Annotated in this window: 51 protein-coding genes (2 of these 51 cut by a window edge); 15 read left to right on the plus strand and 36 right to left on the minus strand. The window is 57.3% G+C overall.

All coding sequences use genetic code 11. The features are described 5' to 3' along the window. Nucleotides 1–84, minus strand: the 5' portion of a protein-coding gene (locus tag IFT84_RS05740; RefSeq protein WP_192117719.1) for an NAD(P)/FAD-dependent oxidoreductase. It extends 1248 nt beyond the left edge of the window; only the first 84 of its 1332 coding nucleotides appear in the window; the start codon lies at nt 82–84; its stop codon lies beyond the left edge, outside the window. 187 nt (nt 85–271) lie between these two features. Here IFT84_RS05740 and IFT84_RS05745 point away from each other — a divergent pair, with 187 nt between their 5' ends. The 4 genes from IFT84_RS05745 (at nt 272) to IFT84_RS05760 (ending at nt 4908) form a co-directional block, all read left to right on the plus strand. Continuing rightward, the gene (locus IFT84_RS05745; RefSeq protein WP_192118288.1) at nt 272–1012 is read left to right on the plus strand and encodes an ATP-binding cassette domain-containing protein; all 741 of its coding nucleotides are present in this window, start codon (nt 272–274) and stop codon (nt 1010–1012) included. Continuing rightward, nucleotides 1002–1907 carry an iron-siderophore ABC transporter substrate-binding protein gene (locus tag IFT84_RS05750; RefSeq protein WP_244651110.1) on the plus strand — a complete coding sequence of 302 codons (906 nt, stop codon included), beginning with the start codon at nt 1002–1004 and terminating at the stop codon, nt 1905–1907. Before IFT84_RS05745 ends, IFT84_RS05750 begins: the two co-directional genes overlap by 11 nt. Next, nucleotides 1904–3892, plus strand: a complete 1989-nt coding sequence (gene fhuB / locus IFT84_RS05755; protein ID WP_192117721.1) for a Fe(3+)-hydroxamate ABC transporter permease FhuB — start codon at nt 1904–1906, stop codon at nt 3890–3892. Before IFT84_RS05750 ends, fhuB begins: the two co-directional genes overlap by 4 nt. 68 nt (nt 3893–3960) lie before the next feature. Continuing rightward, nucleotides 3961–4908: an MYG1 family protein gene (locus tag IFT84_RS05760; RefSeq protein ID WP_192117722.1), complete on the plus strand. Its 948-nt coding sequence runs from the start codon at nt 3961–3963 to the stop codon at nt 4906–4908. 199 nt (nt 4909–5107) lie between these two features. On the opposite strand, the gene IFT84_RS05765 is transcribed toward IFT84_RS05760, so the two are convergent. The 7 genes from IFT84_RS05765 to IFT84_RS05795 are packed head-to-tail and all read right to left on the minus strand — an operon-like array spanning nt 5108 to nt 11141. Continuing rightward, a complete protein-coding gene (locus IFT84_RS05765; protein WP_192117723.1) occupies nt 5108–5890 on the minus strand; it encodes an SDR family NAD(P)-dependent oxidoreductase in 783 nt (260 codons plus the stop codon). After that, nucleotides 5890–6741: a fumarylacetoacetate hydrolase family protein gene (locus tag IFT84_RS05770; RefSeq protein WP_192117724.1), complete on the minus strand. Its 852-nt coding sequence runs from the start codon at nt 6739–6741 to the stop codon at nt 5890–5892. The genes IFT84_RS05765 and IFT84_RS05770 overlap by 1 nt, the downstream gene beginning before the upstream one ends. After that, nucleotides 6738–7166 carry a cupin domain-containing protein gene (locus IFT84_RS05775; RefSeq protein WP_192117725.1) on the minus strand — a complete coding sequence of 143 codons (429 nt, stop codon included), beginning with the start codon at nt 7164–7166 and terminating at the stop codon, nt 6738–6740. Before IFT84_RS05775 ends, IFT84_RS05770 begins: the two co-directional genes overlap by 4 nt. Nucleotides 7167–7203: 37 nt before the next feature. After that, the gene (locus tag IFT84_RS05780; protein WP_192118290.1) at nt 7204–7599 is read right to left on the minus strand and encodes a RidA family protein; all 396 of its coding nucleotides are present in this window, start codon (nt 7597–7599) and stop codon (nt 7204–7206) included. Next, nucleotides 7592–8011, minus strand: a complete 420-nt coding sequence (locus IFT84_RS05785) for an acyl-CoA thioesterase (RefSeq protein ID WP_192117726.1) — start codon at nt 8009–8011, stop codon at nt 7592–7594. The genes IFT84_RS05780 and IFT84_RS05785 overlap by 8 nt, the downstream gene beginning before the upstream one ends. A gap of 21 nt (nt 8012–8032) precedes the next feature. Next, on the minus strand, nt 8033–8821 hold the full coding sequence (locus IFT84_RS05790; protein ID WP_192117727.1) for an SDR family NAD(P)-dependent oxidoreductase: 789 nt from the start codon (nt 8819–8821) through the stop codon (nt 8033–8035). A 7-nt stretch (nt 8822–8828) separates the two neighbouring features. Then, entirely contained in the window at nt 8829–11141 is a 2313-nt protein-coding gene (locus IFT84_RS05795) for a bifunctional salicylyl-CoA 5-hydroxylase/oxidoreductase (RefSeq protein ID WP_192117728.1), read from the minus strand. A gap of 152 nt (nt 11142–11293) precedes the next feature. Between IFT84_RS05795 and IFT84_RS05800 the strand changes: the two genes are divergently transcribed. After that, nucleotides 11294–11800 (plus strand): MarR family winged helix-turn-helix transcriptional regulator, encoded by a 507-nt coding sequence (locus tag IFT84_RS05800; protein ID WP_192117729.1) that lies wholly within the window; start codon nt 11294–11296, stop codon nt 11798–11800. 2 nt (nt 11801–11802) lie between these two features. Here the strand turns inward: IFT84_RS05800 and IFT84_RS05805 are convergent, their stop codons facing one another. Next, the gene (locus tag IFT84_RS05805) at nt 11803–12627 is read right to left on the minus strand and encodes an alpha/beta hydrolase (RefSeq protein WP_192117730.1); all 825 of its coding nucleotides are present in this window, start codon (nt 12625–12627) and stop codon (nt 11803–11805) included. Nucleotides 12628–12815: 188 nt separating this feature from the next. Here IFT84_RS05805 and IFT84_RS05810 point away from each other — a divergent pair, with 188 nt between their 5' ends. Further along, nucleotides 12816–14441 carry an AMP-binding protein gene (locus IFT84_RS05810; protein ID WP_192117731.1) on the plus strand — a complete coding sequence of 542 codons (1626 nt, stop codon included), beginning with the start codon at nt 12816–12818 and terminating at the stop codon, nt 14439–14441. A 70-nt stretch (nt 14442–14511) separates the two neighbouring features. On the opposite strand, the gene IFT84_RS05815 is transcribed toward IFT84_RS05810, so the two are convergent. The 6 genes from IFT84_RS05815 to IFT84_RS05840 form a co-directional block, all read right to left on the minus strand. Then, complete coding sequence (locus IFT84_RS05815) at nt 14512–15921, minus strand: amino acid permease (protein WP_192117732.1); 1410 nt, start codon at nt 15919–15921, stop codon at nt 14512–14514. A gap of 96 nt (nt 15922–16017) precedes the next feature. Continuing rightward, a complete protein-coding gene (kynU, locus tag IFT84_RS05820; protein ID WP_192117733.1) occupies nt 16018–17268 on the minus strand; it encodes a kynureninase in 1251 nt (416 codons plus the stop codon). A 58-nt stretch (nt 17269–17326) separates the two neighbouring features. Then, on the minus strand, nt 17327–18163 hold the full coding sequence (gene kynA, locus IFT84_RS05825; RefSeq protein WP_244651111.1) for a tryptophan 2,3-dioxygenase: 837 nt from the start codon (nt 18161–18163) through the stop codon (nt 17327–17329). Between the two features lie 388 nt (nt 18164–18551). Continuing rightward, nucleotides 18552–19133, minus strand: a complete 582-nt coding sequence (locus tag IFT84_RS05830) for a phosphate/phosphite/phosphonate ABC transporter substrate-binding protein (protein ID WP_342212838.1) — start codon at nt 19131–19133, stop codon at nt 18552–18554. 23 nt (nt 19134–19156) lie between these two features. Next, the gene (locus IFT84_RS05835; protein WP_192117734.1) at nt 19157–20143 is read right to left on the minus strand and encodes a fatty acid desaturase; all 987 of its coding nucleotides are present in this window, start codon (nt 20141–20143) and stop codon (nt 19157–19159) included. A gap of 162 nt (nt 20144–20305) precedes the next feature. Further along, nucleotides 20306–20764 carry a hypothetical protein gene (locus tag IFT84_RS05840; protein ID WP_192117735.1) on the minus strand — a complete coding sequence of 153 codons (459 nt, stop codon included), beginning with the start codon at nt 20762–20764 and terminating at the stop codon, nt 20306–20308. Between the two features lie 249 nt (nt 20765–21013). On the opposite strand from IFT84_RS05840, the gene IFT84_RS05845 reads away from it, so the two are divergent. The 4 genes from IFT84_RS05845 to IFT84_RS05860 all read left to right on the plus strand — a co-directional run bounded on the left by IFT84_RS05845 (nt 21014) and on the right by IFT84_RS05860 (nt 25296). Then, on the plus strand, nt 21014–22405 hold the full coding sequence (locus IFT84_RS05845) for an MmgE/PrpD family protein (RefSeq protein WP_192117736.1): 1392 nt from the start codon (nt 21014–21016) through the stop codon (nt 22403–22405). Nucleotides 22406–22429: 24 nt separating this feature from the next. After that, nucleotides 22430–23290, plus strand: a complete 861-nt coding sequence (locus IFT84_RS05850; RefSeq protein WP_192117737.1) for a phosphosulfolactate synthase — start codon at nt 22430–22432, stop codon at nt 23288–23290. Between the two features lie 79 nt (nt 23291–23369). After that, entirely contained in the window at nt 23370–24215 is an 846-nt protein-coding gene (locus tag IFT84_RS05855; protein WP_192117738.1) for a MetQ/NlpA family ABC transporter substrate-binding protein, read from the plus strand. Nucleotides 24216–24246: 31 nt separating this feature from the next. Further along, entirely contained in the window at nt 24247–25296 is a 1050-nt protein-coding gene (locus IFT84_RS05860; protein ID WP_192117739.1) for a lipoate--protein ligase family protein, read from the plus strand. Between the two features lie 12 nt (nt 25297–25308). Here IFT84_RS05860 and IFT84_RS05865 read toward each other — a convergent pair whose 3' ends face one another. Both IFT84_RS05865 and IFT84_RS05870 read right to left on the minus strand, forming a co-directional pair. Further along, entirely contained in the window at nt 25309–26085 is a 777-nt protein-coding gene (locus tag IFT84_RS05865) for an L-threonylcarbamoyladenylate synthase (protein ID WP_192117740.1), read from the minus strand. Nucleotides 26086–26231: 146 nt separating this feature from the next. Further along, a complete protein-coding gene (locus tag IFT84_RS05870; protein ID WP_192117741.1) occupies nt 26232–27134 on the minus strand; it encodes a LysR substrate-binding domain-containing protein in 903 nt (300 codons plus the stop codon). Between the two features lie 116 nt (nt 27135–27250). Here IFT84_RS05870 and IFT84_RS05875 point away from each other — a divergent pair, with 116 nt between their 5' ends. Together IFT84_RS05875 and IFT84_RS05880 are read left to right on the plus strand one after the other, a co-directional pair. Continuing rightward, the gene (locus IFT84_RS05875) at nt 27251–28159 is read left to right on the plus strand and encodes a manganese catalase family protein (protein ID WP_192117742.1); all 909 of its coding nucleotides are present in this window, start codon (nt 27251–27253) and stop codon (nt 28157–28159) included. Between the two features lie 144 nt (nt 28160–28303). Then, entirely contained in the window at nt 28304–30043 is a 1740-nt protein-coding gene (locus IFT84_RS05880) for an L-aspartate oxidase (protein ID WP_192117743.1), read from the plus strand. 51 nt (nt 30044–30094) lie between these two features. Here the strand turns inward: IFT84_RS05880 and IFT84_RS05885 are convergent, their stop codons facing one another. The 4 genes from IFT84_RS05885 to IFT84_RS05900 all read right to left on the minus strand — a co-directional run bounded on the left by IFT84_RS05885 (nt 30095) and on the right by IFT84_RS05900 (nt 34818). Next, nucleotides 30095–31228 carry an NAD(P)/FAD-dependent oxidoreductase gene (locus IFT84_RS05885; protein WP_192117744.1) on the minus strand — a complete coding sequence of 378 codons (1134 nt, stop codon included), beginning with the start codon at nt 31226–31228 and terminating at the stop codon, nt 30095–30097. A gap of 10 nt (nt 31229–31238) precedes the next feature. After that, a complete protein-coding gene (locus IFT84_RS05890) occupies nt 31239–32273 on the minus strand; it encodes a Gfo/Idh/MocA family oxidoreductase (RefSeq protein WP_192117745.1) in 1035 nt (344 codons plus the stop codon). 17 nt (nt 32274–32290) lie between these two features. Further along, nucleotides 32291–33817 carry an amino acid ABC transporter permease/ATP-binding protein gene (locus IFT84_RS05895; RefSeq protein WP_192117746.1) on the minus strand — a complete coding sequence of 509 codons (1527 nt, stop codon included), beginning with the start codon at nt 33815–33817 and terminating at the stop codon, nt 32291–32293. Nucleotides 33818–33999: 182 nt separating this feature from the next. Continuing rightward, entirely contained in the window at nt 34000–34818 is an 819-nt protein-coding gene (locus tag IFT84_RS05900) for an ABC transporter substrate-binding protein (RefSeq protein WP_244651112.1), read from the minus strand. 223 nt (nt 34819–35041) lie between these two features. On the opposite strand from IFT84_RS05900, the gene IFT84_RS05905 reads away from it, so the two are divergent. Together IFT84_RS05905 and IFT84_RS05910 are read left to right on the plus strand one after the other, a co-directional pair. Further along, complete coding sequence (locus IFT84_RS05905; RefSeq protein ID WP_192117748.1) at nt 35042–36118, plus strand: LacI family DNA-binding transcriptional regulator; 1077 nt, start codon at nt 35042–35044, stop codon at nt 36116–36118. Nucleotides 36119–36262: 144 nt separating this feature from the next. After that, complete coding sequence (locus IFT84_RS05910) at nt 36263–37294, plus strand: NADP-dependent oxidoreductase (protein ID WP_192117749.1); 1032 nt, start codon at nt 36263–36265, stop codon at nt 37292–37294. Between the two features lie 10 nt (nt 37295–37304). On the opposite strand, the gene IFT84_RS05915 is transcribed toward IFT84_RS05910, so the two are convergent. The 11 genes from IFT84_RS05915 to IFT84_RS05965 all read right to left on the minus strand — a co-directional run bounded on the left by IFT84_RS05915 (nt 37305) and on the right by IFT84_RS05965 (nt 52535). Next, entirely contained in the window at nt 37305–38927 is a 1623-nt protein-coding gene (locus tag IFT84_RS05915) for an ABC-F family ATP-binding cassette domain-containing protein (protein WP_192117750.1), read from the minus strand. A gap of 219 nt (nt 38928–39146) precedes the next feature. Beyond that, a complete protein-coding gene (locus IFT84_RS05920; protein WP_192117751.1) occupies nt 39147–40214 on the minus strand; it encodes a lipocalin-like domain-containing protein in 1068 nt (355 codons plus the stop codon). Further along, on the minus strand, nt 40204–42612 hold the full coding sequence (locus IFT84_RS05925) for an FtsX-like permease family protein (protein ID WP_192118294.1): 2409 nt from the start codon (nt 42610–42612) through the stop codon (nt 40204–40206). The genes IFT84_RS05920 and IFT84_RS05925 overlap by 11 nt, the downstream gene beginning before the upstream one ends. Then, the gene (locus IFT84_RS05930) at nt 42612–43268 is read right to left on the minus strand and encodes an ABC transporter ATP-binding protein (RefSeq protein ID WP_192117752.1); all 657 of its coding nucleotides are present in this window, start codon (nt 43266–43268) and stop codon (nt 42612–42614) included. Before IFT84_RS05930 ends, IFT84_RS05925 begins: the two co-directional genes overlap by 1 nt. A gap of 71 nt (nt 43269–43339) precedes the next feature. Beyond that, nucleotides 43340–45337: a putative bifunctional diguanylate cyclase/phosphodiesterase gene (locus tag IFT84_RS05935; protein WP_192117753.1), complete on the minus strand. Its 1998-nt coding sequence runs from the start codon at nt 45335–45337 to the stop codon at nt 43340–43342. A gap of 137 nt (nt 45338–45474) precedes the next feature. Continuing rightward, the gene (locus IFT84_RS05940) at nt 45475–46698 is read right to left on the minus strand and encodes a polysaccharide biosynthesis/export family protein (RefSeq protein WP_244651113.1); all 1224 of its coding nucleotides are present in this window, start codon (nt 46696–46698) and stop codon (nt 45475–45477) included. Beyond that, on the minus strand, nt 46695–48818 hold the full coding sequence (locus IFT84_RS05945; RefSeq protein ID WP_192117754.1) for a GumC family protein: 2124 nt from the start codon (nt 48816–48818) through the stop codon (nt 46695–46697). Before IFT84_RS05945 ends, IFT84_RS05940 begins: the two co-directional genes overlap by 4 nt. Before the next feature lie 66 nt (nt 48819–48884). Then, the gene (locus tag IFT84_RS05950) at nt 48885–49658 is read right to left on the minus strand and encodes a response regulator transcription factor (protein ID WP_244651114.1); all 774 of its coding nucleotides are present in this window, start codon (nt 49656–49658) and stop codon (nt 48885–48887) included. 113 nt (nt 49659–49771) lie between these two features. Next, the gene (locus tag IFT84_RS05955) at nt 49772–50428 is read right to left on the minus strand and encodes a PIG-L deacetylase family protein (RefSeq protein WP_192117755.1); all 657 of its coding nucleotides are present in this window, start codon (nt 50426–50428) and stop codon (nt 49772–49774) included. Then, nucleotides 50425–51237 (minus strand): sugar phosphate nucleotidyltransferase, encoded by an 813-nt coding sequence (locus IFT84_RS05960; protein ID WP_192117756.1) that lies wholly within the window; start codon nt 51235–51237, stop codon nt 50425–50427. Before IFT84_RS05960 ends, IFT84_RS05955 begins: the two co-directional genes overlap by 4 nt. Continuing rightward, a complete protein-coding gene (locus IFT84_RS05965) occupies nt 51234–52535 on the minus strand; it encodes a class I SAM-dependent methyltransferase (RefSeq protein ID WP_192117757.1) in 1302 nt (433 codons plus the stop codon). The genes IFT84_RS05960 and IFT84_RS05965 overlap by 4 nt, the downstream gene beginning before the upstream one ends. 261 nt (nt 52536–52796) lie before the next feature. Here IFT84_RS05965 and rfbC point away from each other — a divergent pair, with 261 nt between their 5' ends. Continuing rightward, nucleotides 52797–53348 (plus strand): dTDP-4-dehydrorhamnose 3,5-epimerase, encoded by a 552-nt coding sequence (rfbC, locus tag IFT84_RS05970; RefSeq protein WP_192117758.1) that lies wholly within the window; start codon nt 52797–52799, stop codon nt 53346–53348. Here rfbC and IFT84_RS05975 read toward each other — a convergent pair. From IFT84_RS05975 to IFT84_RS05990, 4 genes are all read right to left on the minus strand, one after another. Next, the gene (locus IFT84_RS05975) at nt 53340–54629 is read right to left on the minus strand and encodes a DUF4910 domain-containing protein (RefSeq protein ID WP_192118299.1); all 1290 of its coding nucleotides are present in this window, start codon (nt 54627–54629) and stop codon (nt 53340–53342) included. The genes rfbC and IFT84_RS05975 overlap by 9 nt on opposite strands. A gap of 5 nt (nt 54630–54634) precedes the next feature. After that, complete coding sequence (locus IFT84_RS05980) at nt 54635–55693, minus strand: NAD-dependent epimerase/dehydratase family protein (RefSeq protein WP_192117759.1); 1059 nt, start codon at nt 55691–55693, stop codon at nt 54635–54637. A gap of 102 nt (nt 55694–55795) precedes the next feature. After that, entirely contained in the window at nt 55796–57046 is a 1251-nt protein-coding gene (locus tag IFT84_RS05985) for an apiosidase-like domain-containing protein (protein ID WP_192117760.1), read from the minus strand. A 22-nt stretch (nt 57047–57068) separates the two neighbouring features. Further along, nucleotides 57069–57671: the end of a glutamate-1-semialdehyde 2,1-aminomutase gene (locus tag IFT84_RS05990; RefSeq protein ID WP_192117761.1), read on the minus strand. 771 nt of this gene lie beyond the right edge of the window; 603 of the gene's 1374 nt are visible here — the last part of the coding sequence; its start codon lies beyond the right edge, outside the window; the stop codon is at nt 57069–57071.

Below are 57671 nucleotides of genomic sequence, written 5' to 3' on the forward strand. Positions count from 1 at the left end.
AATCCCGCCGCCAATGACGACCACATCCACCTCTTTCGGTAGTTCGGGGTCTCCGTGGACAGGAACGACGTAAGGTCCGGGCATGATCAAGCTCCTTTACGAATACGCTCAGCAACAATATACTTGATGTTACCGCTCCGCTTTAGTAGGCACACGGTTGTAGTCTGGGGACAGTGATGTGGGATTGAACGTGAGCGCAGCACAAAAAGCAAGCCGTTTGGACAGCACTGCTGAAAACGCGCAAGCGTTTCAGGTCGATAATATCGGCTTGATGGTGGATCAGACAACCATTCTGAAGGATGTGACGCTTTCGTTTCCAAAGGGGGAACTTGTGGCGCTGGTTGGCCACAACGGCTCGGGCAAGTCCAGCCTATTGAAGATTCTGGCGCGTCAGCAACCGGCAACGTCTGGCATTGCGCGCTACGCCGGTCAGGAGCTTTCCACATTCGAAGACCGCGCCTTTGCCCGCTCCGTGGCCTATCTGGCGCAGGACATTGGCACCGGTGCGGACATGACCGTGCGCGAACTCGTATCCTGTGGGCGCTACCCATGGCACGGCGCGCTGGGTCGCTTTACTGACCTTGACCGAGCAAAGGTGGATGAAGCCCTGGCACTGACGCATATCGAGGCTTTTTCCAACCGCATGGTGGGTACGCTTTCGGGCGGGGAGCGGCAGCGCGCCTGGATCGCCTTGCTGGTGGCGCAGGATAGCCAATGCCTGCTGCTGGACGAACCGACGGCGGCGCTTGATATCGCCCACCAGATGGAGGTGCTGTCACTGGTGCGCAAACTCTCCCATGAAAAAGGGCTGAGCGTGATCATCGTCCTGCATGATATCAATATGGCGGCGCGTTTTTGTGATCGTATTCACGCCTTGAAGGGCGGGCAGGTCGTGGCGAGTGGCAGCCCGCACCAACTGGTGCAGCGCGATACGCTGCGACAAATCTACGGTATCGATATGGATATCGTGCCACATCCGGGCTTGAGCGTGCCGCTCGCCTATGTATGCTGATTCCATGGTAGGCTTCCCGCTTTCACGACGCGCTCTGCTCGGCTCACTGGCTGCAACAGCAGCATTCCCGCTCTCCCGGTCCTTCGCATCAACGCCGCAGCGCATCGCCAGCCTTGACTATGGGCTTGCATCCACGCTGTTATCGCTGGATGTGGTGCCGATTGCTGTGGGTGATCTGGCGGACTGGGGCAAATGGGTGGTTGAACCCGCCATGCCGTCGAGTGTGATCAATCTCGGCAGTTCTTATGAGCCGAATTTCGAGCTGTTGCTCACCATGAAACCGGATCTGGTGCTGACCACGCCTTACCTCGATCATGCCTTGCCGCAGTTGCAATCCCTGTTCAACGTGCTGCGGCTGGAAGTCTACAAGCCAGATGGTGGACCTATTTTGCCTGCGGCCATGGCTGCGACGCGCAATCTGGGCGACGCCATCGGGCGAAGCCGCGAGGCCCAAGCCTTTTTAAACGAGACTGACCGCTTCTTTGAGGATTGCCGGAAAAGACTGGCGACAAAGCAAACAGCGCCGGTAGCGCTGGTCAACTTCATGGATGAGCGCCATGTGCGAATCTACTCCAGCCCCGGCCTTTACGATAATGTGCTGACACGCATCGGCGTGCGCAACGCCTGGACGGAACCCTCTAACTTCTGGGGGTATGAGACGCTGGCAATAGAGGATTTGTCCAGAATTTCCGATCCCGACGCGCTGCTGATCGCATTCGATCCGCTACCCGGCGATGCCTTGCCCAAGCTGGCCGAAAGTCCGCTGTGGCAAGCTCTGCCCTTTTCAAAGCCGGACCATTTTACCGTGCTGCCACCCGCATTGATGTTCGGCATGGTCAATGAGGCAAGACGGTTCGCTACCCTGCTGACACAATATCTCGAGAGCCGCGCATGACGTCGGTTGCTTCAACACGGAACGGTCTTTCAAATCTCGGACCCATGCTCGTCTTCGTCGGGCTGCTTGGTCTGGCTGCCTTGCTCGCATGGTGGCTGATTGCGCCCGTGCTTGGCGCTCCGGGCAGTGCCAGTTACGACGTGCCTCGTATGGTGCTGACCTACTCGACACTGCCACGTCTGGCGACCGCATTGCTGGCTGGCGCTGCCCTGTCACTGTCTGGTGCCATGTTCCAGCAGGTGCTGAGAAATCCCATTGCCGACCCGACGACGCTCGGTATTTCGGCGGGGGCCAATCTGGCGCTGGTGGTTGCCGCGCTATTTGCGCCAGCCCTTCTTGGGCTTGGAAGGGATCTAGTCGCGCTGGCCGGTAGTGGTATCGTGGCCTTGATCGTCGTCAGCCTTGGTGCGCGGCGAGGTTTTTCGCCATTCTCGCTGGTCCTGTCCGGACTGGTTGTGAGCCTTTGGTGCGGTGCATTGGCTGCAATCCTCACACTGCTGAATGACCGCTATCTGATCAGCCTGTTTATTTGGGGCGCTGGTTCCCTTGCACAGCAAAGCTGGGCAATACCCATCGCCCTGTCTTGGAAAATCGGCGTATTGGCCGTGATCGGCGCACTGGTTCTGCGTCCGCTGGCGCTGTTAGAACTGGGTGAAACGACTGCATCTGCACTGGGCGTGCGCCTTTCGCGCTTGCGGTTCATTGCAATTTGTGTGGCTGTGGCTTTGGCGGCATTTGTAACCAGTGCGGTGGGCGTTATCGGTTTCATTGGCTTGGTCGCGCCAACCATCGCACGCCTTTCCGGCGCTCGCCGCCCGGTGGAAACGTTGATATGGTCGACCTTCATCGGCGCTGCGCTGCTCCTGCTTGCGGATGTGACGGTTCAACTGCTGGCTGGTCAAATGGCGGAGTTTCTGCCCACCGGGGCGGTAACTGCCATTTTCGGCTCCCCTTTGCTTCTTCTCCTGCTCCCGCTGTTGAAAACGCGCCATCGGGTTTTGCAAAACACCGTCCGTATCCGACCACGAGCGCTGTCGGGGCGTGGTGCCTGGGCCATGATTGTGGCGGGTGCCCTTGCGGCTGTCCTGATCAGCCTGTTTGTCGGCCGCACCGGCAGCGGAGAGTGGAACTGGTTGCATGGGGAGTGGCTCGATCAAATTTTCGCGCTCCGCGCGCCCCGCGTTTTTGCCGCCCTTGCCTCGGGTGCCATGCTTGCCGTTGCCGGTGTTATTCTGCAACGGTTGACGGGCAACGAAATGGCCAGCCCCGAAGTGCTGGGCGTCAGTGCTGGCGCGACCTTTGGTGTTACACTCGCGATTTTCGCCGTCGCTGCCCCGGGGCTCGCCAGCCAATTGGGTTTTGCCACCTTCGGCGCCCTGGTAGTACTGGTGGTTATCTTCCTGTTTGCAATACGATCCGGCCTCGCGCCCGAACGCATTCTCCTCGCCGGCATCGCGCTCAGCGCGATGGTGGATGCGGTGGTGGGAGTGTTGATGGCCACGGGTGATCCGCGTGCGGTGCTGTTGTTGCGCTGGATGAGCGGCTCGACCTATTCAGTTGATAAAACCTCGGCCATTGTCGTGTCTATTGCCGCTATCGTGCTGATCACCGGCGCATTTTCCGCTCGGCGGTGGCTGAATATTCTCCCGCTTGGTCCGGCGGCGGCGTCAAGCCTCGGCATCGCGTTAACCCGCACCAGACTGGCACTTTTTGGGCTCGCTGGCCTACTCAGCGCCGCAGCCACGTTGAGTGTCGGACCTCTAAGCTTTGTCGGTTTGATGGGTCCGCATCTGGCACGGGAGGCCGGCTTCGTCCGGGCATTGCCACAAATGGCAGCGGCTGCCGTCATGGGAGGAAGCCTGATGATGCTGGCCGATTTCGTCGGGCGCGTGGTTGTATTTCCGTACCATCTGCCTGCCGGTCTGGTATCGGCGCTCGTCGGCGCACCATTTTTGATGCTGATGCTACGCAAAAAGGCGGGTTGAGAAGTTCAGTCGCAAAGGTTATCAGGTGCTAATCCAAGAAGATGACGCACCTATAAGGCTCCGACGGAATGACCCCAGACTTTCTCGTAACACATTCCGGCGGCTTTCATGCCGACGAACTTCTATCGAGTGTTGTGCTGACACGCCTGTTTCTGAAGGCGCGCATTGTACGCAGCAGAGCGCCGGAATGGATCACACCCGGCGCAGACCGGATCGTGTATGATGTCGGCGGCGCGTACGATGCAGACGCCCGAATTTTCGATCATCATCAGCGCGGCGCACCCTTGCGGGACGATCTGCAGCCCTACAGTTCCTTTGGTCTGGTGTGGAAACATTACGGTCACGATTACCTGGGTGCTTTATCCGTGCCGGACGAGTATCGGAATGCAATCCACACAGCGTTTGACACCAGCTTTGTATTGCCTGTCGATCTGGTCGACAACGGCAAGCTCAGCCCTGCCAGTGCGGGGCAACTTGCCGGGCTGACGCTGCCCGCGCTTATTGAAACCTTGAAACCCGTTTTTGACGACACCGATCCGGAAGTAGAAGATCGCCGGTTTCACGAAGCGCTGACCATTGCCCGCAGCTTCGTTGAGGCGAGCATTGGCCAGAAAGCGGCCAAACTGCGAGCGGAATCGGTTGTTGAACAGGCCATCCTCAAAGCCGGGCGGAGCCGGATATTGGAACTGCCGATGGGCATGCCCTTCCGCTCTGCCGTGGTGAAGGCAGGGGCCGATCATTTGTTGTTTGTCGTGCATCCGCGCGACAAGGACTGGTGCTTGACCGGAATCCGGCGTGACGAGGAAGGCTTTGAACTACGAGCCGATCTACCCGTCGCATGGGCGGGATTGACCAATGGCGACCTTGAAGCGGTGAGCGGCGTTGTCGGCGCAAGCTTCTGCCACAACGCTCGCTTCATTGCCGCCGCCAAAACCCGCGAAGCGGCCATGGCGATGGCTGAGCGTGCCGTCGCCGAAGCAACGGCAGGCGTGAGCCCCTCCCCGGCGAACCTTTAAACCGGAACTGACGACACCTCATGGCTGCCCGCACTACAGCATCGGGCCGAAAATCTGAATTGATTTTCGGTATGCCTGATGCGTAGATTCAGGGAATTGGAGCGACCTTTGTGCGTCCGAATGGACGCACGGCGCTCTAGCTCCTTGTTTTGTCGCATTGTCCGGACGTGAAAACGAATCCGTTTTCACTGGAAATGCTTTAGTCGCGGTAGATTCCCGTGTCTGCGGCGACACGGCGATAGGCGGCACCTGCGGTAAAGCCGCCGTCGATCACAAAGTCTTCCCCGGTGATAAAGCCTGACGCGTCTGATGCCAGAAACAGCACCAGTTCGGCAATCTCCTCGGGCTTGCCGCTTCGCTTCATCGGGGTCAGGTCAATCATCGGTTTGAGGTGCGGACTGCTGGCATTCAGCCCTGTAACCACGAGGCCGGGGCAAACGGCATTGACACGGATATTCTTTGACACCAATTCCATGGCTGCGCTGCGTGTCAAGCCGCGCAATCCCCATTTGCTTGCCGTGTAGGCGGGGTCATAGTGGCCGGAGTAGCCGCTGTTGGATGAGATATTGACGATAGACCCTCCGCCGCTATCTGCCATAAGCGCGGTTGCCGACTGTATTCCGAGGAACGCGCCGGTCAGATTTACCTTTAGCACCCGCTCCCATGCGGCCAGACCCGTATCCGCGACGGTGCTGCGATTGATAATCCCGGCATTGTTGACGAGAATATCGAGACGATTTTTCCATTCTTTCGCCAACGCAACGACGCCCTCCCAGCTCTGAGGGTCGGTCACATCCAGATACGCGAAACGCGCCTCAAATCCATCCTGTTCCAGGGTTTGCGCAAGGGCACGACCCTCATCCACCAGCACATCCGCGATGATAACGGCCGCTCCTCTGGCGGCAAACAGGCGCGCTTCCGCCTCACCCTGACCCCGTGCGCCGCCGGTAACGAGAGCAAGTTTTCCGCTCAAGTTTGTCATTATAGACCCTCCAAAGCCACGGTTGCCTGGCTCTGCTCACCCAGTCCATCAATTCCAAGCTTGACGGTCTGACCGGGCTTGAGAAAGACGGGCTCCGGCTTGTTTCCCATGCCGACACCCGGCGGTGTGCCGGTGGCGATGATATCGCCCGGCATCAGCGTCATGAACTGGCTGATGTAATGAACCAGAAACGAAACCGGGAAGATCATATTGGACGTGTTGCCGGTCTGGCGGCGCACGCCGTCCACCTCCAGCCACAAATCGAGATTTTGCGGGTCCGGCACCTCATCGCGGGTGACAAGCCATGGCCCGATAGGACCAAACGTATCATGGCTTTTGCCCTTCGTCCATTGGCCGCCGCGCTCGGACTGAAAACTGCGCTCGGACACATCGTTGACGACGCAATAGCCCGCGACATGGTCGAGAGCGTCAGCTTCGCTCACATATTTCGCCTTCTTGCCGATCACCACGCCAAGTTCAACCTCCCAGTCGGTTTTGGAAGATGTCCGGGGAATCTCGATTGCATCATTCGGACCGACAATGGCCGTTGTGGCTTTCATGAACAGGATGGGTTCATCCGGCGGTGCTTTTCCGGTTTCGCGCGCGTGGTCGCTGTAGTTCAGGCCGACGCATATGAATTTGCCAACCCCGGCCACGCAAGCGCCGATGCGCTCCGGCTTGGCCTCTGGCAGGCTTGTCGGATCGAGCGCGCGCAGACTGGCCAGCGCGTTTTCACCCAGATGAGAGCCGGACACATCCGGTATGACGGTGGAGAGATCACGGATCGTGCCATTATTGTCGAGGAGTGCAGGCTTTTCGGCCCCCGGCAAACCGTATCGTAACAGCTTCATAGTGCTCTCCGGAACCCGGTGAGCGTCGCGTCATCCACATCCGGAAGATTGACAACGATGTTGTCGGGCGTGCGGGTCGTCAGCCATATCAGGTCGTCGGTGGTGGACATGTTGACCTCCACATGCGGCCAGTTGGGCGGCACGAAGATGAAATCGCCCTCCTCCATGTCGAGAAACTCCTGATAGTTTTCGCCAAAGTAAATGCGCGCTTTGCCATGCAGAACATACCCTCCGGTTTCGGCCTCGCCATGATGGTGCGGCAGGGATCGATAGCCCGGCTCGTTCGATACCTTGCCAAACCAGATTTTGGTGGCCGGTGTGTGCTGTGGGCTAACGCCTGAAACGCGCACGCAACCGCCCGATTGACCGGTTCCTGTGTCTTCCTGCCCCTTGCGCGTGATAACTGGACGCACTGTCTCACTCATAAATGTCTCCTTCCCCGGAGTTTGTATTCTGTGGCTGTCAGTCCGGCACCACGGCCAATGCCTGAATTTCGATCTTCGCGCGGTCTTCCATCAACGCGACCACCTGAACGGCGGCCATCGGCGGGAAGTGCCGCCCAATAATCTCGCGGTAAATGGCACCGATTTCCTTCATGCGGGATTTGTAGGCATCGCGGTCCGTGAAATACCAGGTCATCTGAATAAGATGCTCCGGCCGCGCCTCGGCAGCTTCCAGCACACTGACAATATTAAGAAGCGCTTGACGAACCTGATCAACGTAATCATCGGAATGAAACTGGCAGTTTTCGTCCCAGCCAATCTGGCCGCCAACCTGCACGATACGTCCGCGCGCGCTGATACCGTTGGAGTAGCCGACCGGTTTGGCCCAGCCATCGGGCTGGATAATCTCATGCATCATGTCTTGGCTCCAGATAACGTGTCAGGCCCGCCTTGATATCGTCTGGCCAGGGGTGGGATTTGTGGTCGGCAAGTGAGGTCAGGACAATGCGTTGGCGAACGGTCCAGATGACCTCTCCAGCGACCGTTACAATCGTTTCAAGATCGAGCGATGCCCGGCCAATGGCGCGCACATGGACAGCAAAATCCAGCACATCGCCATAGACAGCAGGCTTCTTGAATTCCAGATTCAAGGTCACGGTCGGCAGGCCGAAGCGCCGCTCGAACATGATTTCCTTCCATGTGACACCAAATGAGGCAAACATCGCCTCGTTTACATCCACCAGCATGGATAAATAGGCCGGGTGATAGGCGATCCCGGTCAGGTCGCAGTCGCCGAAGCGCATGGGTTTGGCCAGTGTAAACGGCATGAATGTTCCCTTCCAGTAATCTTAACCGGCCATGACTTCGCCGCCCGCCACCACAACAGCCTGCCCCGTCACAGCATTGGCACCGGGTGACGCCAACCATAAAACGGTGTGGGCCACTTCCTGCGGTGTAATCAGCCGCTTCTGTGGGTTGGCTTTCGTAAATTCGGCAAGTACGTCATCGAAGCTGCGTCCGGACTTCTGCATGATTGTCTCAATCGACCGGCGGAGGAGCGGCGTATCGGTGAAGCCGGGGCATACCGCATTGACGGTGACGCCCTTGTCCGCCAGTTCCAGCGCCAGGGCGCGGGTCAGGCCAATAACGCCATGCTTGGCAGCGCAATAGGCCGATACATAGGCATAGCCCGTCAAACCCGCTGTCGAGGCGATATTAATGATGCGCGCACCCTGATCGGATGATTTGAGATAAGGTAAGGCTGCCTGTGTCACATGAAAAACACCGGACAGATCAACGGCCAATACCTGCGACCACATCTGCGCCGTTGTTTTTTCGAACGGGGCGGATGGCGCCTCCCCGGCGTTGTTGATGAGAATGGAGACGGGGCCGAAGACATCGTGCGCCTTGTCCATTCCGTCAGCAATCGAAGCAGGGTCCGTCACGTCGAAGCCGCTGACAACGCATGTGCTACCGTCAATATCGTCTGCCAGACGGTGCAGTGGCTCCTTTTTGCGCCCTGCCAGCGTAACATGGGCCCCGGCCTCGGCCAGCATGTGTGCAATGGCCGTGCCGATGCCACCGGAGGCACCGGTGACGAGAGCATGGCGGCCCGAAAGCATCGTTTGCGCGTTCATCAGTGCCTCACTTACCCGCACTGGCGCGGTCAAGATTGGCTTCGTACTGAGATTTTGCTGATTGATACTGCCTGGGCCAATCTACGGACTTCAGGCCGATCTTTGCCGCCTCATGCAACACCCATGCGGCATCAGCCAGATGCGGGCGGGCTACCGCACATAGATCGGCACGTCCGGCGGAGATGATGGAATTGGCGTGATCGGCTTCCGAAATCGCACCGACAGCGATTGTCGGGATACCCACCTCATTGCGAATTCGATCCGAGAATGGCGTCTGGAACAGACGCCCGTACACGGGTTTTTCGGCCTTGGATACCTGACCCGACGAGCAGTCTATGACATCAGCACCGGCCTCTTTGAACATGCGGGCAAATATGGCGGCATCATCCGCTGTATTTCCGCCCTCCGTCCAGTCATGGCAGGACAAGCGCACGGAAATTGGCTTGTCGGCCGGCCAGACAGCGCGAACCGCCTTGAACACGTCCAACGGGAAGCGGGCGCGATTTTCGTGAGAGCCGCCGTACGCGTCGTCTCGAATGTTCGTCAAGGGAGAGAGGAAACTCGACAGCAGATAGCCATGGGCGCAGTGCAGTTCCAGCCAGTCAGCGCCGGTGCGTGCGGCAAGCTCGGTGGAGCGGACGAAATCCGCCAGCACCCGATCCATATCGGCCCGGTCCATCGCTTTCGGCACTGCACTGCCGGGCAGGTACGGAAGCGTAGAGGCTGAGATCAGCGGCCAGCCGCCCTCTTCCAAGGGCTGGTCTATGCCGTCCCAAGCGCGTTTCGTCGCGCCCTTGCGACCGGCATGGCCAAGCTGGATGCCGACCTTCGCATCGCTATGGCCATGGGTGAAATCGACAAAACGCTGCCAGCCGGCCAGTTGGCTCTCCTCCCACAGGCCAAGGCAACCGGGCGTGATGCGTGCATCAGGCGAAACACAGGTCATTTCGGCAAACACCAGACCCGCGCCCCCCAAAGCACGTGCACCCAGATGCACCATATGAAAATCATCCAGAATCCCGTCGGTGGCCGAGTACATGGCCATGGGCGAGACGACGATACGGTTGGCAAGGGTCGTGCCACGCACGGTGTAAGGCGTAAACATGGGCGGAAGGCAGCGCTCGTTTTCGGTGACGGTCAGCCCTGCCTGTCGCGCAAACCAGTGTTCATAGCCTTCCAGCCAGGTTTTATCGCGCAAGCGCAGGTTTTCATGGCTGATGCGCTGCGACCGCGTCAGCATGGAATACATGAACTGTTCGGGCTCGAACGTATCCGCATAACGTGCGCCCACTACCTCAAACCACTCCATGGCATTGCGCGCAGCGTTTTGAATGCGCGCCACATCGACACGGCGAATGTCTTCATAGGTTTTCAAAACAGCTGAAATGCTCTGCGCACCGTGTCCGGCCTTATTGAACTGGTTTGCCAGTTCAATAGCGTCATCAATGGCCAGTTTGGTGCCCGAACCGATGGCAAAATGCGCGGTATGGGCGGCATCCCCCATCAGCACCACATGGGACTGTCCGTTGAAATGACTCCAGGTTCCGCAAATCAAGCGGTGGAAATTCAGCCATGCGCTTCCGCGCAAATGGCGTGCATTGGTCATCAGGCTTGCGCCATCCAGCACATCGGCAAACAGATTTTCGCAAAAGGCAATGGAAGCGTCCTGCTCCATGTCGCCCAGCCCGTGCGCCTGATAGGCTTCTTCGGTTGTTTCTACGATGAAGGTCGAGGTGTTCTCGTCGAACTTGTAGATATGGGCTTGAAACCAGCCGTGGTCGGTCCGGCGAAAATCGAATGTAAAGGCATCGAACAACTTGTTGGTGCCAAGCCAGATAAAGCGATTGGGACGCGTTACCATATCCGGCTGAAAGACCTCGGCATACCGGTTGCGGATACGTGAGTTCACACCATCAGACGCGATGACCAGATCGGCATCGGGGAAATCCAGATCGCTGTCTGCCTCGGTTTCAAAGACAAGGTCCACGCCCAACGCTTCACAGCGCCGCTGCAGAATGTTCAGCAGTTTTTTCCGTCCGATACCAACGAAACCATGCCCACTGGTGCGCTGGCGCGTTCCTTTGAACAGAACCTCGATATCGTCCCAATGGTTGAAGGATTGCCGGATTTCCTCAGCGCTGTCGCGGTCCCACTGCAGCATGGACACCATCGTCGCATCAGAAAAGACGACGCCCCAGCCGAAGGTATCGTAAGGGCGGTTGCGTTCGACAACCTTGATCTCATGCGCAGGATGCAGCTTTTTCATCAACAGTGCGAAATAGAGTCCCGCAGGCCCGCCGCCTATACAAACGATACGCATATTCCCCTCCGAAGCATTATTATTTTAAGTTTAAAATATAATCGTAGGCCGCACGTCGTCAAGCGCTAAAATAACTAGAGATGACGCCCCGGCTTGAAACCTTTGAAATTTCAATTAATTAATTCGGCGAGGATAACGGCGTGGATCATTTGATGAGCGAGATTGAGAGCGGTGCGCTGGATCTGGAATTCATTCTGGATGAGGCTAACAAGCAACAGAAGCCGGAGCTGCGGCTGTGGTTGCGTATGCTCTCGACCACAAAGCTGATTTCTCAGGAAATTCGCCGCCGCCTTCGCGCAGAATTTTCCGCGACCTTGCCGCAGTTCGATCTTCTGGCCCAGCTCTACCGCGAACCGGATGGCTTGCGATTGGGGGAACTGTCAAAACGGACGATGGTGACGAACGGCAATGTCACAGGGCTGGTGGAACGGCTGGAGCAGGATGGTCTGGTCAAACGCGAAACACCAGACGGGGACCGTCGCGTGACTGTTGCCCGGCTGACCGAGCGCGGAACCGAATATTTCAGTGCGATGGCTGAGGCGCACGAGCGCTGGCTGAAAGATCTGATGGCGGATGTGGATCACGCGACCGTCGATACAATGCTGACCGACGTGAACCGACTGAAGAAATCAGCGGGTAACCATCTCTCCGGTAGCTGACATCAAGCCATCAGTGTTTGCGTGAGCGGATGGTGCGCGTCAGCCAGGCCGTTAAGAACACTGAAATGGTGGCGGTCCGGCTCCTCCACATGGCACGTCTGCGCGCCAAGACCCAGCCAAATGTTGGATAGAAGGGCCGACTGACGCCGAAACTCTGCGCGCTCTGCGCCACCGACCCATGTGGTCAGCCGTGCGCCAGCCATCGGCTCCAGCAATGCCGGGCTTTCGCGGAGCGCCTCGTCATCATCGATCCCGATCGTAGCGTTCATATCGGTTTTCATCAGAGGTCGTAGATCGTGTAATCCCGACAGGGACACGACATGGGCAATCCGGTCGCGAACATTCGCTGGCAGGGGTGATGTCCGGGTGATCATGCGCGTTGCCAGATGCCCACCAGCGGAATGGCCGATCAACCGTAACGAACCCGCAATCCGTGCGGCTGCCGCCTCAACCGCTTTGCCAATTTCCTGCGTGATATCAGCAAGGCGGACTTGTGGGCAGAGCGAGTAGGACGGCATGGCGACCGAATAGCCATGCGCAAGTGGCCCGGCCGCAAAATGCGACCAGAAACTGTGATCCGATGCCAGCCAATAGCCACCATGGACAAACACAACCAGCCCCTGTGGCGTTCCTTCCGGCATAAACAGGTCGTAGGCATGGCGCTGCCCTTCCCCATACCGCAACCCCAACAGGGCGCGGCGGGAGGCGCTTAGTTGCTCGCGAAATGCTCTGGCAGGCTCCACCCAGGCATCCGGCCACCGGTCTCCACCGGCAATATTCGTAGTATTGGCATAGGCATTGTTCCAGTCCGAAATAGCGTGCAGCATGGCATCCCCCTAGCCCCATAGTGGTGCGGCAAATTTATCATACGCTCAAAACTTTAAGCTTGAAACAATTACTCTTCAATGCAATTCTTTTATTAGCGATGGCCGGAATGGCCACACAGAGGGAATGGGTAGCGGCTGTCAAACGCCGCCAGCCAATGATTCAACAACTGGATTGTGGGAACATATCAATGCTGGGACCAACAGGGCATGTGGACACGTTTGCGCGCGATCATCTTCCGCCGGCCGAACAATGGCCGGTTATGCGGCTGGAAGGTTTTGATTATCCGGAATGGGTGAATGCGGGGGTTGAACTGACCGACCGCATGGTGGAGCGCGGTTTTGGCGACCACACCGCCCTTATCGGCAATGGTCGTTTACGCACGTACAAAGAATTGACCGATTGGACAAACCGGCTGGCAAACGTGCTGGTGCAGGATTACGGCATCAAGCCCGGAAACCGGGTTATGATCCGCTCTGCCAACAATCCGGCTATGGTGGCCTGTTGGCTTGCCGCAACAAAGGCTGGCGCCGTGGTGGTGAACACCATGCCCATGCTGCGCGCTGGCGAGCTTGCAAAAATTGTCGATAAGGCCGAAATTGCTTTGGCCCTTTGCGATACCAGGCTGATGGACGACATGGTCACCTGCGCCAAGGATAGCCAATTTTTAAAACAGGTGGTTGGCTTCGACGGTACGGCGAACCATGACGCCGAACTGGACCGCGCCGCGCTGAACAAATCCGTGCGCTTTACAGCGCCTCGAACCGGCCGCGACGATGTTGCGCTTCTGGGGTTCACCTCTGGCTCAACAGGCGTTCCCAAAGCTACCATGCATTTCCACCGTGATATTCTTATCATCGCGGACGGTTATGCGCGCGAAGTGCTGGGTGTCATGCCCGATGATGTGTTTGTGGGATCGCCGCCGCTGGCCTTTACCTTTGGCCTCGGGGGGCTGGCCGTATTTCCGTTGCGGTTTGGCGCGTCGGCGGCGCTGCTGGAAAACGCAACGCCGCCCAATATGATTGACATCATTCAGCGATACCGCGCGACCATCAGCTTCACCGCGCCGACGGCCTATCGCGCCATGCTGGCGGCCATGGAGGCTGGCGCGGATCTCTCGTCGCTCCGGATTGCCGTCTCAGCCGGTGAAACCTTGCCGGCTCCTGTGTTTTCTGAATGGATGCAGAAAACCGGAAAGCCGATCATAGACGGTATCGGCTCCACGGAAATGCTGCATATCTTCCTGTCGAATCGTCTTGATGATCTGAAACCCGGTTGCACCGGACGTCCCCTGACTGGCTATGAGGCGAAGGTCGTCAATGATGACATGCAGGAAGTGCCGCGCGGCACCGTTGGCAAGCTCGTTGTGCGGGGGCCGGTTGGCTGCCGCTATCTGTCCGATGAGAGGCAGGCTGAATATGTCCGGGATGGCTGGAATGTGACCGGCGACAGCTTCGTTCAGGATGAGGACGGATATTTCCACTTCTCCGCCCGGTGCGATGATATGATCGTTTCGGCGGGCTATAATATTGCCGGGCCGGAGGTGGAAGCCGCCCTTCTGGCCCATCCGCATGTGCGCGAATGTGCCGTGATCGGTGCGCCGGATGGCGAGCGCGGCTTTATCGTGCAGGCCCATATTGTACTGGCACCGGAAGCAGTTGCCTCCGAGCTGACGATGAAACTGTTGCAGGATCATGTGAAGGCGTTGATTGCGCCGTATAAGTATCCGCGTTCCATCGTGTTCTGTGACGCTCTGCCCCGCACCGAATCCGGTAAGCTCCAGCGTTTTCGTCTGCGGCAAACAATTCACGCCTGATCCATTGCCTGAAAGCGCAAAACCCGCGCACTGATCATGTGCGCGGGTTTTTCGTTGTCCTCTTGTTATCTTACGAGGGAACGTTCTGCGGGGGTGATACCTGAACGGCTGCCCGCTTGACGTAGACCGCGTACAACAACATTAGAACAAGTAGGAACGGGACTCCGAAGATCAGGGTCATTTTGAAGGCGGGCGTGAAGGCGGTTGTTACGAGAACACCCACCATCAGCGCGAGGCCGAGCAGTGTCGCATAGGGAAAGCCCCACATGCGGAATGACAGGGTTTTGTTGTGTTTGCTATGATACTGCCGGAAGCGGAGATGCGTGTAGAAGATCATAACCCATGTAAACAAAGCCCCGAACATGGAGATAGCCATCATTAACGTGAACGAGTGATCCGGCATCACAATGCTGACCAACGTTGCGAACGCCACGCCAATGCAGGACACGGCCAGCGCATTGAGCGGCACGCCATTGCGGCTAAGTTTACCCATGGCACGCGGGGCAAATCCGCCGCGCGACAGGCTGAACATCATGCGGGTGGTGGTATAGAACTGGCTGTTCATGGCGGATAGTGCCGCGACCAGAATGACGAAGTTGATAACGCCACTTGCGCCGGGAATACCAAGATCCTGCATAACGGTGACAAACGGGCTTTGGGCACCCTTGCCCGACTGGTTCCAAGGGACGATCGCGAGAATGAGCGTCAGGGTCGCCAGATAAAAGATAACCAGCCGCACAATGGTTGCGCGAAACGCTTTTCGAACTGCGACTTCCGCGTTTTCCGCCTCGCCTGCTGCTACAGCAATCATTTCAATGCCGAGATAGCTAAATATAGCAATAATGACGGCGACCCATACCCCCGATAGGCCAAACGGCAGCAGACCATTGTCGACTGTGTAGTTGTGAAAGCCGTACTGTGGCGATCCGCTGCCGAAGACGAGGTAGGCGCCAAGAATGAGAAAGCCGATGATGGCGCTGACCTTGATGGCGGAAAACCAATACTCAAAGTGTCCGAATGTTTTCACACTGAATGCATTCACCAGAATAAGTGCGGCGGAGAAGGACATGATCCATATCCAGCCGGGAACGGTTGGAAACCAGAACTTCATATAGATGGCCACCGCGGTCACTTCTGTTCCAACCGCCAGCACCACCGCTGCCCAATAGGCATACCGCACCAGAAACCCGGCGAGCGGCCCGACATAATATTCTGCATAGGCTCCAAACGAACCAGATGTCGGGTGCGCAACCGTCATTTCCGCAAGGCATCCCATCAACAGCAGCGAGATCAGCGCGCCAATGCCATAGCTGATTAGGACGCCCGGACCGGCATAGCCAATTGCAAAGCTGCTGCCCATGAACAAGCCGGTACCAACAGCGCCGCCTATGGCGATCATGCTCATCTGGCCCGCTGTCAACTGCCGTTTCAGCCCGACCTCCCGGTCCGCTATGGTTTGAAATTGTGTTTTTTCTGTCATTGCATTCCCCTTCTTCTGTTTTTGCCCACAGGTGCTCAATCACCGTCGGTCCCAATTCCGTCGGTGGTTGAAGTTGGTTGCTGTTCTGATTGTTGATCAGGTAACGGCGTTGCGCTCAGCGTACCGAGCGTCGCGCCAGCTCTCACGATCCAGTATATCGGTCAGGATGTCGACGGCGTCCCACACTTCGGTGAACGTCGTATAAAGGGGCGTCAGGCCGAACCGCATGATTTTCGGCTCTCTGTAATCCCCGATCACGCCGCGATCTGCCAAGGCCCGAATAACCTCATAACCGTTCTCATGCTCAAAGCTGACGTGACTTCCACGGTGCTTATGATTCAGCGGCGTTACCAGTTTTACGGGATGATGGGCGCAGCGCTCCTGCGCACAGGCAAAGAAGAGATCGGTGAGCGCCAACGACTTTTCCCGCAGCGCGTTCATGCTGGTTTTTGCAAAGCTCTCCAGCCCGCACTCTACGAGAGACAGGGATACAATCGGTTGCGTCCCGCACAGGAACTGCTCAATGCCGCGTGAGGCCTCGTAGCCCGGCTTCATGGCGAAAGGTTTGGCATGGCTCCACCAACCCGTCAGGGGCTGGCGCACCAGAGGCAGAAGCTGTGGGGACACCCAGACAAAAGCTGGTGCTCCTGGCCCGCCATTTAAGTATTTATAGGTGCAGCCGATGGCAAAGTCCGCTTGCGCGCCTTTGAGATCAACCGGTACAGCGCCTGCTGAATGGGCCAGATCCCATATGGTCAGCGCGCCATTATCATGCGCCAGTTTGGTCAGGGCCGCAATATCGTGCATGTAGCCTGACTTGTAGTTGACCTGCGTGATCATCATCACGGCCACGTCGGTGGTCATCGCGTTTGCGATCTCGTCGGGATGATCAACGAGCTTCAGCGTGTAGCCCCGGTCGAGAAGATCGGAGAGCCCTTCCGCCATGTACAAATCGGAAGGAAAATTGCTTGTTTCCGAAAGGATCACGCGGGCGTTGGATCCACGTTCGGTTTGAAGCTGCAACGCTGCCGCCAGCACTTTGAACAGATTGATGGATGTGGTGTCCGTGACAACAACCTCACCTGCTCCCGCTCCAATTAAAGGCGCGATCTTGTCGCCCAGATGCGTGCTTAAACGGTGCCAGCCCGCATCGTTCCAACTGCTGACAAGACCCCGGCCCCATTCCTGATCAACGACCTGCGTAGCACGCGCCAACGCGGCCCTAGGTCGCGGCCCGAGGGAATTTCCATCGAGATAGATCAGCCCATCAGGCAATACAAAATCATTGCGTAGTGCCGCAAGCGGATCAAGCGCATCCATCTTCTGGCAATCGTCTCTGCTCAGCATTGTTTTTCTACCTCTCAAAGATATGTTCGTTTTACGCGGCGAGCGAAACAGCTTTGCCCTACAATTCGGTTCTAACCCGCCAAAGCTCGGGAAAGAGTTCGACCTCCAGCATCCGGCGCAGATAAGATGCGCCACCGGTGCCGCCCGTGCCGCGCTTCATGCCGATAATGCGCTCAACCGTCGTGACGTGATTGAAACGCCAGCGTCTGAAATAATCCTCAAAATCCACCAGTTTTTCGGCCAGTTCGTACAGCGGCCAGTAGCGTTTGGGGTTCCGATACACCTCACCCCACGCAGCCAGCAGTTTGTCGCTCGACGCCCGCGTCCCTGCAATCTCGCTGCCGGGACGTTCATCGCCGACATCCAGCCCATTGCGGGCAAGAAGATAAATTGCTTCCTGATAAATGCTGGGTTCAGCCAGAATTTTATTCAGTTCGCGGGTGATGTGCGGATCGTGTTCGTGCGGCTTCAACATAGAAAGGTTGCGGTTGCCTGCCAGAAACTCAATGGCGCGATATTGCCACGATTGAAAGCCGGAGGACTGGCCGAGCGAGTCACGAAACATGGTGTATTCGCTTGGCGTCATCGTTCTCAGCACGTCCCACGCACTGTTCAACTGCTCGAAAATGCGGGCAACCCGCATGAGCATTTTAAACGCTGGTTGCAGATCATCGGCACGAATGGCGAGACAGGCCGCCCGCATCTCGTGCAAGGCCAGATGCATCCACAATTCTGACGTCTGGTGCTGAATGATGAAGAGCAACTCGTCATGCGCGTTCGAAAGAGGCCCTTGCGCGGCTAGTATTTTTTCAAGCTGCAGGTAGTTCGAGTAGGACATCCGCTCACGGAAATCCATTTGCGCTCCTTGATGCGCAGCCTGATCAGATACGTCCATTGTTCCCTCACGCAGCACTCCTGTATTTGCTTCGGGTGCCGTTCTGAATCTTAAGTTTTCACAATGGCGCAATTATTTCAAGCATAAAATATATTGCTCTAATCAAGTGTAATGAGCAGCCACGTTGAGCCGTTCATGAGTCTCATTCGCTATGTATGCGCTATGAGATGACAGAATATCCCGCGCTTGCAGCCTTGGCTTCAAGCTCCACTATGCTGTCATAAGCAGAATCGGGCAGGATCTGAAAACCAACCAGCGAGAGTGTGTCGCGCGTGGCAGCCAACGAAGGTGCGACGCTGGCGTCCTGAAAGATCTGTTGAAGGATGGCAACGTCGTCATCGGTTGCATCGCCACGGGTGATGAACGGTAGTCCGGGTATTTTCGCGGTTTAAGCGAGAATTCGAACATGGCTCAATCGTTCGGGATCGAAACGTCGTATGTTTCCAAATGTCACACAGTCAATCGCCGCCACATCAGTCTGGCCTGTCGCGACTGATTCAATGCTGTGCACATGCCCGCCGGTTTTGATCACCTCGGAGAAAAAATGGCCGTCCATTGCCAACGGTGCGATGGCGGCCCGCAAGACATTCATGCCGGAATTGCTGGCATCGTCATTAATCGCCACACGGCTGTTGCGCATGTCGCTGAGTTCGCCAGCCTTTTGATCACGTCTTGTGATGATGAAGCTGCACTGCAGCGGGCCTTCGCAACCAGCATGATTATAAATCGGTGTTGCGACCAGCCTCACGCGGCCCCGCAAGGATGTGACATAGGGATAGCCGCAGGTCTGCGACAACAAAAGGTCGGGATGCAACCATGCTGCATCGTGCGCGATATTCCTGTCGAGTTCACGGGGAATGTCTACCATCCCAATGTCCGTCAACCGACCTTGGATGAAGCGCCACAGTTCACCAGTAGCATCCGCCAGTTCTGGCGGTTGTACATACATGGCAAGGCTGGCCAGTCGCATGTCCGTGCTCTCTCTGCTTGTACCTAAACCAAACGCATGTCAGCGTGCTCATTTGGGGTTACAGCTTCGTCAAGGCTATGGGAAGAACTCTGTGTCGGATGCACTGGCTGATCATGCGGCTTCACCAGAAACCGACGGATAACATCGGAATATCCATTATAGACCAGTCCACCGTTACGGGCGACGAGATCGTCGCGATGGCTTCGGTAAACCATCGGCAAATTGTACCATGAAATGCCGGGACGCAGGTGATGCAGCACATGCAGATTGTTGTGCAGATAAAGAAGGCCGAGAACGCGGCTGTTTTCCACAATCGCGGTTCGCTCCTCATGACTTTCGGAATACTTATGTTCGGCAAACGATCTGAGCCGCGTCAAAGACGCGCCGAGATAAACAAATCCGAAAATATAAAGCCAAAGCGGCATGTCACAAATTAAGAGCACCCATACCAGAACGACAGCAACACCTGCCAAATGCCAGAGCCATTTCTTCAGCTGACCCGGCTCGCCATGGCGGATCAGGTGGTATTCGCTGACCAGAAAACTGAGGATCATGACAGCGGGGCCAATCGTCAGGCGGCCGAGAAGGGTCATGTTCCAATTCGCCAGTGTACGCCCGATCAGCCCGAGTTTTTCCCAGGCAGCCAGCGTCACATATGACGACTCCGGGTCCTCGATCGGATCGGTCAAATGCTCGTCATGGTGATGGATAAGATGGCTGTCGCGGTAGATGCGATAGGGTAACCACAGCGACAAAGGCGCAAAACCGATCGCATCGTTTAGAGACTGGATGCGGGTCGGGTGGTTATGAATAACCTCATGTTGCAGCGATCCCTGCCACGCGACGAGCCAGCCGCCCAGGGCAACAACCAATGGCAGAGGCAGCGCCGCCCACCAGAAGGTAACGCTCAGAAAACCACCGTAAATGAAGACAGCCAAGAACACCGTTGGCCATTCTATTCGGTGCTCGACCCGTGTTGAGAAAAGCGTGTACCGCGCAGGTCGTCCCATGTGTATCTCTCCAAATCAGTAAAATCTTATGGGGATAGCGGGAAAACGAACACGCATTCGAAACTGTATTTCGAGCGAAGCTTAGAATTTTTGAGCGGATTTTGCTGCGACAACATTCTTGTTTCGCTACGCATCCTAAGCCGTGCACTTGGCGTGCCCTGACTACGGCATCGGAAAAATCTGCCGATAGCTTCGGCAAATGAGTCGCTCCAGCCGTTCCTCTTCCGAAGGTTCCATAGCGACGCGGCTCCTGACGGCGATACCAATGGACATGAGATCGCGCTGCAAATTGCTGGCAACATAGCGAAGCGACCTGTTGGTCTTTGGAAACTGCGAAATAATAGCAGCAACGCAGGAGGGATCTCCGGACAGCAAATCAAAAAGAAGCAGTTCGTCACTCCTTAACCATTCGCTGCAGCTGTTGCCGTCATCGCTTTTCGTCACGGCTCGAAAGAGCGCGTAGAATTGGTCAAGCAACGGAAACACTATGTTGTCGCGATAGCGCACCGCTATGCGATGCTCCGCAATCGCCTGTGTTGGTCCATCATGGCGCCATAAGCGATAGATCTGGATGAACACAAGTTCCCAGTGGTGAAGATCGCAAATCGAAACCTGCGTCATGTCTGCCCCGCAACGACATTCAAGCAACATACCGCTTTAAACAGGAAATAATTCGGTATTAAATTAGGCTTGACGCCCATATATGTTGGATATAGAGGCAACTGCAACAAAAAATAAAATTAAATCCATGGAGATATTTAATGATAAGCAATTTCTATTTATCAATAGAATATTCCTATCATTCTATACATAAAATTCCGATCTGTACTTGTTCCGGCTTCCCTTGTGGGAAGCCTCAAGGAGGATCAGATGACAGTGCATTCCGACGTAATCAAGGACACCGAGGTTCGTAAACTCGGACGTTTCGTTGCCGCAGCCAAGGCGGCTTCCATGTCGACCGAGGCGCGCGACGAACTCAAGAAGCGCATTCTTGACAGTATCGGGGTCGCCATTGGCGCTCTTGAGGGCGAGCCCATCCGCTACATCCGGGAGCATTTGGAGGACTTTGGCGGCAAGCCACTCTCAACTTTGATTGGGGGAGGAAAGACTTCACCAGACCGCGCTGCGTTCTATAACGGTGCTTTGGTACGCTATCTCGATTTTATGGACAGCTACCTCGCCAAGGGCGAAACATGCCACCAGAGCGATAATCTGGGAGCTGTGCTGGCTGCCGCCGAATATGCCGATGCGTCGGGTGACGATTTTCTCTCCGCCATGGCCGTTGCCTATCAGGTTCAGGGCCGTTTGTGTGATGTAGCACCGGTTCGCGCCAAAGGGTTCGATCACACCGTGCAGGGTGCTTACGCGGTGGCAGCGGGTGTTTCGCGCGCGCTGGGTCTGAGTGCTGAAAAAACCGCCAACGCCATAGCCATTTCGGGCACCGGCAACAATGCCTTGCGCGTGACGCGCACCGGCGCACTTTCACACTGGAAAGGGCTCGCCTACCCCAACACAGCCTTTATCGGCACCCATTCCGCCTTTTTGGCGCATCGCGGCATAACCGGGCCGGAAGAGGTCTTTGAAGGCAATAAAGGCTTCAAGGATGCCATTGCAGGCCAGTTCGAGATCGACTGGGACAAGGAGGATCTTGAAAACGTAACTCGCTCGATCATCAAGAAGTACAACGCCGAAATTCACTCGCAGTCCTCGATTGAGGGGGCGCTGGAGTTGCAGGCGCAGAAAGGTTTCCGGTGGGACGAGATCGAGAAGATTGAAATCGATATCTTCGATGTGGCTTTCCATATTATCGGGGGCGGTGAAGAGGGCGACAAAACCATTATCCGCACCAAGGAAGAGGCTGATCACTCCCTGCAATATATGGTGGGCGTCGCGTTGATCGACGGCAATGTTCTGCCAGAGCAGTACGATCAGCGCCGCATTCTGCGCGACGACATTCAAGGACTGTTGCGGCGGTTCGTTGTGCGGCCCAAGCAGGCGTATACGGATCGGTTCCCTGCGGAGGTGTGCACCACCTTGACGTTCACGCTGAAAGACGGACGCACCCACACCATCGACAAGACTGATTATGAGGGGTTCCGCACCCGGCCCATGAGTTGGGATACGGTTATTGCGAAATTCAACGGTTTGGCAACGCCATTCACGTCCGAGCGCACCCGTCACGCGATCATCGATGCGGTGAAGAACATCGAGCAGATGAAAGTGCGCGCATTCGCGGACATTCTCGCCAATCTCAAAGCTTAAACGGTCTCACACAAGGAGCATGACATGAGCGACCATAACGACGCGGTAAAAGAACAATCCGATGTGTGGAAGAACCGATCCTTTCCCACTGTGCCGATGAATGAACGGGATGCGAAACCGCGCACCAGTTCGATAACGGAAATTCGCGGCCCCTACTACGCCATGGTGACGCCCACCTATACGCAGGAACTGCTGGAGGGCATGGGCGAACATGTTGATGGCTACAAATACGCTGGCGGCTCTTTCTCACTGATGCCAGCCGATTATGTGCGCAAGATCAACCGCATTTGCCATGACCAAGGGGTGTATGTTTCCACCGGCGGCTGGATCGAGAATGTGCTGGCGCGCGCGCCGACACAGATCGACGCCTATATCGAAGAATGCGTGCGGCTTGAGTTCGACATGATTGAACTGTCGACCGGCTTTATTCAACTGCCTACGCCGGACCTCATCCGGCTCATCCAGAAGGTGAAGAAGGCTGGTCTGAAACCCAAGCCCGAGATTGGAATTCAGTTCGGCGCAGGCGGCGATACGTCCAAGGCGGAGCTGGAAGCCGAAGGCACGCGCGATCCGCAAATCCTGATCGACACCGCCAATGATTGCCTGAATGCGGGCGCATCGATTATCATGATTGAATCCGAAGGCATCACCGAAAACGCTGATCCATGGCGCACCGATGTGGCGGCCAAAATCATGAAGAATGTGGGCATGGAAAATGTCATGTTCGAGGCGGCCGATCCTGCCGTCTTCTCCTGGTACATCAAGAACTATGGTATTGATGTCAACCTGTTCATCGATCACAGCCAGATCGTTCAGCTTGAGTGCTTGCGCCGTGGCATTTGGGGGACTAAGAGCACATTTGGACGTATAACAACACATCGCTAATGTAAGCACAGGTACTGCATCGGGGTGGAGGGGTTTGGCCCTCCTCCCCGGGCTCATCATGAGACTGCGGAGGAATGGAATGACCGAAACACCCCTGTCTGCGAACCACACGAACGCTGGCTGGCTCAGCCGCCGCGCCTTGTCGGTACAAGCAGGGATATTCCTGCTGCTGGCAGTGTTTACGGCTACGAACTCATACGCTGAAGACGTCAAACCCTTGCGCATTGCACTGGCCACCAGCATTTCCAATCAGGCCGCTGAAATTGCTGCGGAAGAAGCCAAGGCGCAGGGCCTCCCCGTCGAATTGATTGAGTTTAACGATTGGAACACGCCCAACACCGCCGTGGTCGAGGGTCAGGCGGATGCCAATCTGTTTCAGCACGTGCCTTATCTCGACTATACCAACGCGAAAACTGGCAATGGGCTCGTCCCCGTTGCCATCGGGTTCAGCACATCATTCGGCCTGTATTCCAAGAAGTACAGCAAGCTTGAAGACCTGCCAGAAAATGCGCAGATTGTGTTTTCGGGCGATGCCGTAAACACGGCGCGCTCACTGCTGCTGTTGCAAAAGGCGGGGTTGTTGACGTTGAAGCCGGGCTCAGACCAGACTGTGACGCTTGGGGATGTGGTCAGTTACACCAAACCGCTGCGGATCGTACAACTGGATGGGCCGCAAATCGCACGTGCTCTGGATGATGTGGACGCGGCCGCAACCTATCCGACATTTGCCAAGCTGGCGGGGCTTGATCCCTCCTCCGGCCTGTTTTTTGAGAATGACCCGGTCTACGCCTTTCGTTTTGTAACCCGCCCGGACAAGCGCGACGACCCGCGCCTGAAGCGCTTTATCGAAATCTACCAGACCTCTGCCGCCGTGAAGGCCAAGCTTGTCGAACTCTATGGTGACATGGTTTCCTTCCCGCGCTAGAGGAAAGGTCCTTTTGAGAGAGGCAGACCAGATGCACGGTGAATATAAGGTCCATGGTGGCAAACTTGTCGTGGTTGACCTCGATGTTGTCGGCGAGGTGATCCGCAATGTGCAGGTTGCCGGAGACTTTTTTCTGGAGCCGCCGGAGGCGCTGGACGATATCTGCGCCGCGATTGAGGGTTTGCCCGCAAACGCCAGCGAGGGAAACATTGTTGCTGCGATTGAAAGCGGTCTTCGATCCGGCGCTGCGCTGATCGGCTTCAATGCACAAGCCATCGCCATCGCTGTTTTGCGCGCTTTGGGTGTTGCTTCGGTGTGGCGGGATTATCCATGGCAGATTGTGCATGAGCCAGCGGTTTCCCCTGCCCTGCATCTGGCGCTGGATGATGTCTTGGCCCGCGAAGTGGCTGCCGGTCGCCGGCCGCCAACGCTGCGCATCTGGGAATGGGATACCACCGCAATCATTCTCGGCTGCTTTCAGTCTTTGCGCAATGAAGTGGACATGGACGAGGTTGCCAGGCAGAAGATCGATGTCGTTCGCCGCACAACCGGCGGCGGTGCGATGCTGGTTGAACCCGGCAGTACGGTCACCTATTCGCTCTACGCACCGGCAGACCTTGTGCGGGACATGGACTTCGCGCAGTCCTATGCCTTTCTGGATTACTGGGTTTTGAAAGCCTTGAACGCCATGGGTATCGAAGCCACGTACAAACCGCTCAACGATATCACCAGTCCGCTCGGCAAGATTGGGGGCGCGGCGCAAAAGCGGTTTGCCGGTGGGGTCGTGCTGCACCACGTGACCATGGCCTACGATATGGATGCGGACAAAATGGTAAAGGTGCTGCGCATCGGCCGCGAAAAGCTGAGCGATAAAGGCACGAAAAGTGCCAACAAGCGGGTGGACCCTTTGCGCAGCCAGACAGGCCTGCCGCGCGATGAAATCGTCCGCCGTTTGAAAGAGACATTCGTCTCGTTAAACGGCGGTGTTGAAGGGCAGATCACGCCGGAGGAGTACGCCGCCGCGCAAACCCTTGCCAGCGAGAAGTTCTCGACCGAGGCTTGGCTGCGGCATATTCCATAACGGTTTCAATGGTCAGTAATACTCGCCGTGACGGTAGTTCCAGCTTGGGAAGGCATCACCCAGCAAAGACATGATACGGTCGATATCCAGTCCCTTGCGAATGACCGTTGGCGCTGGTGAGATTGACCGTTCTCCGTTTTGCAATGCAACGAGCTTGCCGTCACCGTCCACCATGGACACCATAACGCCTTGCTCATAGCGGGTGCGGGTTTCGCCTTCCGGCTGAATGGAGCGGACATAGTCGTTTGCGGCGATGACAAGATCGGCTTCATCGTGGATGCGCTCACCAATACCCTCGACGAGACCGCGATTGCCCCGGCCAGATGGATTGGCCGAACTGGCGAATACCAGTTTGCCATGCTGTTCCCAAAGCTCACGCGCGATCATTTCCGATGGTGTGCCAAACCGGATGACAAAGCATGTGGTCTGGCGTGTATCGGTCATCATCGCCTTTGCGCCATCTGGAATGGTGCGCAAGGCATCCGGTTTCCACGGCAGAATGCAGCCGAGCAGAATATCCTCGTCCCAATGCCGCTGATAAAAGGCGTCAATTTCAGGGTTCATATCGGCAAGCGCGCGCAATTGCTCCATAGAGCCGCACAGCACAACGCCGGGCTTGTTCAGGTTGCGTTGTTTGGCCGAAAACTTCCGCTGCAAACCCGCCGCATCAGACGTCATGATGATATAGCCAACCTTAGTGGGGCTGACGATCATGCCGCCGTCCGCCGTCAAGATGTCGATAGCTTCCGGCTGCACGCCACCATTCCAAGCAATCTTTTTGTCGTTCATAACTGTCCCTTTCCCGTTTTCAGCGTACGACAATGCACCTCGCAGGCGGACGACCTGCGCAGCCATGTCACCGCCGACAGAGAGCCGCAGCAGTAAGCGTAAGGCAGAGCACGGGCCCTGCCTCTCCCGGGAAAAGCCGAATGCTGCTAAAGGCCATAGTTTCCGACCCGGTCGCGCATCAGCGATACGATTGCCGACATATGTTGCGTGCGCGGGTCGGAGCTGCGGTAACACAACACAATTTCTCGCCCGTACTGTCCATCTGGCAGAGCCATAGTTCCAGTCAGCCCGTCATTGCGGCTAAGCGCGGCAGCCGCGAGCGCTGGAACGAGTGAGATTCCCTCACCCGCAGCAATCATTTGACGCAGCATTTCCAGGCTGCTCGCCTTACGTGCCGCATAGGGTAAGAATGGGTAAGGCTCGCATTGACCTCGGACCTGATCATGCAGGCAGTTGCCTTCCTCCAGCAGCAGCAGCGGCATGGACGCGTCATCCGGTGGCCAGAGCGGGTGCCAGTTTGAAGGATGCATGAGCGCGAAGGGCTCAAAAAACAGACTTTCGGTCACGAGCGTTCCATCTCGCTCTGGCTGGCACAAGACAATGACGTCAAGTTCTCCCTCCCGTAACCCGGTCAGAAGGCGGTCGGAGTGATCCTCGGAGATCACCAGCCGAAGTTCAGGAAAGCATGCGCGCAAGGGATGGATGAGACGCGGCAGCAGGTAGGGGCCAATCGTTGGCAGTGCGCCCAGCCGAAAAGCGCCCGAGAGAGGCTGATCGCTGCGCCCGGCATTCATCAGCGCGCTTGCCTCCCTCAGCACAACGCGGGTTCGCTCCAGTATTTCCTGGCCCTTGGACGTCACCAGCACGCGGCGGGGCGAGCGCTCGAATACGGTGACGCCAACCGCCGCTTCCAGCTTTTTAATCTGTGCCGATAAAGCGGGCTGCGACACCCCGCACTGCTCGGCCGCCTTGCCGAAATGGAGATGCTCGCCTACGGCGACCAGATATTCGAGATCACGAAGGGAAAGGCCGGAAAACTGCAACCCCATATGAACCTCCGATAATAGGAAAAACCTATTCGTCCAATAATATCAGTGTCTTTTACTTTCTGGAGAGAAACTATCAAGTTTTTTCCATCGCAACAAGCTGAAACAGGAGAGTCTTGATGTTTCTACGGATCGACAAGCTGCAGGTAGAAATGCCCCTGCCGAAGGAGCCGGACCCGTCCGCAGCCGCGGCGGTCAATGAGTTGATGGGCGGTCGCTTCGGGGAGATGACGACGCTCAACACCTATATGTACCAGAGCTTCAATTTTCGGCAGCGCGAAAAGCTGAGGCCTTTTTATGCTTTGATTGCAAACATCGCGACCGAAGAACTGGGCCATATCGAACTGGTGGGTGCCGCCGTCAACGGGTTGTTGCACGGGGCGGAGCCAAAGGGTGATGTGTCGAAGGGCGATGCGATCTTTAAGGATTTGTTTGGCGGCGCGGCGGGTGCCGGGCCGAATTTCCATATCAACGGACCGCACGGTGTCATGGCAACCAATGCCATGGGCCAGCCGTGGCGCGGTGATTACATTTTCAATTCCGGCAATCTGGTTCTCGATCTCCTGCATAATTTCTTTTTGGAAAACGGCGCACGCACCGTGAAACTGCGCGTGTACGAAATGACGAAAAACCCCGCAGCCCGCCATATGCTCGGCTACCTCTTCACTCGTGGCGGCGTCCATGCGCATGCCTACGCTTTGGCGCTGGAAAAGCTGACCGGCGTGGACATGAAAAAGATGCTCCCGATCCCCAATATCGAGGGCGTGGAAATCCCGGAAAGCCAGCCGTTTCTGGCCGAGGGCATGCATCGCCGCCTGTACCGCTTCAGCCCGGACGACTATCGCGAAATTGGCGATATCTGGCAAGGCGAAGCGCTTGATGGGTCCGGCCCGCTGGAAATCATCGATGGTCCACCGACCGGTGGCCCGCAATACGAGGCTGAAGGTGTGGCCAGTGCCTTCATTCCCGATTACCACCCGGAAGAAATTCTGGAGATTGCCCGCAAGCTTTACGCCAAGGCGACCTGATCCAGCCAACGGAAACGGCCTTCAAACGAAGGCCGTTTCTCCACCGTCAGAGGTTGTGAAATGGCCCTGTGTATAGAGCCTAGACCATATCGGCACCCCGTCTGTCGCGCCTGTTGAACAGCGCTCGCAGATGAGGGAAAAGATATGAGTGGCACAGATGAGTATGTTCTTTCGACCACGGTTCTGGTCATCGGAACCGGTGGCGGAGGGTTGCGCACGGCAATTGAGCTGAAGCAACAGGGTATTGACGTGCTGGCCGTTGGCAAGCGGCGCAAGGACGACGCCCACACCAGACTGGCCGCCGGTGGCCTGAATGCAGCACTGGGCACAATGGACCCGGAAGACAGCTGGCAGCAGCATGCGGCCGATACCATCCGTGAATCCTATTTTCTGGCCGATCCGCATGTGGTGATGACCGTGGCGAAGAATGCCGCGCGCGGCATTCAGGAACTGACGGACTGGGGCCTTCCCTTCGCGCGTGAGGCCGATGGGCGGCTATCGCAACGCTTTTTCGGCGCCCACAAATACCGCCGCACATGCTTTGCCGGTGACTATACGGGGCTGGAGATCCAGCGCACATTGCTGCGCCGCGCCAAAGCGCTGGACGTCAACATCATCGATACCATCTACATCACGCGTATACTGGAAGTCGATAATCAGGTGTTCGGGGCTTACGGTTTCGATATAGAGACGGGTCGCCGCACCCTTATTCGCGCCGATGCTGTCGTGCTGGCGTCTGGCGGCCATAACAGGATCTGGCGCCACACCTCCTCGCGGCGGGATGAGAATACCGGCGATACCTTCCGTCTGGCTGTCTTGGCTGGCGCCCGTATTCGCGATGCCGAACTGGTACAGTTCCACCCCTCGGGCATTCTGGAGCCAGAAGAGGCTGCGGGCACGCTCGTTTCCGAAGCGGCGCGTGGCGAAGGCGGCATTCTGCGAAATGGTCTCGGCGAACGGTTCATGGAGCGCTACGACCCGGAGCGGATGGAGCTTTCCACGCGAGACCGGGTGGCGCTGGCCAACTACACAGAGATTGCCGAGGGGCGTGGCACAGCGAAAGGCGGCGTGATCCTGGACTTGACGCACCTGCCGCGTGATAAAATCTTCGAGCGCCTGCCGCGCATCTACCGAACGATGATCGAACTGCAAAGGCTGGATATCACGCGAGAGCCCATCGAAATTGCGCCAACGGCGCATTACTCCATGGGTGGCGTCTGGGTTGATACGGAGGAGCACAGCACCGGCGTGTCTGGCTTCTACGCCATTGGCGAAGCGGCTTCTGGCATGCATGGCGCAAACAGACTGGGTGGAAACTCCCTGATTGAACTGCTGGTATATGGGCGTATCGTCGGCGAAGCCACAGCGCGCTACATTCGGGGGCTGGAGCGGGTGCGCCGTGATCGAGGCGTCATTTCGCTGGCCCGGCAGGAGATTGATGATCTACTGGCAAACAAGGGCTATGAAAGTGTACGCAGCCTGCAACGCGCCGTGCGCAACCTGATGACGGAACATGCGGGCGTCGTGCGCAACGAGGTTGGTTTGCGCAAGGGACTGGTGGAGTTATCACAGATTGAGGAGCGCTTGCCGGAAGTGGGCGTGCACCCGGATATTTCCGGCTTCGATGACCTTGCCCATGCTTTCGATCTCAAGGGATCGCTGATTGCCGCGCGCGCAACGCTGGAATCGGCCATCGAACGGCGGGAGACACGCGGTGCCCATAACCGCTCCGATTATCCCGATCAGGACCCCGCACTCAAGGTCAACATGGTTTGGAGCCCCAAGACGGGCGTGGTGCGGGAGCCCGTGCCCGATACGCCGGACGAGATTGCACGACTGATTGAAAAGGATGAATTGGCCGTGGCGGGGCGTCTGGTGGAATAGGTTTGTAAACACATGGCGGGCCGCTTTGGCCCGCCATGTCCGATAAAAGCTCTAGGCGGACTGTGCAAACCGCTCCGGCCGGAACCGCGCGAGCAACGGATGCGGCCTACCCGTGATGATTTCGTCTGCGAGCAGTTCCCCGGCAATCAGCCCAAGCGTTGCGCCGCTATGGCTGAATGCAACGAAATAACCGGGGATCGCTTGGAGTTCACCAAACACCGGCTCGCCATCACCCGGAATGGGCTTGGGACCAACGCCATAGCTTTCAATTTCAAGAGTCGGATTGCCCTCCAGCACTTTGGAGGCTTCTGCCAACAGCCCCTGCAATGTCGACTCTTTGATCTCATAGGTGCCATCGCCATGGGCGATGACCTCCTCCTCAGACCATGCGGAATCGAGTGCCAAAGCGCCATCCGGCGTGGGGCGTATGGCGACGCGAGGGGTGTTCAATACCGCTTTCAGCGTCGTTTTGACCGGCTTGGTGCGCACCAGAAGGGCAATCGGCGTGTCATCGCCAATATGCTGGCCGTGATCGGATACCATTTTTGGCACAAGGCTGCCGGTTGCCAGCAGCACTGCGTCTGCGTCAAATGTTGCGCCGCTGGTGGTTGTAACGCCGCTGGCGCGGCCATTGGTCACCGTTACCGTTGCCTTGCCCGCGTCGGTTACTAGCTTGCCACCCAGTTCCTGAAATTCCGCGACCAAGGTTTCGATGAGGGATGGCAAGTTCACCCATCCCTCGCCGGGGTTCAGGATAGCACCCTGCTCCGGCACGGTGCTGGCATCCACGCCGGGCGTGGCGGCGGCAATTCCATCGGCTGCCAGATGCTGGGCATCGTATCCAAGTTCCCGCTCATGCGCAAAAACATCAGCGATTTCGTTGTTGGCATCGTCGGCGTCCCAGGTCAGGCCACCGTTGAAGCGCAACCACGGGGCATCGGGATATTTGGCAGCCAGTGTGCGATAGCGGTCTATGCCAACCATCCGCAATTGCTGGTACTCCGGGGAGCGTTTGCGCGATGAATTGAGCCACGCCAGCGACCGGCTGGATGCGCCGTTGGCCACCGGACCGTCATTGATCAGAATGGTGGTAACGCCCCGCCGCGCCAGATGCACGGCGGAGGATACGCCAAAAATACCGCCGCCGATGACAACGACTGTGGAGGGTTTTGATGATGCGGACATGGACATACTTTCAAAGATCGGATGTGGATGGAAAAGAACTTAACGCTTCCCACTCCCCTGTGCGGGCAGAGCGGAAAAAGGCATCGATAACGCGCATATTGGCAATTGCATCGGCGATGGGCCATTCCAGCGGCTGCTGTCCCAACACGGCGCGGGAGAACACGTCACCCTGCAATGTGAATTGATGGACGGCGGGCATCTCGATGATGTCCCTGCCTCCGCCCGCCAGATCGCGGCCATCATCAATGGTGATCCGCGTTGGGGCATCCGGTGGCGCGTTGAAGGGAATATCGAGCGCTATGCGCCCCTTGGTTCCCAATAGCTGCACGGACTGGCACGGCACCAATTGGGTGGCGCAGGTGAAACTCAGGTGACGGTGATCGGCAAATTCGGCAAGCCCGGTCATCATCCTGTCGGTGCGAAGGACGGGGTCGATATCGAATAGCCCGATGACCCGCTCCGGCTCGGCATGGAACAGGTAACGCGCTGCATTGATGGCGTAGCAGCCAACATCATAAAGACCACCACCACCAATATCGGCCTGGTTGCGCAAATTGGTCGGGTCATCCAGAAAATAAGAAAATATTGTCTGAATGCTGCGAAGCGGGCCGATACGGCCACTATCGACCATATCGTGCAAGGCCTTCCACTGCGGATGGTGGCGGGTCATGAAGGCTTCAGCCACCAGATAGCCCGTGCGTTTTGAAGCCTCGGCAACCTGCTCAGCTTCCGACGCGGTTAAAGCTAGCGGCTTTTCACAGAGCACATGCTTGCCTGCTTCCAGTGCTCGGATTGTCCACGGTACATGAAGATGGTTGGGTAAAGGATTGTAAATCGCGTCAATATCGGGATCGGCCAACAGTGCCTCGTAGCTGCCATAGGCCTTGGCGATGCCAAGCTGCGTTGCCCAAGCCTGCGCTCGGCTTGCATCGCGCGAGGCGATGGCGTCGATCACCGTCATCTCGCCCTGCTTCATGGCTGGTATGACGGTGCGCACTGCGATATCCGCGGAGCTCAGCACGCCCCATCGAACGGGTTTTGTCACAGTCTGTCTCCTCCTGCTTACAGCACTTCTGCCAGAAAATGTTTCAGGCGCGGGCTCTGTGGATTGTCGAAAATGGCCGTCGGCGTTCCCGCCTCAATCACACGCCCCTCGTCCATGAAAACAACTTGATCGGCAACCTTGCGGGCAAAGCCCATTTCGTGGGTGACGATCACCATTGTCATGCCCCGCTGGCCGAGATCGGCCATCAGGTTGAGCACGCCCTTGACCAGTTCAGGGTCAAGCGCACTGGTAACTTCGTCAAACAGGATAACCTCCGGTTCCATTGCCAGTGCGCGGGCTATGGCCACGCGCTGCTGCTGCCCGCCTGAAAGCCCGCCGGGGCGATGGTTTTTGCGCGCCGCCAGCCCCACATCCGCCAACCGTGCCTCTGCAATGCGCTCGGCGGTGGCTCTGGGAATACCCTTGATTTTGGTGAGCGACAGCATGACGTTTTGCAGCGCCGTATGGTCTGGAAACAGATTGAAATGCTGGAAAACCATGCCGACACGGCGGCGGAGCTTTTCCGGCTTCATGGACAGAATGCTTTCTCCGTCCAGAAGCACGTCTCCACCTTTGGGTTCCACCAGCCGGTTCAGGCATCGCAGCAGCGTGGATTTGCCGGAACCGGACGGCCCGATGATACAGGTCACCGAGCCCGCGCGAACCGTTAGGTCGACCTCTTTCAACACATTTAGATCGCCATAGGCCATGCTTAGCTTGCGTACATCCAGACTGCCACCCTTAAAGGTCGGTTGTTGCGCTTCGGAAACCTTGTCACCATCCACGGCCTGATGCAGTTCGCTGACTTCCGCCAACCCGCTCGTCACACCGCTGTCTTTGTGTTTGCCAAGACGCAGCGTATCGTCAATGTAGTTGACCACATGGGTCAGCGGTACGGTGATGACGAGATAAAAGACGCCCGCCAGCAACAGCGGCGAAAGGTTGCCGGTAACAACAGCCTGATCCTGCCCCACGCGAAAGATTTCCCGTTCCGAGGCCAGCAGCCCGAGAAAGTAGACAAGGCTGGAATCCTTGACATTGCCGATGAACTGATTGACCAGCGCCGGCAGCACCCGGCGTATGCCCTGAGGAATGACGATGAGCCGCATGCCTTGCCCATAGCTCATACTCAGCGCGCGACATGCCTCCATCTGGCCACGTTCAACACTCTGAATACCCGACCGGAAGATTTCACCGATATAGGCACCCGCAATCAGGCTCAGGGCCAGAATGCCGAGGGGATAGGGCGAAGGACCGAAAATTTCGCGCCCAATGCGCGCAAACCCCTGCCCAATCAACAGGATCGTTACGATGGCGGGCAGACCGCGAAAAATATCCGTGTAGATGCGCGCCAGTATGCGCAACCAGCGTGACTGCGAGATACCCATGACGGCTAGCGCCATGCCGATGATCACGCCCAGCACTGTGGATGCTGCGGCGAGGATTAGCGTGTTTTTCAGACCGATGAACACCATACTTGGCAAGACATCAGCCATCGCCTGCCAGTCCAGAAAACTGCGGCGTAAGTTTTCAAGCCAGTTCATTCGGTCCCCTTTAGCATTGGCCCGAAAATCGGAATCGATTTTCAGTAAGCCTGATGCGTCGATTCAAGAATGAGAGCGACCTTTGTGCGCCCGAATGGGCGCTCGAAGCTCTGGTCCCGGAGCACCTCGGGTAAAAGCGCACGCGCTTTTACCGTCGGCTATTGCGTTTCGGACGGGAGGGATCAGCTCTTAGGCAGGTATTCCTTCGGCATGGGGGAACCGGGGAACCATTTTTCATACAGGGTCTTCCACGTTCCATCCTGCATGGCGGCGTGGAGGGCAGTGTTCAGGGCTTCGCGAAACGCGTCATTGCCCTTGCGCACAACGAAGCCTGCCGGTGCATCGAAGGACGGAATATTGACGGCGATTTTCAGGTCCGGATAGCGTTCGCTGTATTGCTTGGCCGCTTCGTAATCCAGAAAATGCGCATCAACCGTGCCGTTGTTCAAGCCCGAAATTGCGGAATTGTTATCGGGAAAACGCACCAGATCCGTGCCTGTGAAGTTCTTCTCAGCATAAATTTCCTGCAGGGTGCCTTGAACCACGCCGAGGCGTTTGCCTTTCAAACCGGCCGCATCCGTCATGGTCTTGTCTGACGTGACCACGGAGAGATAACCGGCGAGGTATCCATCGGAAAAATCGACTGTTTGCTTGCGCGCTTCCGTGGTGCCGATGGCCGCGACCGCCACATCGAACCGCTCATTGGCGACGGAGGGCATCAGCGCGGAAAATTCCTGACCGGTGAAAATCACCTGTTCCGGCTTGAAGCCAAGGCGGCCCGCAACGTTCAAAAACAGTTCAATATCAAAACCGGTGAACTGGCCATCCGCCGTGGTGAATGTGTAGGGCTTGGCATCACCCATCGTGCCCACGCTGATGGTGTTGGCGTCAATCAAGCCATAAGGATTTTCGGCGGCGGATGCCGCGTTAAGGCTGCCGACCAGGGCCAAAGCCGTAATTGCAGCGCGCGCTGATGGCAGAAGACGTTTGAGTATGTGCATTCTCATTCTCTTTCTCCACTCTGAATCTATGATTTTATAGGCTTGCGCAGGTTTCCTCGTCCTGTACAGGCCAGATTGCCGAAACCGACGATGCATTTTAATGCATTCGACATTTCGGATATGCGATCAAGATACCGGTCTCTTTCATTATGAGACCGGTCTCATTTGATAATTGTTAGTTCGATATTGACCATCCGTCAACATCTCCAGTAATCGAATGCCCATGAAAACACCGGCACTGAAAATTCGCGCTGTGACCGTCAGCGATGTGGCACAGGAGGCCAATGTCTCCAAAGCCACGGCCGCGCGGGTGCTTGGAAACTATGGCGTGGTGAGCGAAAAGGTGCGCGAAGGCGTACTCGCCGCAGCCAAGCGTCTTGATTACCGGCCCAACGAGCTTGCGCGCAGCATGTCCACCGGGAAATCCGGCATTATCGGTGTTGTCGTTGGCGATATTGAAAACCCGTTTTTCAGCTTGGCCGTTCGGGGTATCAGCGATGCGGCAAAGGCGGAAGGTTTCAACGTCATTCTCGCCAATTCCGGTGAGCAGATCGAAACAGAGAAAGCGGCTCTTCGTCTCCTGACCGGCAAACGCGTAGACGGACTGATCGTGACGCCTTCGGAGTCGCGTGACATTTCCCATTTGCGTGACATTCTTCGCTCCGGCACCCCGTTGGCATTGCTGGACCGTGCTCTGAGCGATCTCGATGTAGATACAGTGACTGTTGACGACAAGCAGGCGGCGTTTATGGCCACACGCCTGTTGGTAAAAGCCGGGCATTCCAACGTGTGCTACCTCACCGCTGTCGATACGGACGAGCATGCCTACCGGAACATAGACCAGATCTACACCTCGTCCGTTCGGGATCGTATCCAGGGATTTTTGCAAGCATGTGCTGAAGCCGGAATCGATAAGCCGGAAAGGTTGGTTCGGCTGGGCGCGACAAGCCAGCCCGAGACTCGGGCGATTGTCAGCGAATCGCTGCGCCAGCCTCAACGCCCGACGGCAATTCTCGCATCCGACAGCGTGATTGCGCTGGAAACCTTCAAGGCCATACGCGAAACCGGATTGTCAGTTCCCGGTGACATCTCGCTGATTACATTTCACAATGCCGACTGGACGAGTGTTACGAGCCCACCCATTACCGTTATTGATCAGCCGGTCTACAATCTCGGAAAAGCCGTCGCGGAGCTGTTGATCCGGCGCTTGAAAGGCCATGCTCATCCGCCAGAACGCGTGATACTGCCAACCCATATCATCGAACGCGGTTCGATCGCGCCGCCTACGACTGCCAAATGAAATGGCGTCGCGCACCTTGACGCTCGCTTCATCTGCACGACATCCCCATTAGAGCGCCGTGCGTCCATTTGGACGCACAAAGTCGCGCTAACGCTTTCAATTTAGGCATCGGCGGTAGTTTGCATTTTGACGATAAGAGGGATCATGACACAGCAAACGTTCACCAACACACGCATTGTTCTGGCATCAAGACCCAGCGGCGCACCGACGGCAGAAAACTTCCGGCTGGAAAACGTATCTGTCCCTGAACTGGCCGACGGGCAGGTTTTGCTGAAAATCCTGTTCCTGTCACTCGACCCCTATATGCGTGGCCGTATGAGCGACGCGAAATCCTATGCTGCGCCAACCGAGATCGGCGCAGTGATGGAAGGGGGTACGGTCGCGCGCATCGTTCAGTCGCGACACCCTGATTTTCATGAGGGGGACTTTGTGTTGTCCCATTCCGGTTGGCAAAGTTACGCAGTCTCGGATGGCTCTGGATTGAGAAAGCTGGACCCGTCCGCCGCACTGCTTTCCACCGCGTTGGGTGTGCTCGGTATGCCGGGCTTCACGGCCTACGCCGGTCTGCTGACCATAGGCCAGCCGAAAGCGGGAGAAACTGTCGTGGTTGCAGCAGCGAGCGGCGCTGTTGGCTCGGCTGTGGGGCAAATTGCCAAGATCAAAGGTGCGCGCGCGGTGGGCATTGCCGGTGGTCCTGAGAAATGTTCCTTCGTGCGCGATGAACTGGGCTTCGACGCTGTTGTCGATCATCGCGACCCAGACTTTACGGCGAAGCTGAAGCAAGCCTGCCCCAACGGTATCGATGTCTATTTCGAGAACGTTGGCGGCAAGGTCTGGGATGCGGTGTTTCCGCTTTTGAACACCTATGCCCGCGTGCCAGTCTGCGGATTAATTGCGCAGTATAACGCCACAGCAGGCGGCAGTGGTCCGGACCGGTTGCCGAACTTTATGCGCGAAGTTCTCACGCGCAGTCTGCAGATTCGCGGCTTCATTCAGCGCGAATTTGTTGATCAGGCTCCAGCGTTTTATCGGGAAGCCGCGCAGTGGATTGCCGAGGGACGCTTGCGCTACCGCGAGGATATCGTTGAGGGCATTGAGGCCGCACCACAAGCGTTCATAGGCCTGCTGGAAGGCCGCAACTTCGGCAAACTGATCGTTCGCATTGCCGAAGATTGAGGCGTTGTCCTCAGCTTCGTAAACCCGGCGCTTCCTGACCGGTACGCGCAACGTATTCGGTATACCCCCCGCCATATTGGTGGACCCCTTCGGGGGTCAACTCCAGCACGCGATTGGAGAGTGCTGCCAGAAAATGCCGATCATGCGAGACGAACAGCATCGTGCCCTCGTACTGAGACAAGGCCTGAATCAACATTTCCTTGGTGTCAAGATCAAGGTGGTTGGTCGGCTCGTCCAGCACCAGCAGGTTTGGTGGATCAAACAGCATGATGGCCATGACCAGCCGCGCTTTTTCCCCGCCCGATAGCACCCGGCAGCGCTTTTCCACATCATCACCGGAAAAGCCGAAACAGCCCGCCAGTGCCCTGAGGGAGCCTTGACCGGCTTGCGGAAAATTGTCCTCAAGGGTCTGAAAAACGGTTCGTTCCCCATCCAGCATATCCATGGCGTGCTGCGCAAAGTAGCCCATTTTCACACTGGCACCGAGCGCCACGCTACCGGAGTCCGGGTCGGCTGTTCCGCTCACCAGCTTGAGAAGCGTTGATTTGCCAGCGCCGTTGACGCCCATAATGCACCAGCGCTCCCGCCGCCGGACCATAAAGTCGAAATTCTCATAAATAACCCGGCTGCCGTATGTCTTGTGGACGCCCTTGAGGCTGATCACATCCTCACCGGACCGTGGAGCGGGCTGGAACTCGAACGCAACCACCTGACGCCGCTTGGGCGGCTCCACCCGGTCAATCTTTTCCAGCTTTTTCACGCGGCTTTGCACTTGCGAGGCGTGAGACGCCCGTGCCTTGAAGCGTTCGATGAATTTAATTTCCTTCGCCAGCATAGCCTGCTGACGCTCGAACTGGGCAAGTTGCTGTTTTTCGTTCTGCGCGCGCTGCTGCTCGTAGAATCCATAGTCTCCCGAAAATGTCGTGAGCGTACCGGCATCAATCTCGATAATCTTGTTGACGATGCGGTTCATGAATTCGCGGTCATGAGAGGTCATCAAAAGCGCGCCGTCATAGCCTTTCAGAAACTCTTCCAGCCAGATCAGGCTTTCCAGATCCAGATGGTTGCTTGGCTCGTCCAGCAACATCACATCAGGGCGCATCAGCAAAATGCGGGCGAGAGCCACGCGCATCTTCCACCCGCCGGAAAGACCGCCAACGTCTCCGTCCATCATCTCCGGCGTGAAGTTCAGGCCAGCCAGCACTTCGCGGGCGCGGCCATCGAGCGCGTAGCCATCAAGTTCCTCGTATCGGGCCTGCACCTCGCCGTAGCGCTCGATGATCTGGTCCATAGTGTCCATTTGATCGGGGTCGGCCATCGCGGCTTCAAGGTCGCGCAACTCCGCAGCAACGACACTGACCGGCCCCGCCCCATCCATGACCTCGGCAACCGCGCTGCGGCCAGCCATTTCCCCCACATCCTGATTGAAGTACCCGACGGTAACGCCCTTATCAACCGAAACCTGCCCCTCATCCGGCATGTCCTCGCCATTGATCATGCGGAAAACCGTGGTTTTGCCCGCGCCATTCGGCCCGACGAGACCGATCTTCTCGCCCCTGTTGAGAGCTGCGGAAGCTTCGATGAAGAGAATGCGGTGGCTTAATTGCTTGCTGATATTTTCAATACGAATCATATTTCGGGCCCGGAATGTTGCGGCGCCCTTATGGCATGGAAAGACAGTTTATGTGATGAAATTTGGATCAAAGTACACGTCTTGTCGCTCCTCGTTTCACTCCGGTCGGAGTGTGCCTAGAGCATTTCAAGTGAAAGCGGGATCGCTTTCACGCCCGGACAATGCGTCGAAACAAGAGGTTAGAGCATTTCCGACGAACATGTGTTCGCTGGAAATGCTCTAGCGATACCCTGTCATTTCCAGATAGCCGCGACCAGAGTGCGACCCAGTGAAGTTGATTGGCCCCTCCCAATAGGGAAAGCTGGTCGCCATCCATGATTGGGTATTGAGCGCCTTGGTCGTGATGCTGAAATTGCGTGAGGGGACATCGACGCGCCACTCTACCGGAATTGTACGCTCACCAACCTTGGCAGTGTTGAGCGGGGTGACCTTAAGCGCGCCCGGTGGCAGAGGGGTCGGTGTGCCATCGGCGGCAATCCACGTTGCCGATGTATAGCCTTCGCCACCATCGCGCAGGCGAAAGCCCATCAGCTTTTCACCGCTGTCCATATGCAGGGAAAACCAGTCCCAGCCGGTTTGATTTTCAGCCAGCGGCTGCGAAGACCATTCCCGATCCAGCCACGCCTGCCCTGTCACGGACACCGGACCTTGTGGAAGCGTCAGCGTTCCCTCAACGGTATAGAAGGGTTGAGAGTAATAATTGCTGGCTTGCCCCGCCGCTGATTTCACGGAGTAACCGCCCTGCCCTTGCAGCACGATTGGCCCCTTCGCGTCCAGCTTCAAATCATAGCGAAAGTCCTTGCCCGAGGCCGACAGCGAAAGCTTGGAGAGGGTATCCGCCGTATTATCGGTTACGGTCGATGTCATGGCCCAGTCATCAATCCAGGCTAAAAACGGTTGTGTCTTGACCCCAGTACTCACCCCCGCTTGGCCGATTCCGCCACGGGCGAGACGCTCTGCTACAAAATGCTGGACTTGTGCCGTCAGTGCTGCGTGCCCCATCCAGATCTGCGGATCTGTCTCCCCCGGCTTTAACGCCGAGCGGAACAGGGTCCACTGCACACCATAGGGTTTGCCATCGCTGCCGGTCAGGTTGGCGGTGAGATACCACCACTCGATGCGATAATCAGGGTGCGCGCCATGGTCGGCGGGGAACTGGAAGACCGTTCCGGGTTTAGGTACGGCAAATCCTTCCGCTGCCGTGCCAAGACCGGCAAAGCCCTGCGCCATGGCCACAGGGGCATACAGCATCAGGACTAGGCTTAAGAGAATACGCCTAACGTTCATTGGCAAAAACCTTCAACAAATCCGTCGGCGCAAGACGCGCGAGGCGACGCAGCGGTATCAGCGCCGCAAACAAGGCGGCAAGCACAGACAGCCCCCCGAGCCGCGCCCAGTCCGCTGGAAACAGGTGCATGGGCAACCGCCATCCGAACGCTTCGACATTGACAATTGCCAGCAGAACCCATGCCAGTCCGATACCGACTGGCAGTGCCGCGACCATGGTGAGAACTGCCAGAACCATCGTGCGCGCCAGTTCCAGCCACACGAGAGATCGCCGCGTCAGCCCCATCGCCCAGAGCGGTGCGACCTGCGGTAGCCGCATTCCAGAGAGGGTCATGAGGCTCGCAAACATCGCGACACCCGCCACGCCCAAGGTCAGCACATTCAATACGGCGGTGACGGCGAATGTCTTCTCGAAAATATCGAGCGATGTCTGCTTGATGGCCGCCTGGTCCACCATATTCTGGGGTGGCAGATCAAAGTCACGCCCCAAGTCCTCCCGGAGTGCAGGAACCTTTGCCGGATTGAGGCGAACGCCGTAGCGCAGCCGCGACACTTCGGGATAATGCTGACTGAGGGCATCGACACCCACCATGACCTGTGCCAGCGGGTTTCCGTAGTCAGAGTAAATTCCGGCGATCTGTGTTTGCCAGCCGCCCGGCAGGGTCAACGTATCGCCTAACTTCAACCCATCACGGCGGTAGAGTTGCTCGTTGATGATAGCGCTGTTGCCGCTGGCAACGCGATCCCACACATCAGGCACCGATTGCAACAAAGGCCAATTGTTTCGATAGGTTGCGTGGTTTGCCACACCGTAAATCTGAGCAGGCTGGCCACGCACGTCTCCTTCGGTGTTCCAGATCGGCAGCACGGCCTCCACACGCGGATTGAGCCATGTGCGCAAGCGCGCCGCCTCGTCTTCCGTGCGCGCGGTTATGTAAAGTTCCGCTGCCAACCGTTGGTCCAGCCACCCGGTGAAGGTTAAGCGAAAGCTGGAAACCATTGTTCCGACACCCACATTAGCAGCCAGTGCCAGCAGCAGCGCCATGAGAGACAAGGACAGGCCGGGAAGCTGCTGGCGGCTATCAGCCCAGAACCAGAAGCTGAGCGGGCCACGTGCCTGCTTCTGCATCAGCGACAGGAGGATCGCCAGCAATACGGGCAGCGCAAGCGCTGCCCCCATCAGCATGGCAGCCAGTACGCTGAAACCAACCACAAGACCGGAGCCCCAATGGGCAAGCGCGGCGGTCAAGCCAAACAGGCCCAAAGCCGCTAAGGCCTGTATCCGCAAGGCAGATTCTGACGCGCGCGCCCATGCGCGTGGCTGTGCGGGGGCCAACAGTGGCATATGCCACACCCGCCAAAGGCTTTGCGCCGCCGACACCAGCGTTCCGCCCACGGCAATGCCAACGCCCGCCGCCCACCATGAGGGACGAAGCGACAGGACCCCCGGCACATCTGCTCCATAAAGGCCACGCAAGGTTGCCGCGACATCGGGCAGCAGCAGAGAAGCGATGCCGTAGCCAAGCACCACGCCTGCAACACCGGCAACCAGCGCGAAAAAGAGCAATTCGGCCAGCAACAGACCTGTCAATGCTTTCGCCGAAAACCCTAGAGACCGCAAGGTGCGAAACACCGGTCGGCGTTGCTCGAACGCAAGACCGATAGCGGAGTAAACAATGAACAGCCCGACGACGAAGGCCAGCATGCCGAAAGCCGTCAGGTTGAGGTGGAAACTGTCGGTCAGCCGGGCAAGATCACCTTCACCATCCGGCGCTTTGCGCACCAAGGTCCCGGCAACGTCCGCCAGCGGTGTCTGGCTAAGCGGCTGTTCTGGAGCAACGATCAGACGGCTGACCTGCTCCGGTTTGCCAAGCAGACGTTGCGCGGCCGAGATATCAACAATGGCCGTGTCGGCTGGCACATCTTTTGAAATGCGCAGCGGCGGCGTGTCCAGGCCACTCAACCGGGCGGCGGTTGCTTCCGATACGATCATGACACCCGGCGGCGTCATAAACGAAATCAGGTCGTCATTGGAACTCAGCTCAACCTGCTGCGCCTCCGCAGGCAATGTCAGCGGGTCTATGCCGATCAAATGAATGCGGGTTGTGCCGAAGCGCGCATCGCCCTCAAGCACGGGAGAGACCAGCCACCCGGCGCGGCGCAAATCCACAAACACCTCTTGTGAAAAAACGTTACCATCGGCGGCAACCAACTGGTCCAGCCTGTCGCGCCCTAGCGTTGCGGCAGCACGGTCGTAACTCGCCCTTGCCTGCGCGTTGACCGCCTGAACACCGGACCACAGGGCCGTGGCCAGCGAAAGGCCGAGAAGCAGCATTGCAAGTTGCAGCGGTGATCGTTTCCAGTGGGAAAGAAGGGCTTGAAGGCCAGCGCGCCACATCATGCAATTCGCCCGCCACGCAGATGGATGCGTCGGTCCAACTGGTCTGCCAGACGAATGGAGTGTGTGACCATCAACAGGCCCGCGCCCGTTTCCGCCACCAGTGACAACATCAGCGCCAGAACGGAATCCCCGGTTGCTTCATCAAGGTTCCCGGTCGGCTCATCGGCCAAAACCAACTTTGGACGCGCTGCCAACGTGCGCCCGATGGCGACCCGCTGCTGCTGGCCTCCCGATAACTGTTCGGGATAGCGATGGAGCAAACTCGTCAACCCCAGCCGTTCGGTCAATGACGCTTGCCACGCTGGATCATGACGCCCGGCCAACTTCGCGTGAAACGCGAGGTTGGCTGAAACATCAAGTGAAGGAATGAGATTAAACTGTTGAAATACCAGTCCTACCCCACCACGACGCATTGCAGCGCGCCCTGAATCGTCCAGCGTCGCCATGTCCATATCCAGCACCCGGATCTGACCGAGATCGGGGCTATCCAGCCCGGCGATGAGATGAAGCAGTGTGCTTTTGCCGCTGCCGGATTCACCGGTCAATGACAGGCTTTCCCCTGCTTTCAGGTCCAGATCAATGTCCTGCAACACGGCAAGCGGACCTTCGGCGGTCTCGTAGGATTTAGAAACTCCGTGAAGGGCAAGCAGCATGTTGTATCCTGAAATAAGAGGCTGGCTGCTATGTAAGCTTCTGTTGGAGGAATGAAAGACGCATGCGGCGTTTAGGCCAGTTCCACAGCTTCCGGCTGGTCGGAAGATACAGGCAGTGTCCGTGCCAAAAAGCCATCAATCTCATCAGCCGGCATGGGGCGCGCGAAATAGTATCCCTGAATCATGTTGCACCCTATGCCTGCCAGCGTGCGCACCTGCACACCACTTTCTACCCCTTCAGCCACGCATTCCAGTCCCATATCGAGGCAAAGCGCACTCAGTGATTTGATGATCTTGTGGCTCGTCTGGTTGCTTTCCACATCCTGTACGAAGCTGCGGTCAATCTTGATCTTGTCGAGCGGCAGGCGGTGGATATGGCTCAAACTGGAATAGCCCGTGCCGAAATCATCCAGCGCAATGTTGGAGCCCGCCTCCCGCAGCAGACGCATATTCTCCCGTGCCAGCTCAAAGTTCTGCGTGATGGCGGTTTCTGTCAGTTCGAAGTCAATGCGCTCCGGCGCGATGCCTGAGCCCGCGACCAACGCGTTCAGAACACCCGCCTGACCCGGCAGGCATATGTCGAACGCCGACAGATTGAAGGTCATCCTAACATGCTCCGGCCATGCCGTGGCCGCAGCCAGCGCCTTGGCAAACAGAACGGGCGTCAGGGTGGTGATTACGCCGGCCTGCTCGGCCACACGCACGAACACTGCCGGTGAAACCTGCCCCAGCTCGGGGCTTGCCCAGCGGGCCAGGCATTCAAATGCAAGTGTGCGGTTGGACCGCGCATCTACAATCGGTTGAAACAGCAGGTAGAACTCCTTCTCCATGTCACAGGATTTCAGCGTGGTTTCCATAATGCTGTGTTCGCGGATTTCGCGCTCGTGGTCGGCGTTGAACACCACGGCCCGCCCCCGCCCGTTGCGTTTGGCGTAATAGAGCGCGTAATCGGCCCGCTCATAGAGCTGCGCGGTGGTCGAGGCGGACTCCGGGTAGCGCGCATAGCCAAGCGTGCAGCCGAGATTGACCTGCAAACCATTAACCGCAATCGGCAGGCGAACAGCGTCGAGAATGACATCGGCCACGCCCGACAATTCCTCGCTGCTGCGCGCCCCCGGAAGGATGATTCCGAATTCGTCGCCACCAAGGCGATACACATCGGCCCGACCTTCGCAAATCACCAGAAGCCTTTGCGCAAGGACCTTGAGAACTTCATCACCGAGCACATGACCGTAGGTATCGTTGACCGGTTTAAAGCCGTCGAGATCGAGAATACCGATTGCGAAAGCGAGCTCGTTATCAGTTTGGCGCTTGGCCATATCCGAAAAGAACCGTCGGCGATTGGCGAGGCCGGTTAATGCGTCGAGATTGGCCATCCGGTCATTTTCCTCACTCAAAGCGGCGAGTTCATTGCGCTGGTGAGCCATCTGGCTTTGTGAGAGAGTCAAGGCTGAGAAGTCCGAGCAATACCGCAACAACATCCATGCGCTGACGCCCACCAAAATGATGAAGATAGCAGCCAGCGGCAAGACCTCCGTCTTGTACTGAAAATACACCATTGATGCGTAAAGCGGCGGACAAGTGGCCATCACCACGATGATTGCACCACGAAAATGGGTCATACACACCAGCCCGCACAGCGTGCCCATACTGAAATAGACGACGGACACAATGAATGTGTCGTGATTTCCATAGAACGTCAGTACGGTTGGCCAGACCGCCAATGCCGCAGCGAAAAGCATGCTGGACATGCAGATGTGACGCATGCGCCGCACGATGACAGCGTGCGACGTTTCCCCCCGCCACAACACATACCAAGCGCAGATCCACAGGCCACAAACAGGATAGATAATCAGCGGTGCGATGAAACCGAGCCAGAGGGGCGCAATGCCCCAGTAGCAATAGATGATGAAACCACAACATGCCATTAACGACGCGAAGTAGATAGGCGATTTCGAGATCGCTGCTTCATACTGGGCTTTCAGCAACAGGGGGCAGTGCACATCGAGCATAAAGACACGGTCGATCAGTGTGCGTTCTGTTGTTGTCGTCTCGTCGGATATACTCATCATCGCATCCCAGTGACCTGGAATGACATAAAACACTTTTGAGTCTTTTGAAGACCTTAAACAGAATAAACTGAATTAATTCGTTCATCGACTGACGATACGGTTAATGTGTAGTAATATTGGCGAAGTGTAGCCAATCAATTCTGCACGGATGCCGTGTTGGTTTCATCAAGCGAAAGTCTGACTCGCACGATATCACCGGCCAGAACCCTGTCGTGCTGCTCTATAGGCGTTTCCTGATAAACGCCATCGACCAGCCGGACAGCTGAAAAGCGCAACATCGAATCGACGCTGGCTCCGCTGTTTTGCAAGGTGACGCCCATTTCAGCCAGCGACTGTTGGGCAAATTCCATTTTCCGCTTGAGGCGCAGCAGGTCCAGTTCCACCTCCCGCAGGCCCTGTGCCGCGTCGTTGCGGCGGGTGTCCTTCAGCGTTTGCAGACGGCCTTCGATGGAGGAAAGGTTTTGCTGGGCACGCGCGAGGAATGAACCGGCCTCCAGAGCATCCCTGTTCGTGGCGGAAATTTCCCGCTGCTTTTCCCGCACCGCAGTTTTGGGTGATAGCCCGCGCTCCATCAATTTGCTGGCCGCATCCACATCCTCGCTCAACAGAGCCAGTTCCTCATTGCGCAGACCGCTGCTTTTCTTCAGGGTCTCAATCTCTTCGACATAGCTGATCTTTTGCAACTCTGTGCTTTTGAGCTCTGCCGTGTAGGCGGCTAGCCGTGCCGCGAACATCTGCTGCTCGGAGTCAATGATCCCCTGTGCGCCGGCTTTGTCGCGAATATTGCTGAAATCGACATCGGGTTGAAACGCTCCGTCACTGAGTTCCGCCTGCAAGCGGGCCCGGCGTATGGTCTGTGCGAAGACCTGCAAGCCCATGTCGGCATAGTCCTGCCGAAGCGTGGCGAGCTGCGCCTCGGTCACATCGCCGGTCGCAAGGCGGTCTTTCAGTCCACCACCGAGCGCAAACAGTTCCAGCACGATCATGCCGGGCCTGAATTCCTGTTTGCCCGGACGCTGCACATCGCCCAGAATGAAAACCGGCGCATACTCCTTGACCGCGACGGCAACGGAAAGGTTGGCAATATGCTCTTTCAACAAATCGCTGATTTCATCGCTGATCTCACCCACTGTTCGGCCTGTAACGGTAACATTCCCGAGAATGGGATAGCCAATGGTTCCCTCGGTACTGACGGGAAACGTACCGGTCAGCCCGGCGTCGCCGTAGACGGTAATCAGCAGGGTATCGCCGGTCGTCACCTCGTACCGGGCGGTTTCGGCAGACGCGGGTCCGGTCAAACCCAACGCCAGCAAGCAGCCACACAGCGCGGCTTTGGTGAAAAATCCCTTTGGTTTCATGAGCCGACATCCGTGCGCGCAGTGGGGGGAACAGGGACAATGGGTTTGGTAACGCTACTTTTTCCAGCGGCGACCGCCGTGGTTAGCCAATCGGGCATCTGGGCCGGTATGCCAGCCTGCTTTCGCGACCGCCCCAAGCTGTGACTGGAGGTTCCGTTCAGCACCAGTCCTGTCACCGTACACCCCGATGACTGAAGCCCGTGCACTGCCTTGCTCACCTCATCCGGGTCGGCACCAGCGGTAACGACAAACATCAGGCCATCACAGAGAGTGGCGATGCGAACCGCATCCATACCGTCGGTCACAGAGGGCGTATCGATGAGAATGACCTGATAGTGTTGCCGGAGATCGTCGATCATACCCTCAAACCGGGCGTCGCCCAGCAAGAACTCTGTTGGTGCAGCACTGGCGCGCGCGCAGATAACATCCACACCGGAAACGTCACGCTGAGTGACCGCGCGAGGATCGGATTTTCCGCTGACAATCTCGTCAATATAGTGCTTGGGCCGCAGGCCAAACGCCTCTGCCACACCGGGGCTTCGCAGGTTGGCATCGATCACGACAGTCGAGACACCGGCGGCAGTCAATGACCGCGCCAGATTGGCGGCAACGAACGTTTTGCCATCGTGATCACGCAGCGAGGCAACGGCGAGAACAGGTGTGTGCTGAACAGGCAGGGCTAGACGGAGCACTGCTTGCAGATCAGCCAGCGCCCGCCCCATCGGCGACGCACTGCTGCGCACAGCCTGGGCAATATCACGGCTTTCCAAAGCATTGAGCGCGGGAAGCTGGCCGAAAACGGCCAGTCCGGTCTTTTCTGACAGGCGTTGTGCCAGCGCCTTGGACCGCCGACGCAGTTCCAGAAGGAGCGCAAGTCCCACACCGACCGTTCCGCCAAGCAGCATACCCGCCAGAATCCAGGCCATGAGATTGGGGCTGACACGCTTTTGTGGCGGCATGGCCGGAGAAATAATGCGCGCTTCTGCGGTTGCGATACCGTCCTGTTCAATGGTTTGCTTGTAGCGCGTCAGATAGCTTTCGTAGATCGCGCGGTTGGCGCTGGCCTCACGATCCAGTTGATCGGCCTGAACAATGGCCTGAGTGGCCTTCGACATATCCGTCTGCATTTGTTGCAGGCTTGCCTGCAATCCCACCTGCTGGCGCTCGGCCACATCGATTTCGTTACGAAGGCTGGCAACGATCTGCTGCACCTCTGTATCAATTTGTGACCGTAAGGTGCTGATTTGTGACCGTATTTGCGGAAGCTGCGGATTTTTCGTAGCGCCACTCTCGGAAATCTGTGTGAGGGCACGATTCAGCCGGGCTTCTTCTGCCCTGAGCGCCTGAATAGTTGCCGAGTTCAACACCTCGGACAAAGTCGCGCCGCTGGCATCCTGTGCGGTGGACAGACGCGCCTTCAAACCCGCTTCTCGTGCCCGTGACGCCGCCATCTCGTTGTTGATACCGGCGATCTGCTGCGCCAGAAGCGTCGTGCCGTTCGATTTGACGATACCGGACTTTTCCCGGAATGCCGTGGCTGTCCGCTCGGAATCCTCGAGCGTTTGCCGCAGCGTCGCCAGACGACCGCCCAGCCAATCACTGACACGACGGGTGGCTGAAGTCTGAAGACCGATCTGATAGTCGATATACGCACTGCCATAGGTGTTGGTCACCAAAGCCGCGACCTCCGGATCGCTGCCGGTATAAGACACGTAAATCGTATAGGAGCGGCCATCGTTGACAGCGCGGACATTGGTCAGCAGGTCATCCACGGTAATGCCGGATGTGCGCCCTTTGGTGGCATCGGTTGCCTTGACCTGCTCGACAACGCGCTCGGCCATCATGCGGGAGCCGATAATATCCAGCTCGGTGCGCAACACCGGGCTTTCCTGCGGCAGAGCGGACACCACCGCATCCCCTGGTGCCGCCTGCAGCTTACGCAGATCAAGCGCCAGAACCGTTTCCGCACGGTAGCGCGAGGGTGCCGAAAGATACCCAAGCAAGGCAACCGACAACCCGGCCGCAATACCTGCCATCAGCAGCGCGCGGCGTTTCCACAAAACAGAAATCAGGGCGTATGCCAGGTTGTCTTCAGCGCGTGTTTGTCCGGGCCAGATCATGGCTTTCTTTCCTGCTTCGAAATCGTTTGCAATCGGTAACGGGAACGGTTGCTCGCCGTCTGGTCCTCAACTGGACATATCGCCGATGCGATAGGCAACTTCCGTTCGGTTGGTAGCGCCCAACTTCTTCATGATGTTGCGAATATGAACCTTGACGGTGCTTTCGCACAGGTTCAGCTCCAGCGCGATGATGCGGTTGGCTTTACCGCGACGCAAGCCCTCTGCCACCGCAGCCTGACGGGCAGTGAATGACGTTTTGGTCACTGGCTTTTCCACCGTTTGCCCGGCAAACAGCCAGCGCATGGTGAGGATGCTGCTGGCAGGAATGAACGTTCCGCCCGCTACTGCCAGTCCCAGCGCGTGAATGCACACGTCGATGCCAACTGATGTGGGAATGAACCCGCGCACGCCAAGATCCACCACTTTCAGCACGGTCGACAAATCCTGATTGTTGGACAGGATGACGACGGGAACCGGATCGAAAGCATAGACAAGCTCCGTGATTTCGGCACGAACCTCCTGCTCGTCCACATCCACGCTGCCGGTGTTGAAGAGAACGACACGCAACTTCCCAAGAACGGATTTGCGCGCTTCCCACTCTTCAAGATTGGAGAACGTGATGATCTTCAGCCCGACATTGTGGCTGTTCAGACTGGCTGCCAGACACTCCCGATCAAGGTTGCGCTTGTCGATAATGGCCGCGTAATCTCCGGGTGCATAGTGCACTGGCTTGCGCTTGATGTCAGGCACAACAAGAATATCATCGACGTCGAACATGGACGCGGGTGGTGAATAGTTGAGCGCGTTGATGGCCGCTGTTAAATCATGATCGACTTGCATGCTGATCCCTGCCTATATTATTATATTATTGCTGGAGTGCTGCTGCGTATAGGCCCGACGCTGATCGCCGGGTATGCCTGCTCATGTGCCTGCCTGCTTGAAACAATGTCTGCTTAGAACAATGTCTGCTTGCGGATCGTGAAAGCCTCAGCGAAACGCGAGGCCGATCGGCATTCCATCCCTCTCAATCGCGCAAGACCGCGAAAGACATCTTCGTCAAACCAGTCTTTCGAGCGCTGGCTGGCGAAGTTCTGCATAAGAAGACCAATCTTTCGGTCTAGTATATCCAAAGATATGGGCACATAACTGTTGCGTGCCGTCAAGTCTCCATCCCATTTCGGAATCTCGTATTCCACCACAAGATTGTCCCGGAACACATTCGTCGTCAGCCTGTTGACGGTTCGGTGGTCCTGATGGGCATCATGGTGGCTGTGCGTGAAAACAATGTCGGGCGAACATTGTTCCCGAATATCAATCAGCCACTTTTTGATCGCCCGCGACTGATCGGGAAAATGGCTGTCATCGAACTGGCCGAGGTGAATACGGTGCTGCTGCACGCCGCGCAGGAAAGTCTGCGCAGAGGCCGCCGCTTCCTGTCCGCGCTCATTATCGGCGCTCAATACGCACCAGTGCACCGTCAGGTCGAGCCCGTTCTCAATCAGCCGAAGGATCGTACCCCCCGCCCCGATTTCAATATCGTCGGAATGCGCTCCAATGCACAGAATGGTCAGCGCGCTCTTATCCGATATGAGCGAGGCCAGACTTTTCATGGCGCAGTCACCATTTTAATAGCAGTGCGTTTGTTGGTGCGGGCCTGTTGGGTCCACGGCATATCACCGCGCTCCACCATCTCTTCCAGCACCTGCCAGTCGCGCAGGGTATCCATGGAACGCCAGAAGCCTTCGTGCTTGTAGGCCATCAACATATTGTCGGCGATCAGCCGGGTAAAAGGCTCCAGAACCAGCTCTTCCTTTTCCTGCATGTAGTCGAAGATTTCGCCACGGAGCAGGAAATAGCCGCCATTGATCCAGATGTCGGATGTCTCGGATGAGCGGAACTGCGACACGGACCCATCGGGCTCGATATCGGCAAGATGGTAGGTCAGAGGTGGGCGCACGGCCAGAAAACACGCCAGCTTTCCGCTTGCCTCAAACTGCGCCACCATGTCGTCGAGGTCGACGTCGGTCAGGCCGTCGCTGTAGTTGGCGATGAACATGCGCTCACCGCGCAGTTGTTCCCGCACCGCCCACAGCCGCTCACCGATATTGCGCCAGATGCCGGTATCGATCAACGATATGCGCCAGTTGCTCTGTACCTGGCCTAGCAGTTCCACCTTGCCATCACCGGATACGATACAGTCCGAAAAGGTTTGTGGACGGCTGTTGAGAAAGAAGTCCTTGATCGTATTGGCTTTATAGCCCAGGCACAGGATAAAGTCGTCATGGCCGAAATCCGAGTAATACTGCATGACATGGCGCAGGATGGGCTGGGAGCCAAGCGGTATCATCGGCTTAGGGACATTCTCCGCGTATTCACGAATACGAGTTCCCCGGCCACCGCAAAACAGAACGACCTTCATAGCGTGGCCTCCTTTTGATAGAGGGGATCAATGATGCACGCGGATGGAATGGGTACGATAAACTTGCCCCCCCAGTCCCCCACATGGCGCATTTGCGCAATGATCTCTTCTTTCAGGTTCCAAGGCAGGATAAGGATGTAGTCAGGCTTTTCGCGGTCAATGGCATCCACCGGCAAAATGGGTATGTGCATTCCCGGCGTGTATCGACCGTGCTTGTACGGGTTGCGATCGACTGTGAAATCCAGAAAATCCGTGCCAATTGCGCAGTAATTCAGGAGCGTGTTGCCCTTGCCCGGAGCGCCGTAGCCGCAGATGGACTTGCCGTCTTCCTTCAGCCGGATCAACAACGAGAGCAGCGCACGCTTTGTTTCCTGCGCTTTTTTTGCAAAGCGCGCATAGTTTTCAATGTCATGCAGACCGGCAAGCCGCTCACGCTCCAGCAGGCGCGCGACCGCAACGCTGACAGAACCTCGCGCAACGTCATGGGACAGGTACACCCGCAGTGAGCCGCCATGGGTCGGAATTTCCTCCACATCGGTCACTCGCAAACCGTGGCGCCGCGCCATGATTTGCACCGTGTGCAGCGAAAAGTAGGAAAAATGCTCGTGGTATATCGTATCGAACTGGTTGTGCTCGATCAGTGTCGCGATATGTGGAAACTCCAGCGTGATGATGCCTTCGGGTTTCAACAGGTGTTTCAACCCGGCGACAAAGTCATTGAGATCAGGAACCTGTGCCAGCACATTGTTGCCGACGATCAGGTCCGCCTGCTGGCCCGCGCCCGCCATGCGAAGCCCCAAATCCCTGCCGAAGAATTCGATCATGGTCGGAATATTTTTGGCAATCGCAGCCTGTGCAACGTTGATGGCAGGCTCGATACCCAGCACCGGAATGTTGCGCTCGACGAAGTGTTGCAGGAGGTAGCCATCGTTGCTCGCCACCTCCACGACAAGGCTCTCACCGTTCAGATTAAATCGGTCGATCATTGCATCGCAATAGCGCGCAGCGTGGTCCACCCAGCTGGTGGAATAGGAGGAGAAATAGGCATATTCCTCGAAGATCGATTCCGGGCTCACATAGGCCTGCAGTTGCACCAGAAGGCAGCTTTCACACACATAGGCGTGCAGCGGATAGGTGGTCTCCGCCGAATTGATCTGGTCTGCGGACAAAAAGCTTTCGCACAGAGGCGACATGCCGAGGTCGACGAACGTTCGGTTGAGGCCGGCACCGCACAGTCTGCATGGGGTATGGTTGAGTATACCGGTGTGGTGTGTCTGGTGTGCCTGTAGGTGGTTCATCTCTGCCTCGTGCCTGCACTTGCAAGCTCGTGAAAACTTTGCGTTTTCTCGAGTCGCCCCGCTCTGTTAACCATTTATAATCATAGGTTGTGGCACGCACGATACCGCCATGCGATCACCCAACCTATCCGAAAGGGGTAGCATTGCGACCAAGGCGTACACTCTATGTCATCAAAGGGCAGATACTTATCCCATTTGCCAAGTTGGGGGTCGCGCAAATGCTCTGTACACTGGCTTCTCGACGGATCACGGAGAGGCACGATGCAGTTTTCCGAAACACAGCTTGCAGGGGTTTGGCTAATCGAGCCGGAGCCGTTTATCGATCATCGCGGTTCTTTCGCGCGCACGTTCTGCGTGCGGGAGTTTGAAGAACGGGCGCTGACTAACAGCTTCGTACAGCACAGCCAGTCCTATTCCAGCGCCCGGCATACGTTGCGCGGTCTGCACATGCAGCTTGGGCCCCACGAGGAGGTGAAGCTGGTATCCTGCGTGCGCGGCGCGGTGTTCGACGTGGCCGTCGATATGCGCCCGCACTCACGCAGCTACCTGCACTGGTTCGGCACCGAACTCGGCGCACGCAATGGTAAGCAAATGTATATTCCACAGGGGTTTGCGCATGGATTCCTGTCCCTGACAGATGATGCGGTGGTGTCCTACCTGATATCCGTTCCCTACGCGCCCCAGTCATCCGTCGGTTTTCGCTATGACGATCCGGCCATCGGCATAGACTGGCCCGCTCGCCCATCCTGCATATCCGAAAAGGACGAAAGCTGGTCGCTGATCGAAACACAGGAAGTGCGTTATTCAGGTTAGCAGCTGGATTTCTCGCAGGCGACGCGCGGAGTCTGCAAGCGTCGCAAAGGGCACGCCGGATCGTTCCGCCATGTCCAGCAGGGAATGGTTTCCGTCGGCAAGGTTCAGCACCCACAGGCATGCGAGCGTATCGGGTGGCGCGGTGCGGTGTCCGCCGGTTGCGCTGTAAAGGCCGCGCCGTCCCAGTTGCGGCTCTCCCTTTGGCGAGAGGTTCACCGGCACATAATCGGCCTCCAATATGTCGATCACATCCATGATCATGCGGTAGGATGCCTGTAGATCACCAGGTGTGATAAAACTCAGATTATCATCGCTGGTATGATATTGCGGGAAACTGCCGTGCGCACTGCGCTGGAGAAGGCCTACTGGCAGGTTGAAACCCGGCGAGCAAAACTGCCGCTCGTCATAACCATAAGGGCTGAAATCCTGAAGGGACGCTTTGCGCCCGTCGCACTCCACCTGCGCCATGATCCGGTCGATCACGGCATTACCCTGTCGGCTGCGCTTGTAGGTCGGTCCGCCGCTATCGCCGAGACAGGAGACGACAAGCCCATGGTCCAGCCGGTGCAGGTGCTGCTCATTCTCCTGTAGCCAGCAAAGCGCACCGATCGTGCCGGGCGCAAACAGAAAATGATAGTTGTACCATGTTGTACGCCCGCGCAAAGCCTGCGCAACATGGGCCAGAACCGCCAGCCCGGAACAGTTGTCGTTGGCCATGGAAGGATGGCAGATATGGGCGGAAAACAGCACGTCACGCTCGCTCGTGCCTTTATGGGTAAACGTGCCGTAGGTGAGTGAACCCTCGTGAAAATGCGAGTCGATAACGACCTCAAACGGACCGTCCCCTGCCTCCTGCCAGCGATTGTGCGCCAGGCAAAACCCCCAGTTTGGCTGGTAGTAGCTGGTGCGGTACGGGATGGCATCGGGCTGGTCCGGAGCCGTGTGGATGTGGGGTTCCAGCTCGCTACGCGTCATGGTGCGCCGCACGGGAATGCTGTAGCCCATGACATGGAGGTTGCTGTCAGCAAAATCCACGATTTTCCGGCCGGAGGCGTCCAGAATGGTGGCTCCGCTGATCCTCCATTCCGGCGGTACGACCCAATCAAACACCTGTCTGCCACTTGGCACGTCATGCACCGCAAGAGAGATCGTTTCGGCCATGACAGCAAGTGTTTCGCGCACACCGGGGCCGGTGATGCTGCGGCAGATCGGGAACAGGCGGCTTGCCAGCTGGTAGATGTCGTCACCAATGGACAGATTGGTCTGCGGTGAAAAATCCATAGCAATCAGGCCGAAGCCCGCGCAGGAAGCACGGCCTCCGGCCACCGCAAGCTGCTGTCGATTGTTTCGGTCTCAAGCAGCTGGCGGATATGGCTGATCCGCTGATAGCGCGGGCCTTCAAAATCGCTGAGCGTCAGGCCGCTGCCTGTGTAAGCCTCGAAAAGCTCTTTTGCGCCGGCAACGACATCCCACTGGGGACGGAAGGCCGGAAGTACACGGGCGATTTTGGAAAAGTCGACGCGGTATGACCGCGGATCGGGTCCGGCATCATCAGCATATTCCAGACGGCAGCCTGGAACTGTCGCGGCCACAACTTCGGCAATCTGGCGGATCTGATAATTATGCTCGGTCTGCCCCACATTGAAGGCCTGATTGTGAACACGTTCGCTTGGCGCTTCCAGCGCGGCGAGAAAGGCACTCGAAATATCGCGAATATGGACAATGGGACGCCATGGCGTTCCATCGGATTTCATGTGGATGACGTTTTGCGTCACCGCCCAGGCCACGAGATTGTTGAGCACGATATCGAACCGCAACATGGGCGAAAGCCCGTAGGCAGTGGCAGGCCGTAGAAAGACTGGGGCGAAGTCCGCGTCGCCAAGCGCCGCAATGTCGTGCTCCGCCCGCACCTTGGAGTGGCCATAGGCCGAAACCGGGTTAAGGGCGCCATTTTCATCAATCAGGTCCGCGCCGGACAGGCCGTAATTGCTGCAGGACGAGGCAAACAAAAACCGTGTCACACCGGCAGCCTTTGCTGCCGTCGCTACACGAACAGCACCTTTGTGGTTGATGGCATAGGTAACCTCAGGGTCCAGATTGCTCAGCGGATCGTTCGACAAGGCGGCGAGATGGATGACAGCATCAAAACCCGTGAGGTCACTGGGTCGCACATCACGAATATCTTTCTCCTGTGCAGGCACCTGAGCAGAGACGCCTCCCGGCGCATAGGCGCAACGGCGATAGAGCCCGCTGTCCAGTCCTTGAACCGCATGTCCAGCCTGCAAAAGGATTGGCACCATAACCGACCCGATATAGCCCCGATGCCCTGTAACCAAAACTTTCATGTGCCTATGCCCCTTATGGTGATGATGGATGCTAGCGATACCGTTTGGGTGCAGCCATTGCGGAAAAGGGCTGGCACTCTCGCGAAGGCGAGGTATCGGAGGTTACCTGCCTACCTCTTTCGGGTAGGGTCCAAGGATCAGCAGCCAATCCGTGCCTCCCCCGGCATTCGTGCCGGGCGTCGCATACGTGCCGTTTTGATCAGGTTCGGATTTGGCAGGTTGAAGCTTTCCGTTTACCGGATCAAACCATATCGCTTCTGTTTCAGTGCCCGCCAAGGGCGACGTGACGTTCGCGCCAGATGTTGTGTAAACGACTGCCAGGCTCTTATCCGCCGTTGTCGCCTCTGCTACGTCCGCATTGCCGCCTGGCTGCAACTGCCACCATGGTAAGCGGCGGAACAGCTTTGACAACTGCCCGATGCTCTCGGCGCCTTCGCTGTTCAGGGCTTGTTGCCACGTCAGTGGTGACGACTCAATGCCCGAACTGCCGAAATGCCAGACCGGATTGTTACCGTAGATCTGGCCCGCGGCACCCGATAGCAGCGCTTCATAGGCGCTGGCCCGTATGGCTTGCGCGGTAACACCCCGTTCACCCTCATAGTGTGTTTCCACCAGTATGAACGGCTTTTTCGGCATCCGTGCATACCGTTTTAGGGCTGCTGGCCGTACCCCCTCATAGGTGTAGAGCGTATCGATATCCAACCAGTTGGCCGTAGGGAACACATCCCTCGGGTTTCCATCACGCGCTCCATGGAAGCTTTGGAGACCCGTCGCTCCACCCGCCTTCAACCCGCTTGCAATAGTCTCGACAAGCCATGGCTGAGGCGGATCGGCATCGCCGCCGTGTAACCAGATGATATTCTGTAGTCCTGCAAACTGACGGGCCAGATAGCGGCCATAGGCGTTAAGAGCGTCCGGGCCGGACGCCTGCATGGCCTCGCACCAGCCCTGCCCGCCGCATCCGATGCCAAGATAGGCCGGTGCCAGCAGCACAAGCATGCCTCGCCGGTTGGCCTCTTCGACAAACGCACGCGCACGCGCAAAGTAGACGTCGTTGGGTTTTGCAAAGTCGGAATTCTCGAAAGGCGCATCTCCGTAAACGTTACGTGGCGCGTACCGCGAGAATTGATGCTCGATCAGCGAAACAAGGATCGTGTTGAAGCCTTTGGCATGGCGGTCATCGAGGTACGCAGTCATGTCCTCAGCCGATAATTCGGCAATGGCCGACCATGCGGCATCGCCTGTGATCAGGAAGGGTTGGCCTCCCGCGTCCTCCAGAAAACGCCCATTGGCTGACACTTTCAAGGGAAACTGCGTTTGCGCCCGCGCCGCGCCCGCCAGCAAGGCAAACATGCAGGCTACCAGAACGATCCACCTAACCACGGCTGGCTTTGGCGGCGCGCCGTGGTTCACCTCGTGAGTACTCGTTAAAGCGGCGAAACACGATAGCCGATGGCCTGCCCACCAGAAAACCATGCACGCCCCGTTCGAGCGCCTGCGCGTAAACACCCAAAGCGCCATCGAAGGCATCGACCGTGCGGGCGATGTCGTCAGCCTCATGCGTGTAGCTGACCACAAGCGATGGTGCCAGTACGCCCCGGCGGATGGTTTCCTGCAAAAGCAGGGTGCGGAACGCCTGCGAGGGCTGTAGGTTCTGATCAAGCGTTGCGTAACTCAGGCAAGCGGGGTGACCGACGATACGCACATGCTGGTTCAAACCATGCCTGTCGATGACCTGGTCCACCCCCTGTTTCAACGCCTTCCCCTGTTTTTCAAGGTACGCGATAACCGGCTCGTCCCGGTACACTTTCATGGTGGCGATTGCGGCTGCCATGGCATGGGTTTCGGCCCCATGAGTGGTGGATAGCAGAAAGACGCGCGGCTTGTCCGTCTGCTCGATCCCGCCCAGCTCCATCAAATCGCGCCTGCCCGCCAGTGCCGACAGGGCAAACCCGTTGCCGAGCGCCTTGCCGAAGCA

The sequence above is a fragment of the Rhizobium sp. CFBP 8762 genome, assembly GCF_014841565.1.
Lineage (GTDB): Bacteria > Pseudomonadota > Alphaproteobacteria > Rhizobiales > Rhizobiaceae > CFBP-8762.

Excerpts from the sequence above, each read along its gene's own strand:
- IFT84_RS05900 (WP_244651112.1), bottom strand. The coding sequence starts at position 34,818 with ATGCACATACTCAAACGTCTTCTGCCATCAGCGCGCGCTGCAATTACG.
- IFT84_RS05840 (WP_192117735.1), bottom strand. The coding sequence starts at position 20,764 with ATGACGCAGGTTTCGATTTGCGATCTTCACCACTGGGAACTTGTGTTC.
- IFT84_RS05805 (WP_192117730.1), bottom strand. The coding sequence starts at position 12,627 with ATGCTGCACGCTATTTCGGACTGGAACAATGCCTATGCCAATACTACG.
- IFT84_RS05905 (WP_192117748.1), top strand. The coding sequence starts at position 35,042 with ATGAAAACACCGGCACTGAAAATTCGCGCTGTGACCGTCAGCGATGTG.
- kynU (WP_192117733.1), bottom strand. The coding sequence starts at position 17,268 with ATGCTGAGCAGAGACGATTGCCAGAAGATGGATGCGCTTGATCCGCTT.
- IFT84_RS05855 (WP_192117738.1), top strand. The coding sequence starts at position 23,370 with ATGACCGAAACACCCCTGTCTGCGAACCACACGAACGCTGGCTGGCTC.
- IFT84_RS05940 (WP_244651113.1), bottom strand. The coding sequence starts at position 46,698 with ATGAAACCAAAGGGATTTTTCACCAAAGCCGCGCTGTGTGGCTGCTTG.
- IFT84_RS05750 (WP_244651110.1), top strand. The coding sequence starts at position 1,002 with ATGTATGCTGATTCCATGGTAGGCTTCCCGCTTTCACGACGCGCTCTG.
- IFT84_RS05790 (WP_192117727.1), bottom strand. The coding sequence starts at position 8,821 with ATGAACGCGCAAACGATGCTTTCGGGCCGCCATGCTCTCGTCACCGGT.
- IFT84_RS05975 (WP_192118299.1), bottom strand. The coding sequence starts at position 54,629 with ATGGATTTTTCACCGCAGACCAATCTGTCCATTGGTGACGACATCTAC.
- IFT84_RS05910 (WP_192117749.1), top strand. The coding sequence starts at position 36,263 with ATGACACAGCAAACGTTCACCAACACACGCATTGTTCTGGCATCAAGA.
- IFT84_RS05955 (WP_192117755.1), bottom strand. The coding sequence starts at position 50,428 with ATGAAAAGTCTGGCCTCGCTCATATCGGATAAGAGCGCGCTGACCATT.
- IFT84_RS05965 (WP_192117757.1), bottom strand. The coding sequence starts at position 52,535 with ATGAACCACCTACAGGCACACCAGACACACCACACCGGTATACTCAAC.
- IFT84_RS05835 (WP_192117734.1), bottom strand. The coding sequence starts at position 20,143 with ATGGGACGACCTGCGCGGTACACGCTTTTCTCAACACGGGTCGAGCAC.
- IFT84_RS05765 (WP_192117723.1), bottom strand. The coding sequence starts at position 5,890 with ATGACAAACTTGAGCGGAAAACTTGCTCTCGTTACCGGCGGCGCACGG.
- IFT84_RS05850 (WP_192117737.1), top strand. The coding sequence starts at position 22,430 with ATGAGCGACCATAACGACGCGGTAAAAGAACAATCCGATGTGTGGAAG.
- IFT84_RS05875 (WP_192117742.1), top strand. The coding sequence starts at position 27,251 with ATGTTTCTACGGATCGACAAGCTGCAGGTAGAAATGCCCCTGCCGAAG.
- IFT84_RS05930 (WP_192117752.1), bottom strand. The coding sequence starts at position 43,268 with ATGCTGCTTGCCCTTCACGGAGTTTCTAAATCCTACGAGACCGCCGAA.
- IFT84_RS05920 (WP_192117751.1), bottom strand. The coding sequence starts at position 40,214 with ATGAACGTTAGGCGTATTCTCTTAAGCCTAGTCCTGATGCTGTATGCC.
- IFT84_RS05960 (WP_192117756.1), bottom strand. The coding sequence starts at position 51,237 with ATGAAGGTCGTTCTGTTTTGCGGTGGCCGGGGAACTCGTATTCGTGAA.
- IFT84_RS05860 (WP_192117739.1), top strand. The coding sequence starts at position 24,247 with ATGCACGGTGAATATAAGGTCCATGGTGGCAAACTTGTCGTGGTTGAC.
- fhuB (WP_192117721.1), top strand. The coding sequence starts at position 1,904 with ATGACGTCGGTTGCTTCAACACGGAACGGTCTTTCAAATCTCGGACCC.
- rfbC (WP_192117758.1), top strand. The coding sequence starts at position 52,797 with ATGCAGTTTTCCGAAACACAGCTTGCAGGGGTTTGGCTAATCGAGCCG.
- IFT84_RS05760 (WP_192117722.1), top strand. The coding sequence starts at position 3,961 with ATGACCCCAGACTTTCTCGTAACACATTCCGGCGGCTTTCATGCCGAC.
- IFT84_RS05845 (WP_192117736.1), top strand. The coding sequence starts at position 21,014 with ATGACAGTGCATTCCGACGTAATCAAGGACACCGAGGTTCGTAAACTC.
- IFT84_RS05915 (WP_192117750.1), bottom strand. The coding sequence starts at position 38,927 with ATGATTCGTATTGAAAATATCAGCAAGCAATTAAGCCACCGCATTCTC.
- IFT84_RS05775 (WP_192117725.1), bottom strand. The coding sequence starts at position 7,166 with ATGAGTGAGACAGTGCGTCCAGTTATCACGCGCAAGGGGCAGGAAGAC.
- IFT84_RS05895 (WP_192117746.1), bottom strand. The coding sequence starts at position 33,817 with ATGAACTGGCTTGAAAACTTACGCCGCAGTTTTCTGGACTGGCAGGCG.
- IFT84_RS05810 (WP_192117731.1), top strand. The coding sequence starts at position 12,816 with ATGCTGGGACCAACAGGGCATGTGGACACGTTTGCGCGCGATCATCTT.
- IFT84_RS05880 (WP_192117743.1), top strand. The coding sequence starts at position 28,304 with ATGAGTGGCACAGATGAGTATGTTCTTTCGACCACGGTTCTGGTCATC.
- IFT84_RS05830 (WP_342212838.1), bottom strand. The coding sequence starts at position 19,133 with ATGCGACTGGCCAGCCTTGCCATGTATGTACAACCGCCAGAACTGGCG.
- IFT84_RS05950 (WP_244651114.1), bottom strand. The coding sequence starts at position 49,658 with ATGCAAGTCGATCATGATTTAACAGCGGCCATCAACGCGCTCAACTAT.
- IFT84_RS05935 (WP_192117753.1), bottom strand. The coding sequence starts at position 45,337 with ATGAGTATATCCGACGAGACGACAACAACAGAACGCACACTGATCGAC.
- IFT84_RS05780 (WP_192118290.1), bottom strand. The coding sequence starts at position 7,599 with ATGCATGAGATTATCCAGCCCGATGGCTGGGCCAAACCGGTCGGCTAC.
- IFT84_RS05885 (WP_192117744.1), bottom strand. The coding sequence starts at position 31,228 with ATGTCCGCATCATCAAAACCCTCCACAGTCGTTGTCATCGGCGGCGGT.
- IFT84_RS05870 (WP_192117741.1), bottom strand. The coding sequence starts at position 27,134 with ATGGGGTTGCAGTTTTCCGGCCTTTCCCTTCGTGATCTCGAATATCTG.
- kynA (WP_244651111.1), bottom strand. The coding sequence starts at position 18,163 with ATGGACGTATCTGATCAGGCTGCGCATCAAGGAGCGCAAATGGATTTC.
- IFT84_RS05800 (WP_192117729.1), top strand. The coding sequence starts at position 11,294 with ATGAGCGAGATTGAGAGCGGTGCGCTGGATCTGGAATTCATTCTGGAT.
- IFT84_RS05985 (WP_192117760.1), bottom strand. The coding sequence starts at position 57,046 with ATGTTTGCCTTGCTGGCGGGCGCGGCGCGGGCGCAAACGCAGTTTCCC.
- IFT84_RS05945 (WP_192117754.1), bottom strand. The coding sequence starts at position 48,818 with ATGATCTGGCCCGGACAAACACGCGCTGAAGACAACCTGGCATACGCC.
- IFT84_RS05770 (WP_192117724.1), bottom strand. The coding sequence starts at position 6,741 with ATGAAGCTGTTACGATACGGTTTGCCGGGGGCCGAAAAGCCTGCACTC.
- IFT84_RS05925 (WP_192118294.1), bottom strand. The coding sequence starts at position 42,612 with ATGTGGCGCGCTGGCCTTCAAGCCCTTCTTTCCCACTGGAAACGATCA.
- IFT84_RS05745 (WP_192118288.1), top strand. The coding sequence starts at position 272 with ATGGTGGATCAGACAACCATTCTGAAGGATGTGACGCTTTCGTTTCCA.
- IFT84_RS05980 (WP_192117759.1), bottom strand. The coding sequence starts at position 55,693 with ATGAAAGTTTTGGTTACAGGGCATCGGGGCTATATCGGGTCGGTTATG.
- IFT84_RS05865 (WP_192117740.1), bottom strand. The coding sequence starts at position 26,085 with ATGAACGACAAAAAGATTGCTTGGAATGGTGGCGTGCAGCCGGAAGCT.
- IFT84_RS05785 (WP_192117726.1), bottom strand. The coding sequence starts at position 8,011 with ATGCCGTTTACACTGGCCAAACCCATGCGCTTCGGCGACTGCGACCTG.
- IFT84_RS05815 (WP_192117732.1), bottom strand. The coding sequence starts at position 15,921 with ATGACAGAAAAAACACAATTTCAAACCATAGCGGACCGGGAGGTCGGG.
- IFT84_RS05795 (WP_192117728.1), bottom strand. The coding sequence starts at position 11,141 with ATGCGTATCGTTTGTATAGGCGGCGGGCCTGCGGGACTCTATTTCGCA.